Raw genomic sequence first — 57,671 nt, 5'->3', positions numbered from 1 at the left:
CATTGCGGCGCAGGCGTAGTAACCCGCCGAGTGGAAGAAACCGCGCATCAGGCGGGCTTGGTGTTCGCCGTTGATCCGACTTCTGCCGACGCGTCATGCGTGGGCGGTAATGTGGCGATGAACGCGGGCGGCAAAAAAGCCGTGCTGTGGGGTACTGCCTTGGACAACCTCGCCTACTGGCAGATGGTCAACCCGCAGGGCGAATGGCTGCGCATCGAACGCGTGCGCCACAATTTCGGCAAAATCCACGATGAAGAAACCGCCGTGTTCGACGTTCACACGCTGGATTCAGACGGCATCAATATCGTTAAAACCGAACGTTTGGAAATCCCCGGTCACAAATTCCGCAAAGTTGGTTTGGGCAAAGACGTTACCGACAAATTCTTGAGCGGACTGCCCGGCGTGCAGAAAGAAGGTACAGACGGCATCATCACCAGCGTCGCCTTCGTGTTGCACAAAATGCCGAAATATACGCGCACCGTGTGTATGGAGTTTTTCGGTACGGTCGCCACCGCCACGCCTTCTATCGTCGAAATTCGCGATTTCCTACTTGCCCACGACAGCGTTCGACTGGCGGGTTTGGAGCATCTGGACTGGCGTTATGTCCGCGCCGTCGGCTACGCCACCAAAGCGGCGGGCAAGGGACGACCGAAAATGGTCTTGCTGGCAGACGTGGTTTCCGACGACGAAGCCGCCGTAGAGGCCGCCGCCGAACACATCTGCGAACTTGCCCGTGCCCGCGACGGTGAAGGCTTTATTGCCGTATCGCCCGAAGCGCGCAAAACCTTCTGGCTCGACCGCAGCCGCACCGCCGCCATTGCCAAACATACCAACGCCTTTAAAATTAATGAAGACGTAGTAATCCCACTCGAAAGGCTCGGCGAGTATTCAGACGGCATCGAACGCATCAACATTGAGCTTTCCATCCAAAACAAACTCAAACTCTGTGCCGCTTTGGAACAATATCTGTCCGGCAAACTCCCCATCGACAAAATGGGAACAGACCTGCCAACCGCCGAACTGTTGGGCGAACGCGGCAAACACGCCCTTGCCCATGTTTCCGCTGTCAAAGCGCGTTGGGAATGGCTGCTTGCTAACTTAGACGCGCCGCTTGCCGACTACAAAGCCCGCTACGGCGCAGCCGTCCACGCCGCTCCCGAAGCCAAAAACAATGAAAGTTGCTTTATTGCCTTCCGCGATTTCCGCCTGCGCGTGTCTGTCAAAGCAGACGTAATGAAGCCGCTTTCTGAAATCTTCAGCGGCAAAACCGATACCAAAATTATCCAAGGCTTGGGCAAAATCCACGCCAAAACCGTACGCAGCCGCGTCTTCGTCGCCCTGCATATGCACGCCGGCGACGGTAACGTTCATACCAATATTCCGGTTAACTCAGACGATGCCGAAATGCTTCAGACGGCCTATCGTTCGGTCGAACGCATTATGAAAATCGCCCGTTCGCTCGGTGGTGTGATTTCCGGCGAACACGGCATAGGCATTACCAAGCTCGAATTTTTGACCGATGAAGATTTGCAACCGTTTTGGAACTACAAAAACCAAGTCGATCCCAAACACACCTTCAACCGTCACAAACTGATGAAAGGCTCGGACTTACGCAACGCCTACACACCATCCTTCGAGCTTTTGGGCGCGGAATCGCTGATTATGGAAAAATCAGACCTCGGCACCATCGCCGATTCCGTCAAAGACTGCCTGCGCTGCGGCAAATGCAAGCCCGTTTGCTCTACTCACGTTCCGCGCGCCAATCTGCTGTACAGCCCGCGCAACAAAATCCTCGGCGTGGGGCTGTTGACCGAAGCCTTCTTATACGAAGAACAAACCCGCCGCGGCGTTTCCATCAAACACTTTGAAGAACTCATGGACATCGGCGACCACTGCACCGTGTGCCACCGCTGCGTCAAACCCTGCCCCGTCAACATCGACTTCGGCGACGTTACCGTAGCCGTCCGCAACTACCTTGCCGATTCCGGTCATAAACGCTTTGCGCCTGCGGCTTCAATGGGCATGGCATTTCTGAACGCCACCGGCCCAAAAACCATCAAAGCCCTTCGCGCCGCCATGATACAAACCGGCTTCCCTGCGCAGAACTTTGCCTACAAAATCGGTAAGCTTCTTCCGATCGGCACGAAAAAGCAAAAAGCCGAACCGAAAGCCACCGTCGGTACCGCTCCGGTCAAAGAACAAATCATCCACTTCATCAACCGTCCTTTGCCCAAAAGCGTGCCCGCCAAAACACCGCGCTCCATGCTCGGCATCGAAGACGACAAAAGCATCCCTATCATCCGCAATCCGGCTACGCCGGAAGATACCGAAGCCGTGTTCTACTTCCCCGGCTGCGGTTCTGAACGCCTGTTCAGCCAAATCGGACTTGCCGTTCAAGCCATGCTTTGGCATGTCGGCGTACAAACCGTCCTGCCGCCCGGCTATATGTGCTGCGGCTATCCGCAGGACGCGGGCGGCAACAAAGCAAAAGCCGAACAAATGAGCACCAACAATCGCGTCGCCTTCCACCGCATGGCGAACACCCTCAACTACCTCGACATCAAAACCGTCGTCGTCAGTTGCGGCACTTGTTACGACCAGCTCGAAAAATACCGCTTCGAGGAAATCTTCCCCGGCTGCCGCATCATCGACATCCACGAATACCTGCTCGAAAAAGGCGTGAAACTGAACGGCGTGAAAGGTCAGCAATACCTCTACCACGACCCTTGCCATACCCCGATCAAAACCATGAATGCCACCCAAATGGCCAGCAGCCTCATGGGACAGAAAGTCGTCTTAAGCGACCGCTGTTGCGGCGAGTCCGGTATGTTTGCCGTTAAACGGCCAGACATTGCCACTCAGGTCAAGTTCCGCAAACAAGAGGAAATTGAGAAAAACCTCAAAGAGCTGCCACAGGGCGAACCCGTCAAAATGCTCACCTCCTGCCCTGCCTGCCTGCAAGGTCTGAGCCGATACGCCGACGACAACAATATGCCTGCCGACTATATCGTCATCGAAATGGCGAAACATATTCTCGGCGAAAACTGGCTGGACGATTTTGTAAGAAAAGCCAACAACGGCGGCGTAGAGAAAGTGTTGCTGTAACAACGGATATGGAAATGCCGTCTGAACGCCGAAAGCCTTCAGACGGCATTGTTTAAACCAAATACCTACCCAAATCATGATTGACGGACAAACAACCGAACCCAAACAAAAAACCCGAATCATCCTAGCCCCCATGCAAGGTCTGATAGACGATGTGATGCGCGACCTGCTGACGCGTATCGGCGGCTACGACGAATGCGTCAGCGAATTTGTACGCATTACCCATACCATGCATTCCCGCGCCACATGGTTAAAATATATCCCCGAAATCACCAACGGAAACAAAACGTTTTCTGGCACGCCCTGCACCGTCCAGCTTTTGGGCAGCGATGCAGACAATATGGCGGCAAACGCATTGGAAGCCGTCCGCTTCGGCGCGGACAAAATCGATTTGAACTTCGGCTGCCCCGCTCCCACCGTCAACAAACACAAAGGCGGCGCAATCCTTTTAAAAGAGCCGCAACTGATATTCCATATCGTCAAAACGATGCGCGAACGTTTGCCCGCACATATTCCGCTGACGGGGAAAATGCGGCTCGGCTATGAAGACAAAAGCCCTGCTTTGGAATGCGCCTGTGCGATTGCCGAAGGGGGCGCGTGCGGACTGACCGTACACGCGCGTACCAAAGCCGAGGGTTACGAACCGCCGGCGCATTGGGAATGGATAAGGAAAATCCGAGACAGCGTCGATATTCCCGTTACCGCCAACGGCGACGTTTTCAGCCTGCAGGACTATATCAGCATCAAAACAATCAGCGGCTGCAACAGCGTCATGCTGGGGCGAGGTGCGGTCATCCGCCCCGATTTGGCGCGTCAAATCAAGCAATATGAAAGCGGCCTGCCCGTTACGGATACCGATTTTGCCGAAATTTCCAAATGGATACGGCTCTTTTTCGATTTATGCCTGGCAAAAGAGGCAAACAATAAATACCCGATCGCCCGTCTTAAGCAATGGCTGGGCATGATGAAAAAAACGTTCGACCCGGCGCAAACGCTGTTTGACCGCGTCCGAACGGTTAAGGATGCGGATGAAGTACGCCGAATCCTGAGCGCATTCGAGTATGAGATGAATGTTTGATGTCTCCCATGCTTCAAAGCAAATGCCGTCTGAAAATCTTTCAGACGGCATTTCATATCTTTATTGCTGCTTTTCTTCCGTATCCGGTGTATTTTTGTTTTTCAGCTTCGCACCCAAGCCCAAACGTCTTTCATAATCCGATTGGGGGGTATCGTCTTCCTGCATGCCGAATGCGCTGGCATTGACCCACAGCGACAGCAGCGAAACGATAAAGGCGAAAAAGCCGACTACATACCAAAACATTGCCCCTCCCGATTTGTTAAAATCATATCAAATACGGTACCGAATCTACCACAAGCCCATGGTCAAATAAATCTTCTACCCGCATTATTTCATTCATTTACTTTGGAAATAAAAAAGGACACCTGAAAATTTTGCAAAACTTTTCAGATGCCCCGATTTGACAAATTCGAATCAACCGCCGCACGCACCGCAGCAGCCGCCCTCGCTGTGTCCGCCTTTTTTGTCGTTATCGACAACGGGCAGTTCGACTTCTTCGTTTGGTTTTTCTGCATTTTCGGGCAGGTCGTTGACTTTGATTTTAGCAGTTTCGCTCATTTCCTTACCTCATTTGGAAAACGGTTTGAAAGATTCAGGAATATAGCATATTTAATTCGGACCTGAAAAGGGAAGCCGTATGCGAAATGCCGTCTGAAGCCCGAACGTGGCTTTCAGACGGCATTTTACCGCCGAATCAAATATACCGGACTTCGATAATGTCGTATTCGCGTACGCCGCCCGGAGCCTGAACTTCCGCCGTATCTCCTTCTTCCTTGCCGATTAGGGCGCGTGCAATCGGAGAGCCGACATAGATTTTGCCCTGTTTGATATCCGCTTCGTCTTCGCCGACAATTTGATAGGTAACGTGTTCTTCCGTTTCCAAATCTTCCAACGTAACCGTCGTACCGAACACGATTTTTCCTTCGGCATGGATTTCAGTCGGATTAATAATATGGGCAACGGAAAGTTTGTGTTCCAACTCGGAAATGCGGCCCTCGATAAAACCTTGGCGTTCTTTGGCTGCTTCGTATTCGGCGTTTTCGGACAAATCGCCGTGCGATCTGGCTTCGGCAATCGCTTCGATCACTTCGGGGCGCGCCACGCTTTTAAGCTGCTGCAATTCCTGTTTCAGCAATTCCGCACCGCGTACGGTCAGGGGGATTTTTTGCATAAGATCGTATTCTCCATATTCCGGCACACCGGTTTGCGGCAGCAAGCATACCGCGTACCGTCTTGCTTTGTGCGTCCGGATATTAAAATAAAAATACAAGCCGCCCGGAAAATCGGCGGCTTGTCTGTCGTTGAACAGCGGCTATTCTACCAAATTCTATGAAATTGGCAATCGTGCCGTACCGTCCGCAAACACCATTTGTCCGCAACAAAAGCCGAAAATATGCCGGCAAAAAAATTTTAGAAACAAAAAATTTAAAAATAATCAATTTTCGGCACAAAAAACCACATTTACGGACTTTAAAACCGAAAATGCCAAACCTGAGATTTTTCAGACGGCATTTGCACCAGTATAATGCAGTCTGTCTTTATCCCTATATTTACGTTTTGCCATGACCGAATCCCTCCGCCTCCCTGCCGCCTCGCTCAAACCATCTACCGTCGCCCTTCCCGGCTCCAAAAGCATCAGCAACCGCATCCTGCTGCTCGCCGCCTTGTCCGACAATACTTGTGAAATCCATTCCCTGCTCAAATCCGACGACACCGACCGTATGTTGGAAGCACTCGATAAACTCGGCGTTGAAATCGAATATCTTGCCGAAGGCCGTCTGAAAGTGCACGGCACAGGCGGGCGTTTCCCCAATCGGACTGCCGATTTGTTTTTAGGCAACGCGGGCACGGCGTTCCGTCCGCTGACTGCCGCTCTGGCCGTTTTGGGCGGCGATTATCATCTGCACGGCGTGCCTCGTATGCACGAACGCCCCATCGGCGATTTGGTCGATGCGTTGCGGATTGCCGGCGCCGATGTCGAATATCTCGGCAACGGACACTATCCGCCGCTTCATATTGGCAAACGTCAAGACCGCAGCGAGCGCGTGATTCCGATTAAAGGCAATGTGTCCAGCCAGTTTCTGACCGCCCTTTTAATGGCGTTGCCGCTGACCGGACAGGCATTTGAAATCCGTATGGTCGGCGAGTTGATTTCCAAGCCCTATATCGACATTACCTTGAAACTGATGGCGCAATTCGGCGTACAGGTTATCAATGAAGGCTACCGCGTTTTCAAAATCCCCGCCGATGCGCACTACCACGCGCCCGAACACCTGCACGTCGAAGGCGATGCCTCCAGCGCGTCCTACTTCCTCGCAGCCGGTTTGATTGCCGCCACGCCCATCCGCGTTATCGGTATCGGCGCAAACAGCATACAGGGCGATGTCGCCTTTGCCCGTGAGCTGGAAAAAATCGGGGCGGACGTGGTTTGGGGCGAAAACTTCGTCGAAGTCTCGCGCCCGAAAGAACGTGCCGTCCAAGCCTTTGATTTGGATGCAAACCATATCCCCGATGCCGCCATGACCCTCGCCATCGTCGCACTTGCCACAGGGCAAACCTGCACGCTTCGCAACATCGGTTCGTGGCGCGTCAAAGAAACCGACCGCATCGCCGCGATGGCAAACGAGTTGCGCAAACTCGGGGCAAAAGTCGTCGAAGAAGCCGAAGCAATTCACATCACCCCGCCCGAAACGCTGACACCCGACGCCGTCATCGACACTTACGACGACCACCGCATGGCAATGTGTTTCTCGCTGGTTTCCCTGTTGGGCGTACCCGTCGTCATCAACGACCCGAAATGCACCCATAAAACCTTCCCGACTTATTTTAAAGTGTTCTCATCGCTGACCGAAACAGCGGAATAAGATGGAAAAATGCCGTCTGAAACCCGAAACAGGGCTTCAGACGGCATTTGTGTATTCGCGGACGGCGGGTTTTAAATCTGTTCCAATTCCATATTCAAAACAACCTGTTCCTGTTTGGCTCGGAAGTCTGCCAGTTTTTGCGCCAGTTCGGGATTTTCATTGGCCAGCATGGAGATGGCGAACAATGCGGCATTGGCCGCGCCTGCCTCGCCGATGGCGAATGTGGCGACGGGTACGCCTTTGGGCATTTGTACAATCGATAAAAGCGAATCTTCGCCACGCAGGTATTTGCTGGGGACGGGTACGCCCAAAACGGGGACGGTGGTCTTGGCGGCAACCATGCCGGGTAAATGCGCCGCGCCGCCCGCACCCGCGATGATGGCTTTGATGCCGCGCGCCCGTGCGGTTTCGGCGTATTCAAACATCAAATCCGGAGTGCGGTGTGCGGAAACGACGCGCGCCTCATATTCTACGCCGAACTCTTCAAGAAACTGCGCTGCCTGCTGCATAACGGGCCAATCGCTGTTGCTGCCCATGATGATGCCGATTTGTATCATAAATCCTCCTTGGTGCGGATGGGGTAAAAAGCGGAAAAGACGCGCTGCGTCAGGAATCCCTCCCCATCAAAGTGGTAAGTCCATTCCTTATCCTCCTTGCGTCGTCCGCCACGCTCATAAGTGGCTTCCTTACCGAAGCGGTCAGGATAGATATTGCCTATTCGATCTGGGAGCTTATAGAGTATATCTACTTCATCATAACGAGCGGCGGCCAAAGTACCCACGACATCATAGTCAAACTCTGCCGTATATGTCCCTGCCGTGAGTCTTTGGTTTGCACTCAAAGTCGTGTGGCAGCACAATAGATCGAGTAAGAATGCCCCAAAAACTAAAGACAAGAGCCTCTTCCTGCAAAAGCTATAATTGGAACGATGTGCGAACAATACTATAGTAAAACTCAGCATGCTTTGCAGGACACCTCCTGTATACTTTCTCATTGAGAAATGCTTTGAGTGTATTATTTCAGCCCTTTAAGTCGTTGATTCTAGGTTGATATGATCTCAATATACTCTTTGTATTCTAAGGGGATAGGTAGATTAAACACCAAATCCTTTAGAGGGTCTACATTTCTCCCCATTTTGTAACACAAATATAGCCGTTCATTAAGCTCAGCATAGATTCGTACATTCCTCAATTCATAGCTATTAATCGTTTCTAAATCGTCTCTATTTATTGACGCAATGATATCTCGTTCATTGTATTTCCCCGAGGAAGTATCTACTTCAAAGAGTCTGCCCCCACCATCTCCTATGATAAGAATTTTCTTTTCGTTTGGTGTTCCTTCCCAGAGCGTAATCCATCTACTTCCCATACCTAAGGGGTCTATCTTACGCTTTGGAGAGATATAGTTCTCAATCCCCTTAATATTCTGCCTGAAGATATTGCTGCTTTTAATGAATTGACGAGCAACAGTGGCGCAGAAAAGAATAGGAACTTGGGTTAAGTCTACATCATCCCAATTGTTATCAGTGTTAAATAGATTGAAAAACAGGAGTTCAGCCTTCCCTATCATCTGAGCGAGCACATACACCCTAGTTTCTCTTGATTCATCCTTTCGTTTAGTCTCAATGCTGATAACTTGATTATTCCTCCACCTTATTTCTGTCATATTTCTCATCTTAGTGAATTCCTTTGGTTTTCAGATGTTCATCAGCTGCAGCATGGAAAAACTATCGTTTGCGTACGGCTGCGGCGGCGCGTTTTGCCGCCGGGCTGCCCGGGTAAGCCTGTATCAGTCCGCGCCAGGTCGCCCTTGCAATGTCTTTTTGCTGAAGCCTGTATTGGCATTCGCCGATTTTGAACATGGCTTCGGGCGCGGTTGGGCTGTCTTTGAAACGGTTGGCGTAACGCCCTCCGATTTCGATGACGGATTCGCAGTTCCCCATACGCGCCCTGCTTTGCAGCAACAGGTACATACTGCGTTGCGCGATGCTGCCGCCGTCGCCTCCGTCCGCGCCTTTCAACAGGGCGGCTGCGGCAGAAAACCTGCCGTTTTGATAGTGTTTGAGTGCCTGATTGTAGAGGTTTTGTGCGGTTTCGACGGTATGTGCGGATGCGCTGCCGCCTTCGGTATTGAGGTAATGCTCTTTCAACTTGCGGTCGTCGAGTTTTTGGACGTATGCCCTGCCGGAAGGGTGTGTTTTCGCATGCTCCAGTGCTTTGACTTTGCCGTTTAAGGTTTCCACTTCGTTCGACAGGCGGATAATCCTGTTTTCCAAATCGTCCAAACGGTCTTGCAAGGTCGGAACGGGATAGGGAATGCCGTCTGAAGCATTTTCCCGTGTCGGCATTTCGGTTCGGCTGCCTGCCGGAACGGGTGAAACGGAAGCACAGGCGGCAGACACAGACAGCCAAATGATAAAAAGCGGTAATCGGGTCTTCATTATTTTTTCAGAAGCAGGGTCAAACCGTCGCCGACGGGCAGGGTGATGGGGACGATGCGCGGGTCGTTCGGCAGGTTTTGATTGAAATCTTTGAGAATTTTGATGCTGGGCGGCGCATCGGAAGCCTCCTCGCGCATCACCCTTCCGTTCAGCAAAATATTGTCGATGGCGATGATGCCGCCTTGCCGGACAAGCTTGAGGCAACGCTCGAAATATTGCGGCGTGGGCGGTTTGTCTGCGTCTATCAGTGCCAAATCGTAGCTTCCGGCTTCGCCTTGTGCAATCAAATCATCCAATGTCAGTAATGCGGGTTGCAGGTGCAGGCTGATTTTATGTGCCACACCGGCCTCGTTCCAAACCTGACGCGCCGTATCGGTAAAGGTTACATTGATGTCGCAGGCGGTAATCCGCCCGTGTTCGGGCAGAGCCAATGCAAGCGCGGTGCTGCTGTATCCGGTAAACACGCCGACTTCCAGATATTTTTCCGCACGGATCAGCTTTGCCAGCCAAACCAAAACCGCCGCCTGTTCGCGCGCAATCGCCATTTTACCCATACGGTGATGCCCGGTCTTCTCACGCAGCCGCGTCAAAACGGGATGTTCGGGTTCGCCGATGGCGTTCAAATAGTTTTGCAGGTCCGGTGCGACATTGGACAGATTGGTCGTCATTTCGGCGGGTTCAGTCTTGGTAATAGGTATAAGGTTTTTTCGCTACTTTTGCCGCCTCGAAGTTTTCCTGTTCTTCGGGATTGAGTTCGACATCCCACAAAAGCCCCCTGTTTTCCAAACGCTGCTGTTCCAACTCAGGTTTTTCTTCAATCAGGCGGTTGAGGAATTGTGTGGCATCGGATTGGTAGTGATACATCTTTGTGCTCCAATTTTACGGGATACGGCGTGATTATACTGGTATTTTCCAAACGGGATAAACGGCTTTTATCAAGAATACAGGCAGAAAGGTAAGGGGTTTTATTATAGAATGAAGCGTTTTTTGAAACGGAAGCCCATGCCATGTCCCGAATTGCCGCCCTGCCCGACCACCTTGTCAACCAAATTGCCGCCGGCGAAGTAGTCGAACGCCCTGCCAACGCCTTAAAAGAAATCGTTGAAAACAGTATCGATGCAGGCGCGACGGCGATCGATGTCGAGCTGGCGGGCGGCGGCATCCGCCTGATTCGCGTTAGCGACAATGGCGGCGGCATCCACCCCGACGACATCGAACTCGCGCTCCACCGCCATGCCACCAGCAAAATCAAAACCTTAAACGATTTGGAACACGTCGCCAGCATGGGCTTTCGCGGCGAAGGTTTGGCAAGCATCGCCTCCGTCAGCCGCCTGACCCTGACCAGCCGTCAAGAAGACAGTTCGCACGCAACCCAAGTCAAAGCCGAAGACGGCAAACTCAGCCGCCCCACCGCCGCCGCCCACCCCGTCGGCACCACCATCGAAGCCGCCGAACTCTTCTTCAACACTCCCGCGCGGCGCAAGTTCCTCAAATCCGAAAATACCGAATACGCCCACTGCGCCACCATGCTCGAACGCCTTGCGCTGGCGCATCCGCACATCGCCTTCTCGCTCAAGCGCGACGGCAAACAAGTGTTCAAACTCCCTGCACAAAACCTGCACGAACGTATTGCCGCCATTGTCGGCGATGATTTTCAGACGGCCTCATTGGAAATCGACAGCAGCAGCGGCGCATTGCGGCTCTATGGCGCGATTGCCAAGCCGACTTTCGCCAAAGGCAAAACCGACAAACAATACTGCTTCGTCAACCATCGTTTTGTCCGCGACAAAGTCATGCTCCATGCCGTCAAGCAGGCATACCGCGACGTATTGCACAACGCCCTTACCCCCGCCTTCGTCCTCTTCCTCGACCTGCCGCCCGAAGCCGTGGATGTCAACGTCCACCCGACCAAAACAGAAATCCGCTTCCGCGACAGCCAGCAGGTACACCAACTCGTGTTCCACACGCTCAACAAAGCCCTTGCCGACACACGCGCCGACTTGACCGAAAGCGTCAGCAACGCAGGCGAAGTGTTGCATGAGATTACCGGCGTTACGCCTGCCCCAATGCCGTCTGAAAACGACAGCGAAAATCTGTTTGATAGCGCATCCAACTACCCGACAGGCAACAAACCCGATATACGTAATGCCTTCGGTTCGTCAGGCAAAACCGCGCCTATGCCTTACCAAGCCGCGCGTGCGCCGCAACAACACAGCCTGTCCCTGCGCGAAAGCCGCACGGCAATGAATACTTATGCCGAACTCTACAAAAAAACCGACGACATCGACCTTGAGTTGAACCGATTAGAGCAGGCACGTTTCGGCAATATGCCGTCTGAAATGCCTATCCCAAAAACAGATGCGCCGCTTTCAGACGGCATCCCGTCCCAATCCGAACTGCCGCCGCTCGGCTTCGCCATCGCCCAATTATTGGGCATCTACATCCTTGCCCAAGCCGAAGACAGCCTGCTGCTCATCGACATGCACGCTGCCGCCGAACGCGTCAACTACGAGAAAATGAAACGCCAGCGTCAGGAAAACGGCAGGCTGCAAAACCAACGCCTGCTTATTCCCGTAACCTTTGCCGCGTCCCACGAAGAATGCGCCGCCCTTGCCGACCACGCCGAAACGCTGGCAGGCTTCGGCTTGGAACTGTCCGACATGGGCGGCAACACCCTTGCCGTCCGCGCCGTTCCCGCCATGCTCGGCAAAGCCGATGTCGTCTCACTCGCCAAAGATGTTTTGGGCGAACTCGCCCAAGTCGGCAGCAGCCAAACCATCGAAGAACACGAAAACCACATCCTCGCCACCATGTCCTGCCACGGCTCAGTCCGCGCCGGCCGCCGGCTTACCCTGCCCGAAATGAACGCGCTCCTGCGCGATATGGAAAACACGCCGCGCAGCAACCAGTGCAACCACGGCAGGCCGACTTGGGTCAAACTGACTTTGAAAGAATTGGACGCACTGTTCTTGCGCGGACAATAAACCGAAAGTGCTAGAATACGCCGCCCGAGACCGCCGTTCAGACGGCATTCCGAAGCACCGACAGAAACATCACGACCGAAACCAAGAGAAAAATATGGCCTATCAAGTTCTCGCCCGAAAATGGCGGCCCAAAACCTTTTCCGACTTAGTCGGTCAGGAACACGTCGTCAAAGCCTTGCAAAACGCCTTGGACGAAGGCAGGCTGCACCACGCCTACCTGCTGACCGGTACGCGCGGCGTAGGCAAAACCACCATCGCCCGCATCCTTGCCAAAAGCCTCAACTGCGAAAACGCGCAACACGGCGAACCTTGCGGCGTGTGCCAAAGCTGTACGCAGATCGATGCCGGACGCTACGTCGACCTGCTGGAAATCGACGCCGCCTCCAACACAGGCATCGACAACATCCGCGAAGTATTGGAAAACGCCCAATACGCGCCGACCGCCGGCAAATACAAAGTCTATATCATCGACGAAGTGCATATGCTCTCCAAAAGCGCGTTCAACGCTATGCTCAAAACGCTGGAAGAGCCGCCCGAACACGTCAAATTCATCCTTGCCACGACCGATCCGCACAAAGTTCCCGTTACCGTCTTGAGCCGCTGCCTGCAATTCGTCTTGCGCAATATGACTTCGCAGCAGGTTGCCGACCACCTCGCCCACGTCCTCGACAGCGAAAAAATCGCCTACGAACCCGCCGCCCTGCAACTTTTGGGACGTGCCGCCGCCGGATCGATGCGCGATGCCTTGAGCCTGCTCGACCAAGCCATCGCCCTAGGTTCGGGCAAAGTTGCCGAAAACGATGTCCGCCAAATGATCGGCGCGGTTGACAAACAATACCTTTACGAACTGCTGACAGGCATCATCAACCAAGACGGCGCAGCCCTGACCGCCAAAGCACAGGAAATGGCGGCGTGTGCCGTCGGCTTTGACAACGCCTTGGGCGAACTTGCCATACTGCTGCAACACCTCGCCCTGATACAGGCAGTGCCGAATGCCTTGGCGCACGACGACCCCGATTCCGATATTTTGCACCGCCTCGCCCAAACCATAAGCGGCGAACAAATCCAGCTTTACTACCAAATCGCCGTCCACGGCAAACGCGACCTGAGCCTCGCCCCCGACGAATACGCCGGCTTTATGATGACCCTGCTGCGTATGCTGGCGTTTGCGCCCTTGGCGGCAGCTTCGTGTGATGCAAACGCCGTGATTGAAAATACCGAACTTCAATCCCCATCGGCACAAACCGCCGAAAAGGAAACCGCCGCAAAAAAGCCCCAACCGCACCCTGAAGCAGAAACCGCCCAAACACCCGTTCAGACGGCATCCGCAGCGGCAATGCCGTCTGAAGGCAAAACTGCCGGACCCGTTTCCAATCAAGAAAACAACGATGTTCCGCCTTGGGAAGACGCGCCGAACGAAGCCCAAACCGCAGCCTGCACGGCGCAGGCATCGGCAAAAAGCATTCAGACGGCATCCGAAGCCGGAACGCCGCCCGAAAACCAAGTTTCCAAGAACAAGGCAGCCGACAACGAAACCAATGCCCCCTTGTCCGAAGTGCCGTCTGAAAACCCCATTCAGACAACACCGAATAATGAAGCCGTTGAAACGGAAGCATTTGCACACGAAGCCCCTGCAGAACCTTTCTACGGTTACGGCTTTCCGGATAATGACTGCCCCCCGGAAGACGGCGCAGAAATCCCGCCGCCGGATTGGGAACACGCCGCCCCTGCCGATACCGCAGGCGGAGGCGCGGACGAAGAAGCAGAAGCGGGCGGCATCGGCGGAAACAACACACCGTCCGCCCCGCCGCCCGAATTTTCCACCGAAAACTGGGCAGCCATCGTCCGGCATTTCGCCCGCAAACTCGGCGCGGCGCAAATGCCGGCACAACACTCCGCGTGGACGGAATACCATCCCGACACCGGCCTGATGGTTTTGGCGATGACCGCCGAAGCGCGCGCCACCGCCGACAAAAAACGCCTCGACAAAATCCGCGACACCCTTGCCCAAGCCTACGGGCTGCAACTCACCCTGCAAACCCAAGACTGGCAGGACGAAGCCGGCAGAGAAACCCCCGCGATGCAGGACAAGCGCGTCCAAGCCGAAGACAGGCAAAAAGCACAAGCATTGCTCGAAGCCGACCCCGCCGCACAAAAAATCCTCCAAGCATTCGGCGCGCAATGGCAGCCCGAATCACTGGAATTAGCGGCAAACCGCCCATAAACAGATATAATGCCGCCCGAACCCTTCGGACGGCATTGCCGTTTCCCTTATTCAATCAAAACAGACAGGAGTTTTACCTATGTTCGGAAAAGCCGGATTAGGCGGCCTGATGAAACAGGCGCAGCAAATGCAGGAAAATATGAAAAAAGCGCAAGCCAAACTTGCCGAAACCGAAATCGAAGGCGAAGCAGGCAACGGCCTGGTCAAAATCACAATGACCTGCGCGCACGAAGTACGCAAAATCGACATCAGCCCCGATTTGATTCAAGAAGCCGCCGACGACAAAGAAATGCTCGAAGACCTCATCCTCGCCGCCCTCAAATCCGCCCGAGGCAAAGCCGAAGAAACCGCAAACAAAACAATGGGCGCATTCACGCAAGGTCTACCCCCCGGAGTGGGCGACTTCTTCCGCTGACCCCGACCGTCATTCCCACGCAGGCAGGAATGACGGAGGGCAATGCCGTCTGAAACTTCGTCATTCCCGTGAAAACGGGAATCCGGTAGGCTGGGCTGTAGGGTGGGCTTCAGCCCACCAAATCCGCCAACAACCACACAAACCCCCGACCGTCATTCCCGCGAACGCGGGAATCCAGACCAGTCGGCACAGAAACTTACCGGAAAAAACAGTTTCCTTAGATTCCACGTCCTAGATTCCCGCCTGTGCGGGAATGACGAGATTTTAGATTATGGGAATTTATCAGGAATGATTGAATCCATAGAAAAACCACAGGAATCCATCGGAAAAAACAGAAATCCCACCGAACCGTCATTCCCGCGAACGCGGGAATCCAGACCCGTCGGCACGGAAACTTACCGGATAAAACAGTTTCCTTAGATTCCACGTCCTAGATTCCCGCCTGCGCGGGAATGACGAGATTTTAGATTATGGGAATTTATCAGGAATGATTGAATCCATAGAAAAACCACAGGAATTTATCGGAAAAAACACAAACCCCCACCGACCGTCATTCCCGCGCAGGCGGGAATCCAGCAACACAACGCAACAGGAATTTATCGGAAAAACCCCAACCCGAACGGACTAGATTCCCGCGCAGGCGGGAATGACGGGATTTTAAGTTGGGGGAATTTATCAGAAACCCCCAACCCCCAAAAAACACCGGGCGGATGCCGCACCATCCGCCCCCAAACCCCTTTTTAACCATTCAAACACACAGAAAGAGAAAACAAAATGAACAAAATATACCGCATCATTTGGAATTCGGCCCTCAATGCCTGGGTAGTCGTATCCGAACTCACCCGCAACCACACCAAACGCGCCTCCGCGACGGCGGCGGTTGCCGTATTGGCGACCCTCTTGTCCGCAACGGCACAGGCGAGCACCAACGGTTCGGGGGGGGGTAACGTACCGGATACCGAATTTGACCCTAATAACCCGACTTTTACAGATAAGTATGAAACAGAGGATGAAAATCAGAACCCTAATTACAAGTTTGGCTTGCTTGTCGTTGATAAAGACGGAAAGCTAAAAGATAAGGAGTTTGCAAATGCTAATGATGACGAACAAGGAAAGCGTGCTATTTCAGTAGAAGCTGCTGAGTCTTCAGAAGCTCGCCCCAAGCTGAAAAGCAGCTACCTCTACCTCCGTGAAAACGGCGGGATTGAAATCAACCAAGAGGGACGTTCCGCCAAGTTCAAAGTAAAAGCAGGCGACGGCTTGAAGATTGACACTCAAACCGACAAACTCGTTGCCGATACCGTTGACCTTACCGTTACCAACGGCAAAGTAACCGCCCCTAGCACCGGCAACAATAAAAAACTCGTCAACGCAGGCAATTTGGCAACCGAGTTAAACAAATTAGGCTGGCAGCTTAAAACCACCAACGGTACTGCCGCAGCCGGCAACGGCACGTCCTCGACCGTCAAAAGCGGCGACGAAGTAGAATTTAAAGGCGAAGACGGCGTTACCGTAACTTCAACAACTGATACATCTACCGGCAAACACACCGTTACCATCAGAGCCGCCCAAACCCAAGGCGCAAACACAGGCGGCTCTTGGAAAATCATCGCCGATAAAGAAGGCACGGGCGAAACCGATCCGGCAAACAACACGACCGAAGAGACTGTAAACACAAACGAAAAAGTAACCCTCAAAGCAGGCGACAACCTGAAAATCAAACAAAGCGGCAAAGACTTCACCTACTCCCTGAAAAAAGAGCTGAAAGACCTGACCAGCGTAGAGTTTAAAGACGCAAACGGCGGAACAGGCAGCGCAAGCACCAAAATTGACAAAGACGGCTTAACCATCACGCCGGCAAATGGTGCTGCGGCAGGCACAGGTACGTCTAACGCAGACACAATCAGCGTAACCACATCAGGTATTAGTGCAGGTAACAAAGAAATTACCAATGTTAAGAGTGGTTTGACTAAATACAATGGCAATAATAATGACGCTAAGAAAGACTTGGTTGATTTAAGCAGCCTGACAAACACCGCAACCGTCGGTACAACAAATAATGGTTTAGCCAACAAAGCCGCAACCGTAGGCGATTTAGCGGGCTTGGGCTGGGTGCTTTCATCTGATAAAACCACAGATGATAATGCTAACAAACAATTCCACGCTGCCGTTAAAAACGCAACGGAAGTTGAGTTTGTCGGCAAAAACGGCGCAACCGTGTCCGCAAAAACTGGTACTGACGGTAAACACACCGTAACCGTTGATGTGGCGACAGTAGAAGCCGGCAACGGTCTTGAGAAAGATACTACTACTACCAGTAACACGATTAAGCTCAAAGTCAAATCCAAAGCGGGAGAAGAAAACTTATTAACCGTAGGTACTGACGGCGTGTCCGTTACCAAAGGCGGGTTTAATACAGTAGATACAACAACACCTGCTGGTCAAGGTGCAAGTGCCGATAATCGCGGTAAAGTTACGGTTAAGGCTTCAAACGGCACGGCGACAGCGGACGACAAGAAAAAAGTGGCGACTGTCGGCGACGTTGCGGACGCTATCAACAGTGCGGCAACCTTTGTGAAAGTGGAAAGCACTACTGATGATATTGAAAATGATGCTGCAAACGGAAACACCACTGAAGACCAAGCCCTCAAAGCAGGCGACACTTTGACCTTTAAGGCAGGCAAAAACTTAAAAGCCAAACTTGACGGTAAAAATGTAACCTTTGCTTTGGCGAAAAGCATTGAGACAGACAGCGCGGCTTTGAGTGAGAAGCTGTCTATCGGTAAAGGTACGAATAAAGTTGATATTACCGGCGATGCAGATGGCTTGAAATTGGCTAAAGCAGGTAACGGAAATGTTCATTTGAACGGTTTGGATTCAACCTTGCCTGATGTAACTACAAATACAGGTTCATCAACTTCAGTAACCTTCTCGCCTAGTGAGATTGAAAAAACGAGAGCGGCTACCTTGAAAGATGTTTTAAATGCAGGCTGGAACATTAAAGGGGCTAAAGTTGCAGGCGGTAATACCGAGAATGTTGATTTAGTGGCGGGTTACGACAATGTTGAATTTATTACAGGCGATAAAAATACGCTTGATGTCGTATTGACGGCTAAAGATAACGGTAAAACAACCGAAGTGAAATTCACACCGAAAACCTCTGTTATCAAAGCGAAAGACGGTAAGTTGGTTACAGGTCAAGATGGTAAAGATAATGCCAAACCTGATGCAACTAACGACAAGGACACCGGCACCGGCTTGGTTACTGCAAAAGCCGTAATTGATGCCGTGAACAAAAGCGGCTGGAGGGTAACCGGCGAGGGGACGACTGCCGAAAACGGTGCAACCGCCGTGAATGCGGGCAACGCCGAAACCGTTACATCCGGCACGAGCGTGAACTTCAAAAATGGCAATGCGACCACAGCGACCGTAAGCAAAGATAATGCAGGCAACATCAACGTCAAATACGATGTAAACACTGGTAATGGCTTGAAGGTAGATGATAAAAAAATCACCGTAAACACCGGCGGCGGTTTGAAAATTGAAGGCGGAAAAGTTGTTGCAAGTGTTGGCGGCGGTTTGAAACTGGATAACCAAAAAATCGTTGCAGACACGACCACGCTTACCGTAACAGGCGGTAAAGTTACTGCCCCTGACGCAACCAATGGAAATGGGAAAAAACTGGTTAATGCAGGCGATTTAGTTGATGCGTTAAACAAATTAAGCTGGAAAGCAAAAGCTGACAAGGATACCGATGGCGAAGCAGAGGGTGGGACTGACCAAGAAGTCAAAGCAGGCGAAACCGTAACTTTCAAAGCAGGCAAGAACTTGAAAGTGAAACAGTCTGGAAAAGACTTTACTTATTCGCTGAAAGACGAACTTGCAGGCTTGACCAGCATTACTTTGGGTACGGCTGGAAACGGCAAAACCACGACCAAAATTACTGAAAATGGTTTAACTGTTTCTACCACCCCGACAAATGGCGGCACGGCTACCGAAGTCAAAATCGATTCAGACGGCATTAGTGCGGGTAATAAAGCCATTACCAACGTTGCAAGCGGTTTGAAAACCTACGGGGACAATCAAAACGGCGGGCAAACTCAACCTACAGAAGGAAGTGTTGAAGCCGCCAAGAAAGACTTGGTTGATTTAACTAAACCTGCAACAGGCACAGCAGGTATGACCAATGGTGCGGATGCAAAAGCTGCCGACACCACAGCCGCAACCGTAGGCGATTTGCGTAAACTCGGCTGGGTGCTTTCGGCTGATAAAACCACGAATGGCACAGGCACCGATACGGCATTCCACGCCGCCGTTAAAAACGCCGAAGAAGTCGAGTTCAAAGGCACAGGCAAAGCCACCGTGTCCGCAAAAACTGATACTTCGACAGGCAAACATACCGTAACGATTGATGTTGCAGAAACCAAAATCGAGGCTTCAGACGGCATCGAGAAGACCAATGACGACAAACTCAAACTGAAAGTAAAAACAGGCGATGATAATTTGTTGACTGTCGGTACTGAGGGTGCATCTGTTGCCAAAGGCAAGCTTGAAGTTGTAAGCACCACAGCCAATGGCGACAAGAAAGGTCAGGTAAAAGCGAAAAGTGCAAATGGAACTGATGCTACCGATAAGGACGTGGCAACAGTGAAGGATGTTGCCGACGCTATTAACAAAGCAGAAACTTTCGTAAAAGTAGAAAATTCTACTGAAGATATTGAAGATGCAGCAGCCAATGGGGCAGATAATACCGGAGAAGCCCTTAAAGCAGGCGATACCTTGACCTTTAAAGCAGGTAAAAACCTGAAAGTTAAACGTAGTGGAAAAGAAATTACTTTTGACTTGGCGAAAAACCTTGATGTGAAAACCGCGACCGTGAGCGATAAGTTGTCGATTGGTAAAGATACGAACAAAGTTAATGTAACCAGTACGGCTGACGGTTTGACCTTTGCAAAAGAAAATGGAACACCTGTAGCAGGAAGTGGTGCGCCTGATACGAGAATTTATTTAAATGGTATTGCGACGACTTTAACTGAGCCAAGTGCAGGAGCGAAGTCTTCGCACGTTGATTTGAGTCTTGATGATACGAAAAAATCTCACGCAGCAAGTATTGAAGATGTGTTGCGTGCAGGTTGGAATATTCAAGGCAATGGCAATAATGTTGATTATGTGGCGACGTATGACACAGTAAACTTTACTGATGATGGTCAAGGAACAACGACAGTAACTGTAACACAGAAGGATGAGGGCAAAGGTGCCGACGTTAAAATCGGTGCGAAAACTTCCGTTATCAAAGAGCATAACGGCAAACTGTTTACAGGCAAAGACCTGAAAGATGCTAACCATAATGGTGTAACTGTTACTGAAGCTGACGGTAAAGACGAAGGCAAAGGCTTAGTTACTGCAAAAGCTGTGATTAATGCAGTAAACAAGGCTGGTTGGAGAATTAAAACAACCGCTGCCAATGGTCAAGCTGGTCAAGCCGGAGATAATTTTGAAACCGTTACATCAGGCACAAATGTAACCTTTGCTGATGGTAATGGTACAACTGCGACTGTAACTAAAAATGGTACTGATGGCATTACTGTTAAGTACGAAGCGAAAGTTGGCGACGGTTTGAAGATTGGCGATGGCGATAAAATCGTTGCAGACACGACCACGCTTACTGTGAATGGAGCGGCTGCAAATGGTGCTGTTGATAACACAACTCCGAAAGGTAAAGTCAAAGAGATTACTTCTGAAGACGACAAGAAAAAACTGGTTAAAGCAGGCGATTTGGTAACTGCCTTAAACAGCTTAAGCTGGACGGCGACTGCTGGTGCAGAAGACGGTGGTGAAAAAGAGGGTAATGCAACCGAACAAGAAGTCAAAGCAGGCGACAAAGTAACCTTTAAAGCGGGCGACAACCTGAAAATCAAACAAAGCGGCAAAGACTTCACCTACTCGCTGAAAAAAGAGCTGAAAGACCTGACCAGCATTGAGCTTAAAGGTGCAGCGAATAGCAGTAAAAACGGTGCAAGCACCAAGATTGACCAAAACGGCTTAACCATCACTCCGGCAGCTAATGGTGCGGGCGGCACAAGTGCGCCTAACGCAAACACCATCAGCGTAACCAAAGATGGCATTAGCGTCGGCGGTAAAACCGTTAAGAATGTTACAAGCGGTTTGAATGCTTATGGCGATACGAATAATCCAAATTTCAATACTACCGCTAATTCTGCAACCGATTTGGAGAGACAGCTTGATGCTACTGGTGCTTATACCGGTTTATTGAATCTAAATGAAAAAGGTGCGAATAAACAGCCGTTGGTGGCTGACAGCACCGCCGCAACCGTAGGCGATTTGCGTAAATTGGGCTGGGTATTGTCTAGCAAAAACGGCACAACAGACGAGAAAAGCCAACAAGTCAAACAGGCGGATGAAGTGTTGTTTGAAGGCAAAGGCGGGGCGAAGGTTACTTCTACTTCTGCAAACGGCAAACACACCATTACCATTGATGTGGCAGAAACCAAAGTTGGCGATGGTCTTGAGAAAGATACCGACGGCAAGATTAAAGTGAAAGCTAAAGATGGTGCTGACAACTTATTGACTGTAGATGCTAATGGTGCGTCTGTTGCCAAAGGTAGCTTTGAAACTGTTAAAACTGATGCGCCTAACGCTGGTACAACTGCTGACACAAATCGCGGTAAAGTAGTTGTTAAGGCTTCAAACGGCACGGTGTCCGAAGACGACAAGAAAAAAGTCGCAACCGTCGGCGACGTTGCGGAGGCTATCAACAGTGCGGCAACCTTTGTGAAAGTGGAAAGCACAGAAGATGAAATTGAGGACAATCAACAAGCTGATAATGCAGACCAAGCCCTTAAAGCAGGCGACACTTTAACCTTAAAAGCGGGTAAAAACTTAAAGGTTAAACGTGATGGTAAAGATGTAACCTTCGCTTTGGCAAAAGACCTTGATGTGAAAACCGCGAAAGTGAGTGATACTTTAACGATTGGCGGTAATACACCTACTACAGGTGGCACTGCAACACCAAAAGTAAGTATTACTAGTACAGCTGATGGCTTGAACTTTGCGAATGTGACAGCTGATGCTTCAGGTTCTAAAAATGTTTATTTGAAAGGTATTGCGACGACTTTAACTGAGCCAAGTGCAGGAGCGAAGTCTTCACACGTTGATTTAAATGTGGATGCAGCGAAAAAATCCAATGCAGCAAGTATCAAAGATGTGTTGCGTGCAGGTTGGAATATTAAAGGTGCTAAGACTGTAGGTGGTGCTGTTGAGAATGTTGATTTTGTTTCAACTTACGACACTGTTGAATTTGCCAGCGGCGCAAACGCAAATGTGAGCGTTACGACTGATGATCACAAAAAGACAACCGTCCGTGTGGATGTAACGGGCTTGCCGGTCCAATATGTTACGGAAGACGACAAAACCGTTGTGAAAGTGGGCAACGAGTATTACGAAGCCAATCAAGACGGTTCGGCGGATATGAATAAACAAGTCGAAAATGGCAAGCTGGCGAAAACCAAAGTGAAATTGGTATCGGCAAGCGGTGCAGATCCGGTGAAAATCAGCAATGTTGCGGAAGGTACGGATGACAACGATGCGGTCAGCTTTAAGCAGTTGAAAGCCTTGCAAGACCAAAAGGTTACTTTAACTGCGAGCAATGCTTATGCCAATGGCGGTGCAGATACCGACGACGGCAAAGCAACTCAAACTTTAAGCAATGGTTTGAATTTTAAATTTAAATCCGCAGACCGCGAGTTGTTGAAAATTAGCGCGGCCGACGACACGGTTACCTTTACGCCAAAAGAGGGTTCTGTTCAGGTTGGCGACGACGGTAAGGCTACTATCCAAGATGGTATGAAAACGACCACAGGTTTGGTTGAGGCCTCTAAATTGGTTGAGAGCCTGAACAAACTGGGTTGGAAAGTGGGCGTTGATAAAGACGGCACGGGAGCAACTGAAGGCACATCCAACGAGACTTTAGTGAAGTCGGGCGATAAAGTAACTTTGAAAGCCGGCGATAATCTGAAAATCAAACAAGAGGGCACAAACTTCACTTACGCGCTCAAAGATGAATTGACGGGCGTGAAGAGCGTGGAGTTTAAAGACGCAAACGGCGGTACGAACAGTGCAAGCACGAAGATTACCAAAGACGGCTTGACTATTACGCCGGCAAACGGTGCGAATGGTGCGGCGGCGACTGATGCCGACAAGATTAAAGTGGCTTCAGACGGCATCAGCGCGGGTAATAAAGCGGTTAAAAACGTTGTGAGCGGACTGAAGAAATTTAATCCTGCGAATCCGATTGTCGGTAAAGATTTAGATAACATCACTAAAAATGCCGACGATGCCTATAAAGGCTTGACCAATTTGGATGAAAAAGACGCGAATAATAATCCGACCGTTGCCGACAATACCGCCGCAACCGTGGGCGATTTGCGCGGCTTGGGCTGGGTCATTTCTGCGGACAAAACCACAGGCGACTCAAAGGAATATCACGATCAAGTTCGGAATGCGAACGAAGTGAAATTCAAGAGCGGCAACGGTATCAGTGTATCCGGTAAAACATTGGATAACGGTACACGCGAAATTACCTTTGAATTGGCTAAAGGCGAAGTGGTTAAATCGAATGAATTTACCGTCAAAGAAACCAATGGCAAGGAAACGAGCCTGGTTAAAGTTGATGATAAGTATTACAGCAAAGAGGATATTGACCCGACAACCGGTAAACCGATGACAGGTAAAACTGAAAAATATAAGGTTGAAAACGGCAAAGTCGTTTCTGCTGACGGAAACAAAACCGAAGTTACCCTAACCAACAAAGGTTCCGGTTATGTTACAGGTAACCAAGTGGCTGATGCGATTGCGAAATCAGGCTTTGAGCTTGGTTTGGCTGACGCGGCAGAAGCTGAAAAAGCCTTTGCGGAAGACAAGCAATTATCTAAAGATAAGGCGGAAACCGTAAATGCCAACGATAAAGTCCGTTTTGCCGACGGTAAAAATACCAAAGTGAGCGCGGCAACGGTGGAAAGCATCGATGCAAACGGCGAAAAAGTAACCACAACCTTTGTGAAAACCGATGTGGAATTGCCTTTAACGCAAATCTACAACACCGATGCAAACGGTAAGAAAATCACTAAAGTTGTCGCAAATGGTCAAACTAAATGGTATGAACTGAAAGATAACGGTTCGACTGATATGGACAAAGAAGTTACCCTCGGTAACGTGGATTCAGACGGCAAGAAAGTTGTGAAAGACAACGATAAATGGTATCACGCCAAAGCCGACGGTACTGCGGATACATCAACACAAGCGGTTGATAATTCAAAAGTTTCCACCGATGAAAAACACGTTGTCAGCCTTGATCCGAACAATCAATCGAACGGTAAGGGCGTGGTCATTGACAATGTGGCTAATGGCGATATTTCGCCAAATAGCAAACAGGCGGTAAACGGCAGCCAAATTTTCGCATTGACCGGCAACAAAACACCGAATATCACGAGTATCACGGTAGATAAGGATGGTAAAACGGTAAACGTCGGCACAGCCGGAAACGCGAACGATACCAACAAAACGTATCACAACGTCGTGGTGGGCGAAGACGGTAAAACCCCGTTATTGACCACTTATAATGTGGAAGGCAGAAAAGAAGTTATCACCAATTCGGTGGTTGAAGCCATCTACAATATGAATGAGCAAGGGATTAAGTTCTTCCACTCCAACGACGGCAAAGCGACTAGCAGAATCGAACGAAGCAATGAAATCGATTCCAGCGCAAGCGGCAAATTTGCAACGGCAATCGGCGCGAAAGCCGATGCGGCAGGCGAAAATGCCATTGCCTTCGGCTACGGCTCAAAAGCCTTGCGCGATAACACTGTGGCGATTGGTACGGGCAACGTTGTGAATGCGGAAAAATCCGGCGCATTCGGCGATCCGAACTACATCGAAGATGGTGCAAACGGCAGCTACGCTTTCGGTAACGATAACCGTATTACTTCTAAAAACACTTTTGTGTTGGGTAATAGTGTTAATGCGAAACGTGGTGCAGATGGCAATGTGCTGACTGAAGAAAAAGAAATTATTGGAAAGGACGGCAATAAGACAACGGAAAAAGTACCGCAAGCCTTAGGTAAAACCGTAGAAAATTCCGTTTATCTCGGTAATACTTCGACCGCGACAGAAAATCCGGGCAGCAACCTGAAATCCGACGGTACGGCGGGTAATACCACAACCGCCGGCGCGACGGGTACGGTAAACGGCTTTGCCGGCGCGACGGCGCACGGTGCGGTTTCTGTCGGCGCGAGCGGCGAAGAAAGACGTATCCAAAACGTTGCGGCAGGCGAAATTTCCGCCACTTCCACCGATGCGATTAACGGCAGCCAGCTGTATGCGGCAACCAAAGGTATCGCCGATCAGGCCGTCGGTATGGTCAGGGCGTTGAAACGCGAATTGGAAGGCGTTGCCGCCGGTGCTAATGCCGCAGCCGCCTTGCCGCAATCGTACCTGCCCGGAAAATCGATGATTTCCGCCGCGACGGGCGCATACGGTTCGACAGGCGCACTCGCCGTCGGCTACTCCAGCATCAGCGACAACGGCAAATGGGTGGTCAAAGGCCAGCTCAACGTCAATACCCGAAGCAAAGCCGGCGGCGGTGTCGGCGTGGGCTATATCTGGTAACAACCCCGAAGCGTTGAAAAATGCCGTCTGAAAGGCTTCAGACGGCATTTTTATTGCCCGGTCCGATGGTTCGCAACGGGAAAACCGTATCGCATAACGGGCGGATGTGTATTTCAGAGGGCGCGGGACAAGTGTGTAGGGTAAGGCGTAGCAACTGTATTTTTCACCCCATTGGGCAAAAATACCAAAACTCAAATCAAGCCGTTCGGAGGCGGCTCAAAAAAAAACGGTACTTCGCAGCAAAAGTACCGTTTATCGGGATTTCAGGTTTTATTCTTCGGGGCGTTCGCCGTCGGTTTCGTCCTGCGTCCCTTCGGTGATGTGCATTTCTACGCCGTTGAGGGCGCGGATTTTTGCATCGATTTCGTCGGCAATTTCGGGGTTTTCTTTCAGCCAGACGCGGACGTTGTCTTTGCCCTGACCGATTTTCGCGCCGTTGTAGCTGTACCACGCGCCGGATTTGTTGATGATGTCGTTTTTCACGCCGATGTCGATCAATTCGCCTTCCCAACTGATGCCTTCTCCGTAGAGGATGTCAAACTCTGCCTGACGGAACGGGGGGGCGACTTTGTTTTTGATGACTTTGACGCGGGTTTCGTTGCCCAATACTTCTTCGCCTTTTTTGATGGATCCGGTGCGGCGGATGTCGAGGCGGACGGAGGAGTAGAATTTGAGGGCGTTGCCGCCAGTGGTGGTTTCGGGGCTGCCGAACATTACGCCGATCTTCATCCGGATTTGGTTGATGAATACAACCAGCGTATTGGTTTTTTTGATGTGTCCGGTCAGTTTGCGCAAAGCCTGGCTCATCAGGCGCGCCTGCAGTCCGACGTGGCTGTCCCCCATATCGCCTTCGATTTCGGCTTTGGGGACGAGTGCGGCTACGGAATCGACGACTACCATATCTATGCCGCCCGAACGGACGAGTGTGTCGCAGATTTCCAATGCCTGTTCGCCGGTATCGGGTTGGGACAGGTAAAGCTCTTCGACTTTTACGCCGAGTTTGCGGGCGTAAACGGGATCGAAGGCATGTTCGGCATCGACAAAGGCGCACACGCCGCCGTTTTTCTGGCATTGGGCGACGGCTTCGAGGCAGAGTGTGGTTTTGCCGGAGGATTCGGGGCCGAAGATTTCGACGATGCGCCCGCGCGGCAGGCCGCCGACTCCGAGGGCGAGGTCTAATCCGAGCGATCCTGTGGAAATGACTTCGAGGTTTTCTTCCTGCTGGCTGCCGTCCATTTTCATGATGGCGCCTTTGCCGAAACTTTTTTCGATTTGCGCCAAGGCGGCGGCAAGGGCTTTGCTTTTGTCGTCTGACATTGGGGTTACTCCGGAACAAATGCGGTATGTAGGATGCGGCGCAACACGGGCTGCGGCGCGGGATGTGATGGGCGGCTATTATCGCATGTTTCCCTTTTGGGGACTACCGTCCGCTTCGGCACAAATGCCGTCTGAAACGGTTCAAACGGCATTCGGGAAGCGTGCGTCAGGCGATTTCGAGCCACATGACCTGATAGGGCTGAAGCGTCAAATCCTGATTCAAGCTGACAGTTTTGCCGCCGATGAGGTCGTGCGCCTTGAAAGGCATGGCTTGCAGGGTATGCGCGGTAACGGTTTGCGGATATTCGCTGAAGTTGCCGAATGCCAAAAGCGCGTTGTTGCGGATGTAGCCGATGATGTGTTTGTTGTTGGTGTTGAAAGTAACCAGCCTGCCGCCGTCGAAGCGCGGATTGCTTTGGCGAACGGCAATCATATGGCGCAAGCCCTGATAGATTTGCCCGGCTGCGGTCGACGGATCGTTGCGTTGCGCGTACAGGGCTTCGTTATAACGCGGACGGTGCGCCCAACGGCTGTCGTCGCTTTTGTTGCCGTCTTGCGCCCAGCCGTCGTCGTTGGGCGTGCCCACTTCGTCGCCGAGGTAAATCAGGGGCAGCCCGCCGGTACTCAATGCGATGCTGTACAGAAGTTTGATGCGGCTGACGGCGTGGGGGTCATTTTGAGCCAAGCCTGCCAATGCGGCGGACGTACCGCTGACGCGGCAGTCGCCCGTGTTGGGGTTGTATTGGAAGGGTACGCCACGCGCGAAGCTGCCGTCGAAACGGTTGACGAAGAAGCGGTTGAGGAACTGGCGGTGATCGTAGCCGCTTATGCCCAGATATGCCGCATCTTCATCGGCAAACGTCCAGCCGATGTCGTCGTGGCTGCGGACGTAGTTGACCCAGGCGGTATGCTCGGGCAGGTTGTGGCGGTAGGTCAGCGCCTGATGGAGCAGGTTGACTTCGCGCGTGGCAAGGGTGTTCCACAACAATGCCATTTGCAGGGGGTTGTAACCGATTTGGCATTCGTCCTGCCCGATGTATTGGACGACTTGGTCAGGGTGGACGATGGCTTCGGATTTGAAGAACACGGCGGGCGCGGCAATACGCATAACGGCATTGAACGCGCGGATGAGGGCGTGCGCCTGCGGCAGGTTTTCGCAGCTTGTACCCATTTGTTTCCAAATAAAGGCAACCGCATCCATACGCAAGATGTCAACGCCCAAGTTGGCAAGGAACAGCATTTCGCCCGCCATTGCGCGGAATACCCACGGGTTGCTGTAATTCAAGTCCCATTGGAAGGAATTGAACGTCGTCCACACCCAGCGTCCGTCTTCCAGTTGCGAGAAGCCGCCCGGGTGCTGGTCGGGGAAGATTTCGCGCAGGGTGCGGTCGTATTGGTCGGGCATCCGGCGGTCGGGGAAAATATAGTAGAAATTGTCGAAAAGCGGGTCGCCGGCGGCGCAGCGTTGCGCCCATTCGTGTTCGTTGGAGGTGTGGTTGAAGATAAAATCGACGACGGCGGAAATGCCGGCTTCGTGCAGCGCGGCAATGACTTCGCGCAAGTCGCCTATTGTGCCCAGTGCCGGATTGACATCGCGGTAGCTGCTGACCGCATAGCCGCCGTCGCTTTTGCCTTCGGGACATTTGAACAACGGCATCAGGTGCAGGTAGGTCAGACCAAGCTCTTGAAAATAAGGGATTTTGGCTTTCAGACCCTTCAAATCGCCGGCGAACAAATCAACGTAGCACACGCCGCCGACCTGTTTGTTGGACAAAATCCAATCGGGGTTGTTTTCGCGTTCGATGTCAATGTTTTTCAGGGACGCGCTGCGTTGGGAATAGCTCTGCCATGCCTGCGCCAGCAGCATTTCCAGCATAGGCAGCAGGGCTTCGTTGTTGCCGTACACGCTGTCGAGTTCGTTCATCAATTTGTGGAAATGCGTATCCATGCGGCGCGAAAACTGCTGCCAGTCTTCTGATTTTTCGATGCCGGCGCGCTGTTCGGGTGTGTAGATGTCCAAGATGCGCGTTTTGAGGTGCTGTAAAATCAAACCGACTTGCTGCGTGGGGGTCAACATGATGCCTGCTCCGATTCTGAAGTTTCCGACCGGCGGTCTGCCGCCGTATCCTGCAAATGCCGTGTAGGGCGTGTCGTGCAATCATACTGCAAGAACTGCGGACTGACTAGAAAAGACAGGGCTTGTGCCAAGTCTGCATTCCGATATGCGGATGCTGCTTGATTCATATCAAGCCGGCCGCACAGAAATGCCGTCTGAAACATTGCCTGCGCCTTTGCTATAATTGCGTCTTTACCGTTCCCTTCAGTCGCAACAACCGCCATGCACACCAGCCTGACCGTCAAAAATACCGTTATCGGAAGCGGGCGCACCAAAATCGCCGTGCCGCTTGTCGCCCGCGATGCCGCCGAACTTTCCGCCGTACTTGACCAAATCAAAAACCTGCCCTTCGACATCGCCGAGTTCCGCGCCGACTTTTTAGAATGCGCGGGCAGCATCGGCGAAGTATTGCGCCACACGCAGACCGTCCGCGACGCGCTGCCCGGCAAACCGCTGCTGTTTACGTTCAGACGGCATGGCGAAGGCGGCTCGTTCCCGTGTTCGGACGGTTATTATTTCGAACTGCTCGACGCGCTGATTGAAAGCCGCCTGCCCGACATCATCGATATCGAGCTGTTTTCCGGCGAAACCGCCGTCCGGCGCGCCGTGGCAAATGCTCAGAAAAACGGCATCGCCGCCCTGCTCTGCAATCATGAGTTCCACCGCACGCCGCCGCAAGAAGAAATCGTATGCCGTCTGAAACAGATGGAGGACTGCGGCGCGGACATCTGCAAAATCGCGGTGATGCCGCAAAGCGCGGAAGATGTGCTAACTTTGCTTTCTGCCACGCTCGAAGCGAAACAGCTTGTCGCCAAACCGGTTGTTACGATGTCGATGGGGCAGACGGGTGCGGTCAGCCGGCTTGCCGGACAGGTGTTCGGCTCAAGCATCACGTTCGGTTCGGGAACGCAAAACTCCGCGCCCGGGCAAATCGGCGTATCCGCCCTTCGTGCGGCACTCGACTGCCTCGAAGGCGGCGCAGACTGATTTCAGACGGCATCAAAACATGATGAAACTTAATCCCCAACAGCTCGAAGCCGTCCGTTACCTCGGCGGCCCCCTGCTCGTCCTTGCCGGCGCAGGCAGCGGCAAAACCGGTGTGATTACGCAAAAAATCAAGCATTTGATTGTCAATGTCGGCTATCTACCGCATACCGTCGCCGCAATTACCTTTACCAACAAAGCCGCTGCGGAAATGCAGGAGCGCGTCGCCAAAATGCTGCCCAAGTCGCAAACGCGCGGGCTGACGATTTGCACGTTCCACTCTTTGGGCATGAAGATTCTGCGCGAAGAGGCGAACCATATCGGTTACAAAAAAAACTTCTCCATCCTCGATTCCACCGACAGCGCCAAAATCATCGGCGAACTCTTAGGCGGCACGGGAAAAGAAGCCATATCCAAAGCGCAGCACCAGATTTCCCTGTGGAAAAACGATCTGAAAACGCCTGAAGATGTCGTTCAGACGGCCTCTAATGCGTGGGAACAACAAACCGCGCGCGCGTATGCAAGTTATCAGGAAACCCTGCAAAGCTATCAGGCAGTGGACTTCGACGACTTAATCCGCCTGCCTGCCGTGCTGTTGCAGCAAAACAGCGAAGTGCGCAACAAATGGCAACGGCGGCTGCGTTATCTGCTGGTTGACGAATGCCAAGATACGAATACCTGCCAATTTACCCTGATGAAGCTGCTGACCGGCGCGGAAGGGATGTTTACCGCCGTCGGCGACGACGACCAGTCCATCTACGCATGGCGCGGCGCAAACATGGAAAACCTACGCAAAATGCAGGAAAACTATCCGCAGATGAAGGTCATCAAACTGGAACAAAACTACCGCTCCACCGCGCGGATTCTCAAAATCGCCAACAAAGTCATCGAAAACAACCCCAAGCTGTTTACCAAAAAACTTTGGTCGCAATTGGGCGAAGGCGAGCCGGTTAAAGTCGTTGCCTGCCAAAACGAGCAGCACGAAGCCGACTGGGTCGTCAGCCAAATCGTCAAACAAAAACTCATCGGCGGCGACAAAACCCAATATGCCGATTTCGCCGTGTTATACCGCGGAAAACATCAGGCACGGATTTTCGAGGAAGCATTACGCGGCGCGCGTATCCCCTACCGGCTCTCCGGCGGACAAAGCTTTTTCGACAAAGCCGAAATCAAAGACGTGTTGTCTTATGTGCGGCTGCTTGCCAACCCCAATGACGATCCCGCCTTCCTGCGCGCCGTTACCACGCCCAAACGCGGCATCGGCGATGTAACGCTGGGCAAGCTCAACACTTACGCGCACGAACACGAATGCAGCCTGTATGAAGCCGCACAAAACGAAGAAGCCCTTGCCACGCTGAACAATACCAACCGCCAACACCTGCAAGCCTTTATGGATATGTTCGGCAGTTACCGTGCCAAAGCCGAAACCGGCGAAGCGGGCGAGGTCATCAACAGCCTGCTCGAAGAAATCGACTATGAAAACCATTTGATGCAAAACGAAGAAGGCAAAGCCGGTGAAATCAAATGGCGCAACGTCGGCGAGTTGGTATCATGGTTTGCGCGAAAAGGCGGAGAAGACGGCAAAAACGTCATCGAACTCGCCCAAACCGTCGCCTTGATGACGCTTTTGGAAGGAAAAAACGAAGAAGAAACCGATGCCGTCTCGCTATCCACGCTACACGCCGCTAAAGGTTTGGAGTATCCGTATGTTTTCCTTGTCGGTTGCGAAGAAGGTGTTTTGCCGCACAACGACAGCATCGAAGAAGGCAACGTCGAAGAAGAACGCCGCCTGATGTACGTCGGCATCACCCGCGCCAAACGCCAACTCACGCTGACCCACTGCGTCAAACGCAAAAAACAAGGCACATGGCAGTTCCCCGAACCCAGCCGCTTCATAGACGAAATGCCGCAGGAAGATATCAAAATCCTAGGCCGCAAAGGCGGCGAGCCGATTGTCAGCAAGGAAGAAGGCAGACGCAACCTTGCCGATATAATCGGAAGGCTCGACAGCATGAAAAAAGGCAATCCGTCGGATTAAACCAAGATAGGGAAACGAAGCCGGAGACAATTTGCAGCTCGAGATATGGAGGGGTCTTCTTTGTATCACAATCAACTGAATAAGAGTCAGATGAATAAGAGAAGAAATGATGGTGGCTTCTATCATTCATATGACCCCAACAATGTCAAAGATGGAAGAACTTTTATATCTAAAGATGACATTGAGTTAAAAATGAGTCAGGGAAAAACAGCAGAAGTTGATTCTAAAGGACATATGATAAATAATACTCATATGATAAATAATACTCACTAGAAATATGAACAGCAAAACTAAACTTCGAGTTAATAAAATAATCGAACTGAAGCATCATATTGAGAATTGGGAAACTCAAACAAGCGAAGAGATCGAAAAGCTTCTTGTTGATTTTGAGAAACAGCCTAGGCAAGAAATGTCTTCTTATTATACGGAGCTTTTTAGAGATGTTCAATTTGCAGGTGTTTTGGTGCAAATAGCAAATAAGTATGCGGAAAACAGTAAAATCAATCGCTGTATAGTATCTGCTCTTGGCATGATGATGTGGAGGTATAAGCTTCCTGAGAATGAGGAAATATATCGCCTTATGTTAGCGAATATTCAAAGAAAGGGAGTAGCTCTTTTTGTAGCATTTCATCTCCCTAAGATGAAAATGTTTGAGGAATTCCCGAATAAATGGGCCTATTTTATGAGTATACCTAAACTCTCTCCTAAAAAGACTTCTGCGGAATACTTTACTAACTTGGTCGAAGAATACATTTACTTTGTACCTATGATGTATAAGTCAGAATTGATTCAATACTTCAGTTTGAAATATAGTGAAACAAAAAGTGAATATCTAAAAGATAGATATAAAAAAATACTAAGTATAGTGGATTAACAAAAACCAGTACGGCGTTGCCTCGCCTTAGCTCAAAGAGAACGATTCTCTAAGGTGCTGAAGCACCAAGTGAATCGGTTCCGTACTATTTGTACTGTCTGCGGCTTCGTCGCCTTGTCCTGATTTTTGTTAATCCACTATAAAGCAGCCATGCCGTCTGAAAACCGTTCAGACGGCATATTTTTTGAACGGCGCGCGGCAAGCGGTTTACGCCCACAAATCCTGCTGCTGATTTTTCGGCACAAGGCGGCCGACACCGATACCGATGAGGCGGAACGCGTCTTCCGTCTGCGGCGGGACGCGCGCCATCAACATTTGCGCAGCCTGCAGCAGAGCTGCGCAGTCGGGCAATACGGAGGAATAAGTCAGCGTGCGCGTGATGATGCGGAAATCGTAGGTCTTCAGCTTGAGCGTTACGCTTTGGGCTTCGACGTTTTTGCGCGTGATTTGCCGCCACAGGTCTTCGGCAAGATGGGGCAGGTGTCCGGCAGCCTGCTCGAGCGGCAGGTCTTCGGGCAGGGTGATTTCTGTGGAGATTTGGAGGCGTTCGCGTTCGGCTTTGACGGGGCGTTCGTCCGTACCGCGCGCCAAATCATAGAGGCGGTAGCCGTAGCGTCCGAAATGGTTTAAGAGCTCGCCGCGCTCGAAACGGCGCAAGTCGCCCGCCGTCTGCATACCCAGCGACTGCATTTTTTTCAGCGTTACCTTGCCCACTCCGGGGATTTTGCCCAAAGGCAGGATTTCCAAAAATGCCATGACTTTGTGCGGCGGCAACACAAACTGCCCGTTCGGCTTGCGCCAGTCCGACGCGATTTTCGCCAGAAATTTGTTCGGCGCGATGCCTGCGGATGCGGTCAAACCCGTTTCCGCAAAAATGGCGGCACGGATTTCTTTGGCAACTTCGCTGGCGTAAGGGATGTTTTTGAAATTACGGGTAACGTCAAGATAGGCTTCGTCCAGCGACAGGGGTTCGATTAAATCGGTATAACGCCTGAATACGGCATGAATCTGCGCGGAAACCTGACGGTACAAGTCGAAATGCGGCGGCACATACACCGCTTGCGGACACAGCCTTTTCGCCGTTGCCACCGACATCGCGGAATGCAGCCCGAACTGCCGTGCCTCATACGATGCGGCGCAAATCACCGAACGCGCGCCCTCCCACGCGACGACCACCGGCCGCCCTTTCAAATGCGGCTGTTCGCGCAGTTCTACCGATGCGTAGAACGCGTCCATGTCGATGTGGATGATTTTGCGTGAAGACATCGGCTCTGCTGAGGATAAAAGGGATATTCTACTGCCGGCATCGGGCAAATTCCAAATATAGTGGATTAAATTTAAACCAGTACGGCGTTGCCTCGCCTTAGCTCAAAGAGAACGATTCTCTAAGGTGCTCAAGCACCAAGTGAATCGGTTCCGTACTATTTGTACTGTCTGCGGCTTCGTCGCCTTGTCCTGATTTTTGTTAATCCACTATATACGTCCCGATAGGCCTGCCTCCATAAAAATGCCGTCTGAAACATACCCTGTTTCAGACGGCATCCGCAAAACTACGGTTTTCAATTAAAACTGCCAATCCAGTTTCATGCTGACAGTGCGCGGCTCTCCATAGAAGTTGTTTGCGCCGCGCGTACGGTTGTAGTTGTTCTCAAAATAAGTGCGTCCGTTTAAGTTCGTACCGATGAGGCTCAATTTGGCGTGTTTGCCCAATTCGTAACGGACGAAACCGTCTATCAGCCCGTAGCCGCCCTGCCTGATGTTGTACAGGCTGCTTGTGCCGCTTTGTGCGGACACGCCGCCGCCGACGGTCAGCCCCGTATTCGGTATATGGAAGCTCGTTCCAAAACGGAATATGTGCACGGGTGTGAAATTGCTGAAGTTGTACGGGTCTGCGCCTGTGTTTTTGGCGAGGCGTTCGGCGTTGACTTCGGCGGCGTTTTTGTAGCGGCTCTTGTTGTAGGTGTAACCCGCAAAGACTTTCCAATCTTCGTTCAACTCACCCGACAACTCGAATTCCGCACCCCTGCTGACCACTTTGCCTATCGGTTTAGCAACGGTTTGGAACGACCCCTGCTTGCCGCCTGCTCCGGGAACATAGCCAAAATCGACGACCGTGCGGTTTTTCTGTTCGAGGTAAAACAATGCGAACGAAGCATTCAGCCGTCCTTGCAAGAACGCGCCTTTCCAGCCTACCTCATAGTTTGTGCCGACCAAAGGCGGCAAAACGGTTTTGGCACTGACATCGACATTATCCTGCTGTTTGAAGATTTTGGTATAACTTCCGTAAATACTCTGTTGCGGTGTCAAGTCATAGGTGATGCCTGCATAGGGCGTCAATTTATGACCTTGCATCTTGGCCGTGTAATGGTCCTGATCCGCCTTAATGCTCGATGCCGTCTGAAAATCGCTTGCCGGCTGCCCATAGCGGACAGGCATATCTTTGGTTTGCGAGGTTTCATAGCGCGTGTAGTGCAGCCCGCCCAAAAGGTGTAGTCGACTGGTTACGTTGAAACGCGTGCTGGCAGTCAGCGAATGGGTTTTGTTGGTGTTGAGGTATTTGGCGTAGTTATACAGCGCAGGAACATGGTCGTCGGCCACTTTGACGGTTTTCCAAACCGGCACCGTACCGGAAAAACCGCTAAAGGCAGGCGTGCCGTCGGGATTGGTCTCCTGAATCTTATTGCCTTTTTCGTCCAGTTCATATACATCGACATATACCGGCGTCCGGCTGCCGCTGTATTCGTCATAGTAATATACCTGTTTGCCTTCGGCATCGAGCTTGGGCTCGGTTTTTATTTTCTTGGCATTCCTGCATTCTTCGGCATAAACGGTACGGTTGCCTTTTTCATCGTACGCCTTCCAATCGGGTTCTTTATGCCCCCTGACCAAAGGAGACGACAAATCGCCGTCCGGCTCCTCCTGACAACTTCCCGCATACACGCCGTGCGTCGCCCCCGTATTCGGACGTACTCTGTGGCGGCGTTCGTAGATTTCCAGATATTCGGAACGTATCTTTTCATCGCCGTAGGCATAGCCGACAAAGAAATCGTGTTCCCGCCCGAACAGCCCATATGTGCCGGTCAGGTCAAGTTTGATTCCCCATTGGCGGTCGTCTTTGGTATGCCGCAACGGCATATAACTGTATCGTCGGTTGGCGGTAGCCTTCCGATTAAAGGAAGAGTCATACAGACTGTTTGGAAAACGTTGTGCCGCATTATTAAAGATGCCCTCCTTCGCAAGGGCTTTATCGACAAATTCCGCCTTGTCGGCATCAACGCCCGGATCACCCCAAGAACCTTGACAGATAAAGTCCAGCGCGTCAGGGTCACTCATACACTTGTCAAAACCGGCTTTGCGTTCTGCGACACGGCGGTTGCGGTACTGTTCGAAAGCAGTATTATCGAAACGGTTTTTAACAAAATCGTCTTTGCGCTCACGGTATTCCTTGGCGGTTTCGTCACGATATGCTTTCAGTTTCTCCAATGCCTTATCTTTCGGCTCGAACGGGATGACTTCGTTTTTTTCGGTCAAAAAGCCTACCGCATCCTCACCCGACAAACCCGCCGCATGTTCGTTTTTCAGAAAAAACTGCCCCACCTACGCATCGGATTCATTCTTGGTATAAGACACTTCGGCATTGAGCTGCCAACCGTTGTCAAACACATGTTTGAAACCTGAGAAAAGGTTGTATTTGTCGGCACGCAACCGCGACCAATCCTCCCCCAAATAAGTGTTGCGCGGCAGTTGCAAAGGCCGGTTGCAGGCAGGCGTTGAACTGAACGGGGCAGTTTTCTGATTCTCACAGGGCAAAATAATGCCTGAAAAATCAGGGACCTCCCTACTCTTCTGATACATGCCGCCCAAAGTAAACACACTGCTGTCGCCCGCATCGGCTTCGGCAATGCCGTAAACCATATGTTTCCTGCCCCAAACGCGGTCTTTAAACGATTTTTTATACTCTTCCGCACCCACCAGCCTTCCGCGTAAGGTATTCGCCTTATTCAGGCTGCCTGAAACATCCAACACTGCACGCCGGCTGCCGCGATGGTCGGCGGTCAGCTCCCCGGTATGTTTAAAAGAAGCGGTAGGTCGCTTACGGATCAAATTGACGGTTCCACCCGGCTCTGAATTGGATTGGGTCAACCCCGTTGCACCCCGTACAACTTCAATATGGTCATAAACCGCCAAATCGGTACTCGGAGACACGTCGATTTTCGCCGTATATCCCGAACGGCCTGCAACATTGACGGTCATACCGTCTTCACCAATCTGATCAATATAGAAACCGCGTGACAAAAACCGCGTCTGCAAGCCTGAATCGCGCACAACGTTGACACCCGTCGTGTTTTTCATTGCCTCTTCAAGCGTATGCACCGCCTTATCGTCAAGGCGGCTGCGCGTGATGACGCTGACCGACTGCGGCGTATCCTTGCCCGCAATCCTCATACCTGTGGCGGTAGACATCCGATCTATCGTATAAGAACGGGTCTTTTCGGTCTTGCCCGACAAAGCATGAGAGCCGCGTACATTGACCGTATCCAGACTGACGGTATTGCCGTCTGAAACAGGCACAACACCGTCTGCAAAAGAACCACCGTAAGCCGATAACAGCATAACGGTCAGAATTTTAAGTGAAAAATGATTTTGATTCATAGAGACCTCTGTAATATGCAAGTGTGCAAATCGTCCAAAGGCCCTCACAACTGTTTTGATTTTTTATATTAATTGAAAAAAAGTAATTCTCAATTAAATTTATAGATAGGATTGTATTCCCATTTTGACAAAAAACAAACTGCTCCTTACCGTTTATTTCAAAAAACGATAACATTGTATTGAAAAATATCCGAATTTAAATACAGACCGTCAATGCGGAAAAAAACACCCAAATTGGCTATAATCCCGACAAACACACTCAAGGACAACAACATGGCAGCCTCGCCCGAAGCAAAATTCACTGAAGAAAAGATTTTGTGGGTCAAACACCACACTCCGAAACTCATCACTTTCGCCATCAGCCGTCCCGAATCCTACCGTTTTAAAGCGGGACAGTTCTCCCGACTCGGTTTCTACGAAGGGGAAGGCTTTATTTGGCGTGCCTACTCCATCGTTTCCGCAGAATATGCCGACACGCTCGAATATTTTGCCGTACTCATCCAAGACGGCCCTATGTCGGCCCGTTTCGCCAAAATGCAACAGGGCGACACCATCCTGCTCGATAAAAATGCCACCGGCTTCCTCCTGCCCGAACGCTTCCCCGACGGCAAGGATTTGGTGATGCTCTGCACCGGCTCCGGCATCGCCCCCTTCCTTTCCATTCTCGAACAACCCGAAATCCGGCAGCGTTTCGATACCGTCAACCTGATACATTCCGTATCTTTTCCCGAAGAATTGATTTTCAACGACCGGCTCGCCGCTTTGGCGAACCATCCTTTAGTCGGCGAATACCAACACACATTCCATTTTGTTCCTGTTGTTACCCGCCTTGCCTACCCCGATGGCTTAAGCGGAAAACGCATTCCGGAACTCTTAAAAAACAACAGCATCGAACAGGCGCTGCATACCAAGTTCACCCCCGAATCCACACGGTTTATGATTTGCGGCAACCCGGAAATGGTCAAAGACACTTTCCAAACGCTGCTCGGTATGGGTTACGCCATGCACCGTAACCGCATTCCCGGTCAAATTATGATGGAAAACGGCTTCTAAAAACCACCCTACTTGTCCGATGCCTTCGGATGGAAGGGCAAACCGACACGGCACGAAAACCGCGTCGGCAAAAATGCCGTCTGAAAAAGTTCAGACGGCATCTTCGGACACATTGCCTGCAAACGGCAACACATTCCAACCCAAACCGATTAGGCAATCAATACGAACGGCTGTTTACATACTTACCGGCTTTCACCAAGCAATATCGATTTAACCGATTTCCTTAATATTTTTCCTGTCCGTTTTAAACTTCGCCTTAAACACATCCGGTAAATCTTTATCGAAATACCAAAGCCCGTCATCCATTTCCAATGCACCGCCCATTCCGTGCAGAACGACTGTTTTCCCCGTCAGCGGATCGGTTTCGGTAATTTCCACTTCGTGCATTTTTCCCCAATCCAAAACAGGCAACTTGTGTGCAAACGCCAAAACCTGTTCGTCAGAACGGCCGCACGCCTTATCGCATCGGTCTGAAACATATACGGGGCAAGGCTCATCCTCCGCATAACCGTCCGGCAGGATACCGGCTGCGGCAGGACACAATCCGTATGTTTCCGCCCACGACAACAAAGCCCGTCTCGCCGCCTTTTTATTGGCAAATAATCCGGTAGGCGGATTATCCGCCACACCGTTTTTCAAAGCCGCTGTTTTCGCATTCAACATGCCGTCTGAACCTTTTTCAAACCTGACGGTCGTAAATGTTTTAAGCAGATTTTTGGCAGATACATAACAACCCGAATGATAACGCCCGACCAATTCCGCTTTAATCTTATATGCATGCAGGCTGCCCAATGCAGGAAAAAAACGGACTTCCTCCGTATTGCACCAATCAAACGGGGCTTTTCCGGAATCCAATAAAGCCGAAACCTCGCTATATACCCGTTCAAACGTACCGATGTAATTTACTTTCCCTCCGCCGTCGAAACAAGCCAGCACCCCCATACCGTCAGGCAAACCGTACAACTGCTCCCTCAACCGTTCAGGCAGCGCGGCAGGCAGCGGTTTCGGATTCATCAAACGGAAACACTGCCTGATCCATGCCTCAACCCCATGTTCCGACAGGCTGTATTCCAAATAATCACACAATGCCGATACATCCGCCATCGCACGATGCCTGTCTTCCACAACAATCCCCAACCTTTCGATGATACTGTCCAGGCTGTGCTTGTAAAATTGCGGATACAGACACCGGGACAGCTGCACACTGCACAAAGCAGGCGATGAAAATCCGATGCCCGCACGATGAAACTCATGCTTTAGAAACGTATAGTCGAAACGGCTGTTATGCGCAACCAGCACACAACCCTTCAATACCGAAAACAACTCGCCGGCAATCTCTGCAAAAACAGGCGCGTCGGCAACCATGCCGTCTGAAATCCCCGTCAGCTCCGCCACAAATTTCGGAATAGGTTTTTGAGGATTAACCAGCCACTCATGCCTCACCACCCTTCCCTGCTCAAACTTGACCAAAGCCACTTCGGTTACCCTGTCTTCATACAGATTGCCGCCCGTCGATTCCAAATCAACCACGGCAACCGGCATTCCAAACCGTAAAAATGCCTTTTCCAGCAAGGGCCAGCGAGAAGCAACAATCATTTTATTCTCTTTAAATTCAAACAACAAACCGATATTTTACACTTTTAGGGCATTTCATCCAACAAAACAATTGACAGAATCCGACGATTACCCTAAAATTCAAATCTTTCTTGCAGCGCACCCGTAGCTCAGTTGGATAGAGTATCTGGCTACGAACCAGAGGGTCGGGCGTTCGAATCGCTCCGGGTGCGCCAGTAAGAAAATACAATATGCGCCCATCGTCTAGCGGTTAGGACATCGCCCTTTCACGGCGGTAACCGGGGTTCGATTCCCCGTGGGCGTGCCAAATTCCAAATCCCCGAGATTATCCCTCGGGGATTTTTTATTGCCTCGGCAACTCGTTACCATAATTAAAATTTAACAAGCACTATTTTCACTTTTTATCCTTTCCTACAACTTCGAATTTACGTATCCACATAAATTTATATTTTCTACAATTTCAATACTATCCAATTATTGCTTATTCATTTTTCTTATAGTAACTGGGATATAGAGGGTGTTCAAATAAACCATCATCAATCATTTTCTCAATCTTCGCCGGCAAATCAACTTTATATACTTTGTTATAAATAGCTGTGCTTAAACATTCAAATCCGCCTCCCGAAGAAGCATCACCTAAAAAATTTTGAATTGCTTCTATATCGGGATAATGATCAGGATTATGTAGATAACGCATATATTCCTCTAAAACTCGTCTAATGTATAGAAAGTCTTTCAGGTTCATTGTTATTTTTTCCTTATCAGAAATAGCATCTAATCCATATTCAACGATATCTTTTATACTTGTATATTTTATCATCATCTTTACCTACCCCCTTCATCAGAATCTCAGACGTAATCGAATCATATTCAAACCTTTGCCGTGCAAACCGATATCCCATAACCGGATGCGGTGTCTGTCCAACATTTTACCCGATTGAAACGCCTGATATATTGCACCCCATCAACGTGGCATTACTTTTCTTAACAATCCCCTTTGACAGCAACTGACTAGGGCTTTTTTATGCCATCATCAAATTTAATATTTTCTCTCCCGATTGAAACAGGCGTAATAGAATATGCCCGAAGCTCCTTCTGCTTTTCTGTTTACCACTGCAATATTTAGAGTATAATACCAAATTTGAGCAATGGTTCTAAAACAATTAGAACCATTTTTCATGAGCCTGACTGATTCGTATACTCGGAGAAACTGATGCAGAATATTTTTGACCCTTTGATTATTCGTGGAAAATCCCTTATCCCTATCGTGCAAGGCGGCATGGGGGTCGGTGTTTCCGCATCAGGTTTATCTAGCGCGGTGGCACGTGAAAACGGTATCGGAACGATTGCCAGTGTGGATTTACGCCACCTTCACGAAGACCTGCTCGCCGAATCCCAAATCAATCCGAGTGAAGAGAAATATACGTCTTTGAACTGTACCGCATTGGACAGGGAAATCCAAAAAGCCAAGAGTGCTTCAGAGGGGAAAGGGCTGATTGCGGTCAACGTGATGAAGGCGGTCAAAGACCACGCCGCGTATGTCCGCCAGGCTTGCGAATCAGGGGCGGATGCGGTCGTGATGGGCGCAGGCCTGCCTTTAGACCTGCCGGAAATGACCGAGGGCTATCATAAAGATGTTGCCCTGCTGCCGATTCTGTCCGAATCGCGCGGTATTAATATCGTCTTGAAACGTTGGATGAAAAAAGGCATATTGCCCGATGCGATTGTAGTCGAACATCCCGCCCACGCGGCCGGACATTTGGGTGCATCAACCGTCGAAGGCGTAAACGATGCCAAATTTGATTTCAAACGCGTCATCGAAGAAACGTTTGAAGTGTTTAAAAATTTAGGACTGGAAAGCGAAAAAATCCCGCTTATTTTGGCAGGCGGTATGGCAAACTTTGAAAAAGTCAAAACCGCCCTAAAGAACTGGGGGGCCTCCGCCGTTCAAATCGGTACGGCTTTTGCCGTTACCGAAGAAGGGGACGCGCACCTTAACTTCAAAAAAACGCTCGCCGGTGCGGAAACTGAAAAAGTAGTCGAATTTATGTCTGTTGCCGGTTTGCCGGCGCGCGGTGTCCGCACCAAATTTCTCGACAGCTACATCAAGCGTGAAAGCAAACTTCAGGCAAACGCCAAAGCCGACCCGCGCCGCTGCACCCAAGGTTTAAACTGCCTGACCAGCTGCGGCCTACGCGACGGGCTTTCCAAAGCTGGGCAATTCTGTATTGATATCCAGCTTGCCGCCGCATTCCGTGGAGAAGTGGATAAAGGCCTGTTTTTCAGGGGAAAAGACCCGCTGCCCTTCGGCAATGCCATCCGCACCGTCCGTGAGACGATACAATATCTGCTGACGGGGAGCGAACCTGTTACAACAGTAGGAGGCTGATGTCAAAACAGCCGATACCGTAGAAAAATGCCGTCTGAAAATTTTCAGACGGCATCTCTTTATTTGCTTTCAGTATTATTGAAGAGTTTGTCCATCGGGGTCAGATCGACCGCATTGCCTTGGCTGGTAATCCATTTGTTCTCGACGCGCCACACGCCTGCCGCATCTTCAACGCGCACATACCAGTGGTTGGTCGGAGGAAGGGTCTTGAACACCGCCTCATATTCCGCCCTGCCGTTCTGCGCGCTGCCGACGGGCTTGAGGCTTACGGTTTGATCGTCCGCCTTGCGGGTCGGGTGCATCAGCAGCAGGTTCAAAGGCTGTTTGCCGTCAAATTCGCCGCTGACGAATACCTTTGCCGCATTCATATCGGGGGAAATGAGGACCTGTACCCCGATATGCCGTCTGACGGCTTCTTCATCCCGATGAAGCTGGATGTCGATATGCTTGCCGTCCTTATAATAATCGTCCGTAACCAAATCTGTCGCGTGCTGCTGTGCGACAAAAAACATGGCGACGCTGGCGATGACGACAAAAATCGGACCCGCCATCAAGACCCACGGCCAGACGTGTTTGTACCAAGGCTTGATTGGATTGTTTTGAGACACGGTTATTCTCCGATAAAGGTTGCGTCTTCTTCCAAAACAACCGGCTTGCCGTCTGATGCACCGCTTTCCCGGTATTGGAAGATAAACTCGATAGGATGACTGCCTTTGTCCGCGTATTCCGGAATGGTGGATACTTGGACGGGAAGGGTTACCGTTTCGCGCGGGGCAACCTTGATACCGCCTTCGGGCAGCCCGGTCAGAGCGATTTCGTCAAAGCCTTTGACACTTGCGCTAACCAACTGTTCTTTTTCGCTGTTGTTGATGATACGCAGGCTGTATGCGTTTTCCAGCCAGCCTTTGGCGTTTTCGCGCACCATTACGCCACGGTCTTTCAAAATATCGACTTCGACCATTTTGCGCGTGGACAAACCGACCAAAAAGGCGGCGATAACCACTGCCAACACCGCGCCGTAACCTGCCACGCGCGGTCTGAGCAGCCGTTTTTTAATGTCTTTTTCGGAATATTCGTGTTCCAGCGCGCTTTCGGTCGTATAGCGTATCAAACCGCGCGGATAACCCATTTTGTCCATAATTTCATCGCACGCGTCGATACAGGCAGCGCAGCCGATACATTGGTATTGCAGACCGTTACGGATGTCGATGCCGACGGGGCAGACTTGGACGCACATCGCACAGTTGATGCAGTCGCCCAAACCCGCCTCTTCCTTGTTGACCGTTTTCTTGCGGGCTCCGCGCGGTTCGCCGCGTTCCGCGTCATAAGAAACAATCAGCGTGTCCTTGTCGAACATCGCGCTTTGGAAACGTGCATACGGACACATATGCAGGCATACTTTTTCGCGCATAATATGGGCGAAGAAGAAGGTCATAAAGCCGTAAAACGCTGCGGCAAACATCGCGCCGCCACCTGCTGCTCCGGTAAATAAATCGGGAACGAACTGGCGGATGGGGACAAACCAGCCTGCAAACGTGATGCCCGTCCACGCGCAGACAAGGAAAATCAGCAGGTATTTGGTGGCTTTGATGCGGATTTTGGTGAAATTCCACGGCGATTTTTCCAGTTTCAGCCGTTTGTTTCTATCGCCTTCGACCAGGTTGTCAATCCACAGCATAATTTCGGTATAAACCGTTTGCGGGCAGGAATAGCCGCACCACAGTCGCCCTGCAATCGTCGTCCACCAAAACAGTCCGAAAGCGCAAATCATCAGCAGCAGGGCAAGGTAAATCAAGTCGCCCATCCCCAACGACAGCCCGAAAATAAAGAAATGCCGTTCGGGGATATTGAAAACGACGGCCTGCCTGCCGCTCCAGTTGAACCACGGAATCACATAAAACACAAACTGCGTCGCCAATACGGCGGCGATACGCAATTTGGCAAACCGCCCTTCCGCTTTTTTCGGATGGATGCGTTCGCCTTCGGGATGGATTTGAATCACGCTTGCTCGCGGATCGAACGTTTTTTTTGCTTTCGGCGCGGCTTTTGTTTGTTCGGACGTGCCGATTCCGGATTCCGGATTGCCGGCTTGGTTTTCCGTGGTCATTCTGCATTCCTTAGATTTTTGATTGATGGTTTGCCCGTTACCGCCGCCGTTTGCTTTTCAGACGGCATTTTTCTTGTTTTTTAAGGCGTTGTGTTTCAAGTTTTGAGAAAATCCGTTTTTCCCAAAATATATTTCCGCTATTGTACAACTTTATGCGCCGTCCGGATGTATTGGGCGAATACATTTCCCATCCGCATCAAAACGCCCGGATTTTGCCGTACCGCCCGAAAAAAATCCGAATACGGTTAAAAAACAAAGACTAAAAAAACCGACACCCCCATATCGGCAGAACCGCCGGCGCAAGCTCATAAACAAACGCTATCAGCAATCCGGCACACAATCTATAACATTTTATTTCAAAAGGAATAATGGCAGGCTTCGCCCGCAAATCGAAAATCCTTCCCCACCGGTCCCCTGCCGCCGCCTTCCCCTGCGTCCGCCCTTTTCTTGAAAGCATAAGCGAATCGGGCGATAATCAACGCCTTCCGATTATCCACTTATCCAAAACACCAGCAAGGAAAATACAAAATGTCTCAACTGGCAAACGCAATCCGCTTCCTCTCGGCCGATGCCGTTCAAAAAGCCAATTCCGGCCACCCCGGCGCGCCTATGGGTATGGCGGAAATGGCGGAAACATTGTGGACGAAATTCCTCAATCACAACCCCGCCAACCCCAAATTCTACAACCGCGACCGCTTCGTCCTCTCCAACGGCCACGCGTCTATGCTGTTATACAGCCTGCTGCACCTGACCGGCTACAACCTGAGCATTGAAGACCTGAAAAACTTCCGCCAACTGCACAGCAAAACCCCCGGCCATCCCGAATACGGCTACACCGACGGCGTGGAAACCACGACCGGCCCGTTGGGACAAGGTATTGCCAACGCAGTGGGCATGGCATTGGCAGAAAAAATCCTTGCCACCGAGTTCAATAAAGACGGTTTGAACATTGTCGATCATTACACCTACGTCTTCATGGGCGACGGCTGCCTGATGGAAGGCGTATCGCACGAAGCCTGTTCGCTCGCCGGCACTTTGGGCTTGGGAAAACTGATTGTTTTATATGATGACAACAATATTTCCATTGATGGTAAAGTGGACGGCTGGTTTACCGAAAACATCCCGCAACGCTTTGAAAGCTACGGCTGGCACGTCGTTCCCAACGTAAACGGTCATGACACCGCCGCCATTCAAGCCGCTATCGAAGCCGCACGTGCCGAAACCGGCAAACCGTCCATCATCTGCTGCAAAACCTTAATCGGCAAAGGCAGTGCCAACAAAGAAGGCAGCCACAAAACCCACGGCGCACCTTTAGGCGCGGACGAAATCGAAGCCACGCGCAAACATCTGGGCTGGACTTGCCCCGCCTTTGAAATCCCGCAAGAAATTTACGATGCGTGGAATGCCAAAGAACAAGGTGCGAAACTGGAAGCCGACTGGAACGAACTGTTCGCGCAATACCAAGCCAAATATCCTGCCGAAGCCGCAGAATTCGTGCGCCGCATGGATAAAAAACTGCCGGACAATTTCGATGAATACGTTCAAGCCGCATTGAAAGAAGTGTGCGCCAAAGCCGAAACCGTCGCTACCCGCAAAGCCAGCCAAAACAGCATCGAAATCTTGGCAAAAGAGCTACCCGAACTGGTAGGCGGTTCTGCCGACCTGACCCCGTCCAACCTGACCGACTGGTCAAACAGCGTCTCCGTTACCCGCGACAAAGGCGGCAACTACATCCACTACGGCGTGCGCGAGTTCGGTATGGGCGCGATTATGAACGGTTTGATATTGCACGGCGGCGTGAAACCCTTCGGCGCGACTTTCCTGATGTTCAGCGAATACGAACGCAACGCCCTGCGTATGGCTGCGTTGATGAAAATCAACCCCGTCTTCGTGTTCACCCACGATTCCATCGGTTTGGGCGAAGACGGCCCGACCCACCAGCCCGTCGAGCAAACCGCCACCCTGCGCCTGATTCCGAATATGGACGTATGGCGGCCGTGCGACACCGCCGAATCCTTGGTGGCTTGGGCAGAAGCCGTCAAAGCCGCCGATCATCCGTCCTGCCTGATTTTCAGCCGTCAAAACCTGAAATTCCAAGCGCGCAACGAGCAACAACTGAACGACATCAAACGCGGCGGCTACGTCATCAGCGAAGCCCAAGACAACGCCCAAGCCGTCATCATTGCCACCGGTTCCGAAGTCGAACTGGCTTTGGAAGCGCAAAAAGCCCTCGCCGCACAAAACATCGCCGTGCGCGTCGTTTCTATGCCGTCCACCAACGTATTCGACCGCCAAGACACCGCCTATCAAGCCGCCGTCCTGCCCGAAGGTCTGCCGCGCATCGCCGTAGAAGCCGGACACGCCGACGGCTGGTACAAATATGTCGGACTGAACGGCGCAGTCGTCGGCATCAACCGCTTCGGCGAATCCGCCCCTGCCGACTTACTCTTCAAAGAATTCGGCTTTACCGTGGACAATGTGGTCGATACTGTGAAATCAGTGCTGTAACCCCACACCTAAACAAATGCCGTCTGAAACCAATTAAGGCTTCAGACGGCATTTGTTTGCCCTCCGCCTTGATGCTTCCTCATTCCGCCAATCTCCATTATAATATTTGCGAATCACTCTTATTCACATTTCAAAAGGAGAAACGTATGAACACCCGCACCGAACACGACACCATGGGCAATGTCGAAGTCCCGTCCGAAGCCTATTGGGGCGCGCAGACCCAGCGCAGCCGCAACAATTTCAAAATCGGCGGCGAAACCCTGCCGCAGCCGTTGATTTATGCTTTGGCGCTGGTGAAAAAAGCCGCAGCCGCCACCAATGTTTCCCTCGGCAGGATTAAGCCCGAACAGGCGGATTTGATTACGCAGGCGGCAGATGATGTGTTGAATGGCAAGCTCGACGGGCAGTTTCCTTTAGTGGTTTGGCAGACCGGCTCCGGCACGCAGTCCAATATGAACATGAACGAAGTGCTGGCAAACCGCGCCAACGAAATCGCCGGTACGGGTTTGGCGGCGTATCAGCCCGTCCATCCCAACGATCATGTGAATCACGCGCAATCGACCAACGACACGTTCCCGACCGCCATCCACGTCGCCGCCGCGATTGAAATCAACCGCCACCTTATTCCGGCGGTAAAAGCCTTGCGCGACACGTTGGACAAAAAAGCCCAAGCTTTCGCCCCCATCGTCAAAATCGGCCGCACCCACTTGCAGGACGCAACGCCGCTGACTTTAGGACAAGAATTTTCCGGCTACGTTTCCCAGCTCGACCACGGCTTAGGCCGTCTGAACGATGCGCTCAAAGGTTTGTACGAACTCGCCTTGGGCGGCACGGCAGTCGGCACGGGCTTGAACAGCCATCCCGAATACGCCGAAAAAGCCGCCGCCAAACTCGCCGAACTGTCCGGCCTGCCGTTTGTCAGCGCGCCGAACAAATTTGAAGCCTTGGGCGGACGCGATGCCGCGGTTGCCGCTTCGGGCGCATTGAAAACGCTGGCGGCAAGCCTGAACAAAATCGCCAACGACATCCGCTGGCTGGCAAGCGGCCCGCGTTGCGGTTTGGGAGAAATCAAAATTCCCGAAAACGAGCCGGGTTCGTCCATCATGCCGGGCAAAGTCAACCCGACCCAATGCGAAGCAATGACCATGGTGTGCTGCCAAGTGTTCGGCAACGACGTTACCATCGGCATGGCGGGCGCGTCGGGCAATTTCGAGCTGAACGTCTATATGCCCGTTATCGCCTACAACCTCTTGCAATCCATCCGTCTGTTGGGCGATGCGTGCAACAGCTTCAACGAAAACTGCGCCGTCGGCATCGAACCCGTACCGGAAAAAATCGACTATTTCCTGCACCATTCCCTGATGCTCGTTACCGCGTTAAACCGTAAAATCGGCTACGAAAACGCCGCCAAAGTCGCCAAAACCGCCTACAAAAACGACAAATCGCTGCGCGAAACTGCCGTTGAGTTGGGCTTGCTGACGGGCGAAGAGTTTGATGAATTGGTCGTTCCTGCCGATATGGTTCATCCGCGCTAATCCTTCCCTCAAATAAAATGCCGTCTGAAACCTCGTTCAGACGGCATTTTCCGTTGCCTGCGAACTAGCGGCGTTTGAACAGCCTGTCCCCCACCGCCGCCGTAACCGCTCCCCCGACCACGACCAGTGCACCTGCATAACCCAAACCGTTCATATCTGGCGCGGCAAAAGTATCAGGCATCACATAATGCCCGAGCAAAGAAAATATTACGGTAAACACAGGGAGCAAGGTTGTTACCACACTGACTTTGGAAGCCTCCCAATGTTTCAACGCCTCGCCGAACGAGCCGTAACCGATTAAAGTATTCAAGCAGCAATACACAAAACAAACCCACGCCAACGTACCGTCCAAACTTCCGATGTGTGCCGGTTCGGCAAACGGCAGGAACACGGCGGCACTTGCCGCATAAATCAACAGCAGAATCTGTTGCGGGCCGAATTGCGCCGACAGCAGCTTTTGCGCCACGGCATAACACACCCAGGCCATACTGCCTGCCGCACACAGCAACACGCCCCGCGCATACGCGCCCAAACCCGACAACTCGCCGAATTTATCGTTAAAAAACATAAGCAAACCGGCAAGCAGCAAAACCAAGCCGATTTTCTGAGCGGCAGTCATCCGGTCTTTAAACACCAACACGCCGACAACAATCATCGTAAACGGCGAAATCTGCCACAAAACCTGCGTCGTGGTCGGCGAAATATAATGCAGCCCTTGGGCAATCAGCACAAAGTTTGCCGAAATGCCCGCCACACCGAGCAACAGCAGCCTGAATGAATGCCAAGAAAAATCCCTCCACTTCGGCAGCCGCCCGCCCAATGCCAGCAAAACAAACAATACCGCCGCCGCCACGGTAAAACGCACCCACACCAGCGTCGGCGCATCGACAAACTTCAATACCTGCCGCACGGCAATCGGCAGCGTCCCCCACGTCATCGCCGCCAAAAGTGCCAACGCGAAGCCTAAGAGCGGCCTTTGGTTTTCCATCCTGCTTTCCCTATTTTTAAACAACCGTATTGCCGGACGATGCCGGTTTGCCGCATCGGGCAATAATGGTTCAAGCGTTTGGCGTTTGATTCCAACCATTTTATTTCAAACAAACCGGCTGAAGCCCAGCTATTGCTTCACGCTATTTGGAAACACCGCCTGAATTTTAAAATATAGTGGATTAACAAAAACCAGTACAGCGTTGCCTCGCCTTAGCTCAAAGAGAACGATTCTCTAAGGTGCTGAAGCACCAAGTGAATTGGTTCCGTACTGTTTGTACTGTCTGCGGCTTCGTCGCCTTGTCCTGATTTTTGTTAATCCACTATACCGTCTGAAAACAGCGGGGACGTGCGGCAGGCATCACTGCCTCAAAACGCCCGAACGGCGCAATCGCAACGTTCTGCCCAACGCAAAGGGCGGCAACAAGCCGGCCAAAATGCAAAAAAGAGAAACCCTGCCTCGTAAGGTTTAAGGTTTCTCCGTCCTTTATGATTTCCCTCCGCGAGGATGTCCGGCCGTAAAATTCAGAACGGGATATCGTCGTCAATGTCCTCGACCGGGGCGGAGGCAGGCACGGGTTGGCGGCGCGGCGCGGCTGGTGCTTCTTGGGGATGGGACGGCGCGTCGGAGGCGGGCTGCCGGCTTTGCTGCGCGGGGCGTTGGTAAGCCTCCTGACTCTGACCATAACCTTCCTCGTAAGGCGCGCCGCCGCTGTTTTCATTGCGCCCGCCCAACATTTTCATTTCGTTGGCGACAATATCGTAAGCGGTACGTTCGATGCCGTCTTTGCCTTGGTATTTGCGGCTTTGGATTCTGCCTTCCAAATAAACCAGCCCGCCTTTTTTGAGGTATTGCCCGGCAATTTCCGCCAGTTTGCGGTACATGGTAATGTTGTGCCACTCAGTACGCTCTACACGTTGGCCGTTGCGGTCGTTCCATGTTTCGCTGGTAGCGACTGAAAAATTGCAGACGGCTTCGCCGTTGGGCATATAGCGCACTTCGGGATCGCGTCCGAGGCGGCCGATGAGGATGACTTTGTTCAATGACATTTTTTAAACTCCTGTGATGATTTTTTCAGCGGCAGCCTGATCGAAACCCTTCTGCAACACTTTGAGATAGACGGTCTGCCTGTCGAAACTGAAACCGATGTCTTCCACGCCTTCCAACTGCAACAGGGCGCATTGCAAGCCGTCCTGATTGCCCTGCCACACGCCGCCGACAGGGTAACTGAGGTTTTTGACGGGCTTGGGCGCAGGCGATAAAACGGCAATTACCAGCCACAGCAGCATCAATATGCTGCAAAAGGCAAACACGCCGGCAAAGCCGTATTTTTGAAACAGCAAGCCGCCTGCCGCGCCGCCGGCAAACAGTCCGAGCGACTGCATCGTGTTGTACACGCCCATCGCCGTACCCTTCAGGTCGGACGGCGCGATTTTGGAAACCATAGACGGCAAACTGGCCTCCAACACATTGAAACCAATGAAGTAAACAACCAAATAAGCGGTAATCAGACCCACCGAGCGCATACCGGACAGCAAACCGAGCTGCGCCACCGCGATGCAGACGATGCCCAAAACAAAAACCTGTTTGAGCTTGTTGCGCGTCTCGCCGACGATAATCAGCGGAACCATTACCACCAAACCGGCAACGGTAGAAGGAAGATATACTTTCCAATGCTGTATTTTTTCCAAGCCAAGCTGCGTCATGGCGAAAGGCAGCGCGGTAAACAATGCCATTTGTGCGGCGTGCAGGGCGAAAATGCCGAAATCGAGCGTCAGCAGCCGGCGGTTTTTCAAAACTTCGCCTATGCGCGAAGGCTGCGCCTGCGTGTCCTCATGCAGCTTGGAAACTTCGGGATCGGGAGTCATAAACGCCACCACGCCGATGCTGATGACGGTCAGAATGCCGGTCAGCATAAACAGTCCGCGAACGCCCACCGCGTCGGCAATCACAGGGGCAATGACCAGGCTGACCGAAAACGTCAGACCGATACTCAAACCGATCATCGCCATCGCGCGGGTACGCACGCCGTCGCGCGTCAAATCCGCCAGCAGCGCGGTAACTGCCGCACTGACCGCTCCCGCACCCTGTATGGCGCGTGCGGCGACCAGCATGGGCAGCGTATCGGCGGCAGCGGCAAGAAAGCTGCCCGCTGCAAACACAATCAGCCCCACATAAATGGTTTTCTTGCGTCCGAACTTGTCGGAAGCGATGCCCAAAGGCAGTTGCAGCAGAGCCTGCGTCAGCCCGTAAATGCCCATTGCCAGCCCGACCAGCGTTTTGTTGCCTTCTGCGCCGGGCAGCGAGGCGGCATACACCGCCAATACGGGCAGCACGAGGAACATACCTAGCATACGCAACGCGTACACGCCGGAAAGCGTCGTACTGGCGCGCCATTCGTGCGGAAACATTTGGATGCGGTTATCTCTTGCCATCATATTTTTTCAGACGGCATCAACAGTTACAATGCCGTCTGAACTTCCAGTGAACAGATTTTCGGATTATACAGGATTCGCCGTATTTCGGTTGCGGCACAATGCGCCTACCACTGCCAGCGGTTGCGCCACGCGCCCAAAACGGCGTTCGGATATTTATTGCTGCCCAAGCTGCCGTTGAAGCGGGCAAGCGCGCGGACGATGTCGCCCTTTTCAAGATTCCGGTAATGGCGCAGGATGGTGCAGCCGTAACGCAGGTTGGTGCGGATGTCGAACAGGTTGTGCGCCGGTTTGCCGATGTAGTTTTTCCAAAACGGCATAACCTGCATCAAACCGCGCGCGCCGACTCCGCTGATTGCATACTGGCGGAACGCGCTTTCCACCTCAATCAGCCCCAACACAATCTGCGTATCCAAACCGGCCCGGCTGCTTTCATACTGGATATTGACCAGCAGCCTGCGCCGCTCCTCCTCGTCGGGGACAAACCTTGCCAAACGTGCCGACATGGCGGACAACCAACGTTCGCCCTCTTTCGGATCGTCAAACACCAGCCTCGGCGGATTTATACTGCCGACAGAGCTCCTCATCACGGAAGCCACATCGTCGGCAAGCGTTTCTTCACGTTGCGCGCCGGCTTGTGCCAGCGGGCTGAGCAACAGCGCGCCGGTGGCACACAACAGGCGGCGGCGTTGCAGATTGACGGGTAGAGTATCGGTCGGTTTTTTCATAGGGAACGGGGCGCGTCCGGATGTTTCAGACGGCATTAAATATTCAAACAGACATAATTGCTTTCAACGCGAAAAACCGCGCACAAAATCCAAGCACGGCATATCGCCCTGCCCTTTTCAGGCAAATCTCGATTTTACCGCTCTCAAGAACGCTTGTCCAAACAGGCACAGACAACACCGCCCGGGCATTTCCCATTTTCACCGGCTATCTGTCGTCCGGATGGTGCAGCAGCACCATCAGCGCATCACGCTTTTCGGGCGGCAACAGGCGGAAATATTTCAACAACAGGGCTTCTTGCGGCGAAGCCGCACCTTCCGTGCCGGAGAGCCTGCCGTGGCGCAGCCATTCCGCGCTGGTATCCAGCCATTTTGCCAGCGTCTCGATTTTATCCGGAGTCGGAATCGACCTGCCGACCAGCCAATGGTGAAACGCCTGCGTACTGACAGGCTGATTGGGATGGCGCAGGTTGAAGCGGTTGGCGAGACTGGCATTGGACAGCTCGTCCAAACCCGCGAGGCGTATTGCTGTTTTCAAACGTTCGCTGAAATCGGTTTTATCTTGTTCGGTATGCATAATGGCGGATTATGAATAGCCGACTGTTGCCTTCTTTAAACAGAATAATTGATAGCATTAACAATTTGGTTGTCAGTAAAAGTAAATATGGGTATGATGGGAAGCGGTTTACACAACCATAAATTTATTTACTTTAATTTCTGAAATTTTGGAGATTATGATGACTTTGAACAAAGTTTTCGCATTGAGCATAATTACCTTGGGTTTGGCGGCTTGTAAAACCACTAGAACTTACCACAATTATTACTACAACGACGCAAGCACCCAGGCGGCAGCAGGCGGCAACTCTGCAACGCAACCATCCGGCAACAGCAGCAACACAGCGACACAGCCGTCCAACAACGGCGGCAACTCTGCAACGCAACCGTCCGGCAACAGCAGCAACACAGCGACACAGCCGTCCAACAACGGCGGCAACTCTGCAACGCAACCGTCCGCTGCCAACGACAATCCTCCTCCGTTTACACTGACAAACGACACACCTAATTTTTCAGTCAGCGTCAGTGGATTGAGAAATGAGGCTGAAGCAGATGTACATAAGTTGGCTAGAGAGTACGGTGTGGATGATGTAACTGTTTCGACTTACCAAGTCAGCGCTTTGGGTCAAAATGCCAATGGCGGCTCTCTTGATTTATCTAAAGTACCTTTGAAACAGCTGACCCGCGCTGCACATACAGAATCTGCACAGGTACGTGCAAAGGTAGATGGAGTGTATAAAACTTATACACTGACCCGCAGCGGCGAGTCCCATATCTACCGTCAGAATTATTCTCTGATTGCCGGCATTAAACCGACTTCCTACTCGATTCAAGGAGATGGAGTGAATAAGCGTGAGCCTATCAATGATGAAAATTATCTGACCATCAAAGGTACGCCGACTAAAATCTTGCCCACAGCCGGTAAAGCGACTTATTCCGGTGCTGCATTTGATGGAAGAAATCAAGGCGTATTGAGCTACTCCGTCAATTTCAACGAAAGAACGGGTGAAGGCAACATTACCGGATTGGGTGAAAAAGTCGTCTTGAACAAGGGCAACATAACCAATATCAATCATAATAACAAAATTGATGGAAGCCACCTTCAAGGCTACGGTATTCAAGGCTCTTCTAATAAAGGTAATTACGAACTCGGCTTCTTCGGTGCCAATGCCGAAGAAATCGTCGGTACGGTTAATGACGGCGAAATCGGCTTTGCCGGTTCCCGTTAATCCTGCCTGATACAAATGCCGTCTGAAACCGGAAACGGTCTTTCAGACGGCATTTCAACCATTTGACTGCGCGGTTTGCCCGTCCGGTCCCTTGCCCTGAAACTGTTTGACTTATGAAAAAATTTGCTTTGCTTCTCTTGTCCATGCCGACGGCGGCCGTTGCTGAAACGCCCGTTTTGCCCATACCCGTGTCGAAACAGGTGTTCGTGGACGGCAAGTTCGACGATAGGATAGTGCCTGCCGAAAGGCTTGAAAGGGCTGACGAAACGGAAATTCCGGTTCTGCCGCTTGCTTCCTATGCCCCATCTTTTGACGAACAGATCGACAATGCCTTCCGCCTGTTGCAGCGTGCCGCGCCGAAGCGGGCTGCCGCGCCTGTTGTTGCGTCTGTCGGCAAGGCAGAAGAGACCGAAATCAAGCCTGTGGCGACGCATAAGAAGTTTTCCAACGAGGCGGCTTTCGGTACGGGTGCGTCCATGCCGTCTGAAACCCTTGCAGCCGGAGAAGCCGCCGAAGCCGTTTCAGACGGCAATGCCTCTCTTGCAGGTTTGGAAGAGCAGATCAACCGCGCCGTCGTCGCCCGCGATTGGGACACGCTGCAAACGCTGCTGGAAAGCTATCGCGCCCTGCCGGATTTCAATCCGGTTCTGCACGATTACGCGCTGGGCGGTTTGCGCCGCAGCCAGTTGCGCCATAACGAGGCGGTGGCTTTGTATCGCGGCATTTTGGCGCAACAGCCCGATTTGGCGTATCCGCGTTTCGATTTGGGCGTGATGCTGTTTGAAAACAAACAGTACCGCGAGGCGAAGGCGGAATTGGAGCGTGCGAAACCTGATTTGCAGCCGCCGATGCAGCAGCTTGCCGACCGCTATCTTGCCGCCATAGACAAGGCTCAAGGCTGGAAGCCCGATGTGTCGCTGCAATACGAGCAAACGGACAATGTAAACAACGCTTCGTCCGAAAAAACGATTGAATTTGCAGGAAAAAGCTGGACAAAAACCGTCGACAGCCTGCCGCAAAAGGCACACGGTTTGCGCTACGGCTTGGGCGTGTCGCGCGAAATCAATGCGGGCGGGCATCATTTCCTCTACGGCGACATCAGCGGCGGCGGCGTGCACTATTGGGATAACAAAGATTTCAGCGAACAGAGCCTGCGCCTGTCGTTCGGCTATAAAAACCGTTCAGTAACGCGTTCGTTCGGCATCGTGCCGTTTGTCGAGCAAAACCTCTTAGGCGGCAGCCGATACAATTTCGTCGGCGGCTTCAATGCCGATTTCTCCCGACGCTTGAGCGAACGCTGGCGGCTGACGCTGAACGCGGGCAATATGTGGAAGCGTTATCAGGAAGACCGCACCGCCGCCCGATACGACAGCCATATGCCGCTGGCTGGCGCGACGCTGATGTATTCCGCGCCGAAAGACTGGCTGCTTTACGGCGGTGCGGACTGGTCGCACGACATAACGAAGGAGGCGGAACAGGCTTCCGTCCGCAAGGGTTTGCGTATCGGCGCAGTCAAAACGTTCGATGGCGGCTTGGGTCTGCGGGCAAACCTGCGCTATACCCGCAGGACTTTTGATGCGCCCGGGACCATTGTGTACCGCTTCCCGCGCAAAGACCACGAATATCAGGCAAACCTGTCGTTGTGGCACGACAAAATCTCTTGGAAGGGATTTACGCCGCAACTCAATTTCCGCTATCTGAAAATCGACAGCAATATGAAAAGTTTTTACACACGCAAAAACATGCAGATTTTCATGAGCGTGGAAAAGGATTTCAAATAAGCGCAAAAAATGCCGTCTGAACGTTTTTCAGACGGCATTTTTTGCTGTCGGAAACATACCGTCGGCAACATCTGTGAGCAGAATCAAAAACAGCCGCATCATTTATTGTCAACGCCTGCGCCGTCAGAGTAACATTGCGTTTTTCCCCCACCGGTATCCGCCATGACCACCAATCCCGCAAACGTCCTTGCCTCCGTCGATTTGGGTTCCAACAGTTTCCGCCTCCAGGTTTGCGAAAACAACAACGGACAATTAAAAGTCATCGATTCCTTCAAACAGATGGTGCGCTTCGCCGCTGGACTGGACGAACAGAAAAACCTGAGTGCCGCCTCCCAAGAACAGGCTTTAGACTGTCTGGCAAAATTCGGCGAACGCCTGCGTGGCTTCCGCCCCGAGCAGGTGCGCGCCGTGGCAACCAATACATTCCGCGTCGCCAAAAACATCGCAGATTTCCTTCCCAAGGCCGAAGCGGCACTGGGTTTCCCCATCGAAATCATCGCCGGGCGCGAAGAGGCGCGGCTGATTTATACCGGCGTGATCCACACCCTCCCCCCCGGCGGCGGCAAAATGCTGGTTATCGACATCGGCGGCGGTTCGACAGAATTTGTCATCGGTTCGACGCTGAATCCCGACATTACCGAAAGCCTGCCCTTGGGCTGCGTAACCTACAGCCTGCGCTTCTTCCAAAACAAAATTACCGCCAAAGACTTCCAAGCCGCCATTTCCGCCGCCCGCAACGAAATCCAGCGCATCAGCAAAAATATGAGGCGCGAAGGCTGGGATTTCGCCGTCGGCACATCGGGTTCGGCAAAATCCATCCGCGACGTGCTTGCCGCCGAAATGCCTCAAGAGGCGGACATTACCTACAAAGGTATGCGCGCCCTCGCCGAACGCATCATCGAAGCCGGTTCGGTCAAAAAAGCCAAATTTGAAAACCTGAAACCGGAACGCATCGAAGTTTTTGCCGGCGGACTTGCCGTGATGATGGCGGCGTTTGAGGAAATGAAACTCGACAG

39 protein-coding genes, 2 tRNA genes, 1 pseudogene and 1 other annotated feature (2 of these 43 running past the window's edge) are annotated in these 57,671 nt (G+C 51.8%); of the genes and pseudogenes, 20 read left to right on the top strand and 22 right to left on the bottom strand.

Going from position 1 to position 57,671, the window contains the following annotated elements; genetic code table 11:
- Both Q9I99_RS02890 and Q9I99_RS02885 read left to right on the top strand, forming a co-directional pair.
- A protein-coding gene (locus tag Q9I99_RS02890; protein ID WP_301668198.1) for a DUF3683 domain-containing protein crosses the window boundary here: on the top strand, positions 1–3,105 show its 3' portion. Its footprint begins 729 nt before the window's first position; the window shows 3,105 of its 3,834 coding nt (coding positions 730–3,834); the start codon falls outside the window, past its left edge; its stop codon occupies positions 3,103–3,105.
- Between the two features lie 76 nt (positions 3,106–3,181).
- A complete protein-coding gene (locus Q9I99_RS02885) occupies positions 3,182–4,183 on the top strand; it encodes a tRNA dihydrouridine synthase (protein WP_301668197.1) in 1,002 nt (333 codons plus the stop codon).
- Positions 4,184–4,243: 60 nt separating this feature from the next.
- On the opposite strand, the gene Q9I99_RS02880 is transcribed toward Q9I99_RS02885, so the two are convergent.
- The 3 genes from Q9I99_RS02880 to greA all read right to left on the bottom strand — a co-directional run bounded on the left by Q9I99_RS02880 (position 4,244) and on the right by greA (position 5,354).
- Positions 4,244–4,426, bottom strand: a complete 183-nt coding sequence (locus Q9I99_RS02880) for a hypothetical protein (RefSeq protein WP_003674521.1) — start codon at positions 4,424–4,426, stop codon at positions 4,244–4,246.
- A gap of 171 nt (positions 4,427–4,597) precedes the next feature.
- A complete protein-coding gene (locus Q9I99_RS02875; protein WP_301668196.1) occupies positions 4,598–4,741 on the bottom strand; it encodes a hypothetical protein in 144 nt (47 codons plus the stop codon).
- Positions 4,742–4,877: 136 nt separating this feature from the next.
- Positions 4,878–5,354, bottom strand: a complete 477-nt coding sequence (gene greA / locus Q9I99_RS02870; RefSeq protein ID WP_002216944.1) for a transcription elongation factor GreA — start codon at positions 5,352–5,354, stop codon at positions 4,878–4,880.
- Between the two features lie 391 nt (positions 5,355–5,745).
- Here greA and aroA point away from each other — a divergent pair, with 391 nt between their 5' ends.
- Positions 5,746–7,047, top strand: coding sequence for a 3-phosphoshikimate 1-carboxyvinyltransferase (gene aroA / locus Q9I99_RS02865; protein ID WP_301668195.1), 1,302 nt, complete (start codon positions 5,746–5,748; stop codon positions 7,045–7,047).
- A gap of 71 nt (positions 7,048–7,118) precedes the next feature.
- Here aroA and purE read toward each other — a convergent pair whose 3' ends face one another.
- The 6 genes from purE to Q9I99_RS02835 all read right to left on the bottom strand — a co-directional run bounded on the left by purE (position 7,119) and on the right by Q9I99_RS02835 (position 10,351).
- A complete protein-coding gene (gene purE, locus Q9I99_RS02860) occupies positions 7,119–7,604 on the bottom strand; it encodes a 5-(carboxyamino)imidazole ribonucleotide mutase (RefSeq protein ID WP_301668194.1) in 486 nt (161 codons plus the stop codon).
- Entirely contained in the window at positions 7,601–7,942 is a 342-nt protein-coding gene (locus tag Q9I99_RS02855) for a hypothetical protein (RefSeq protein ID WP_127206988.1), read from the bottom strand. The genes purE and Q9I99_RS02855 overlap by 4 nt, the downstream gene beginning before the upstream one ends.
- A gap of 146 nt (positions 7,943–8,088) precedes the next feature.
- Positions 8,089–8,721, bottom strand: coding sequence for a DUF8309 domain-containing protein (locus Q9I99_RS02850; protein ID WP_170314440.1), 633 nt, complete (start codon positions 8,719–8,721; stop codon positions 8,089–8,091).
- Positions 8,722–8,773: 52 nt separating this feature from the next.
- A complete protein-coding gene (locus Q9I99_RS02845) occupies positions 8,774–9,487 on the bottom strand; it encodes a tetratricopeptide repeat protein (RefSeq protein WP_301668193.1) in 714 nt (237 codons plus the stop codon).
- The gene (locus Q9I99_RS02840; RefSeq protein WP_301668192.1) at positions 9,487–10,155 is read right to left on the bottom strand and encodes a class I SAM-dependent methyltransferase; all 669 of its coding nucleotides are present in this window, start codon (positions 10,153–10,155) and stop codon (positions 9,487–9,489) included. The genes Q9I99_RS02845 and Q9I99_RS02840 overlap by 1 nt, the downstream gene beginning before the upstream one ends.
- 10 nt (positions 10,156–10,165) lie before the next feature.
- Positions 10,166–10,351, bottom strand: a complete 186-nt coding sequence (locus Q9I99_RS02835) for a DUF3460 family protein (protein WP_002213027.1) — start codon at positions 10,349–10,351, stop codon at positions 10,166–10,168.
- Between the two features lie 143 nt (positions 10,352–10,494).
- Here Q9I99_RS02835 and mutL point away from each other — a divergent pair, with 143 nt between their 5' ends.
- From mutL to Q9I99_RS02815, 4 genes are all read left to right on the top strand, one after another.
- Complete coding sequence (gene mutL, locus Q9I99_RS02830; protein WP_301668191.1) at positions 10,495–12,471, top strand: DNA mismatch repair endonuclease MutL; 1,977 nt, start codon at positions 10,495–10,497, stop codon at positions 12,469–12,471.
- Positions 12,472–12,565: 94 nt separating this feature from the next.
- A complete protein-coding gene (gene dnaX / locus Q9I99_RS02825) occupies positions 12,566–14,695 on the top strand; it encodes a DNA polymerase III subunit gamma/tau (protein WP_301668190.1) in 2,130 nt (709 codons plus the stop codon).
- Positions 13,755–13,794: a sequence feature (This ribosomal frameshift element is known only in the genus Neisseria.), on the top strand. (Overlaps the previous gene by 40 nt.)
- A gap of 79 nt (positions 14,696–14,774) precedes the next feature.
- On the top strand, positions 14,775–15,110 hold the full coding sequence (locus Q9I99_RS02820) for a YbaB/EbfC family nucleoid-associated protein (protein WP_002219073.1): 336 nt from the start codon (positions 14,775–14,777) through the stop codon (positions 15,108–15,110).
- Positions 15,111–15,884: 774 nt separating this feature from the next.
- Complete coding sequence (locus Q9I99_RS02815; RefSeq protein ID WP_301668189.1) at positions 15,885–25,793, top strand: Hia/Hsf adhesin N-terminal domain-containing protein; 9,909 nt, start codon at positions 15,885–15,887, stop codon at positions 25,791–25,793.
- 270 nt (positions 25,794–26,063) lie between these two features.
- On the opposite strand, the gene recA is transcribed toward Q9I99_RS02815, so the two are convergent.
- Positions 26,064–27,110, bottom strand: coding sequence for a recombinase RecA (gene recA, locus Q9I99_RS02810; RefSeq protein WP_002223618.1), 1,047 nt, complete (start codon positions 27,108–27,110; stop codon positions 26,064–26,066).
- Between the two features lie 166 nt (positions 27,111–27,276).
- A complete protein-coding gene (locus Q9I99_RS02805; RefSeq protein WP_301668188.1) occupies positions 27,277–29,187 on the bottom strand; it encodes an alpha-amylase family protein in 1,911 nt (636 codons plus the stop codon).
- 261 nt (positions 29,188–29,448) lie between these two features.
- On the opposite strand from Q9I99_RS02805, the gene aroD reads away from it, so the two are divergent.
- The 4 genes from aroD to Q9I99_RS02785 all read left to right on the top strand — a co-directional run bounded on the left by aroD (position 29,449) and on the right by Q9I99_RS02785 (position 33,122).
- On the top strand, positions 29,449–30,213 hold the full coding sequence (gene aroD / locus Q9I99_RS02800) for a type I 3-dehydroquinate dehydratase (RefSeq protein ID WP_301668187.1): 765 nt from the start codon (positions 29,449–29,451) through the stop codon (positions 30,211–30,213).
- A 19-nt stretch (positions 30,214–30,232) separates the two neighbouring features.
- Entirely contained in the window at positions 30,233–32,248 is a 2,016-nt protein-coding gene (gene rep / locus Q9I99_RS02795; protein WP_301668186.1) for a DNA helicase Rep, read from the top strand.
- Positions 32,249–32,338: 90 nt separating this feature from the next.
- Entirely contained in the window at positions 32,339–32,521 is a 183-nt protein-coding gene (locus Q9I99_RS02790) for a hypothetical protein (RefSeq protein WP_301668185.1), read from the top strand.
- 4 nt (positions 32,522–32,525) lie between these two features.
- Complete coding sequence (locus Q9I99_RS02785; RefSeq protein WP_301668184.1) at positions 32,526–33,122, top strand: hypothetical protein; 597 nt, start codon at positions 32,526–32,528, stop codon at positions 33,120–33,122.
- A gap of 207 nt (positions 33,123–33,329) precedes the next feature.
- On the opposite strand, the gene dinB is transcribed toward Q9I99_RS02785, so the two are convergent.
- The gene (gene dinB / locus Q9I99_RS02780) at positions 33,330–34,388 is read right to left on the bottom strand and encodes a DNA polymerase IV (protein ID WP_301668183.1); all 1,059 of its coding nucleotides are present in this window, start codon (positions 34,386–34,388) and stop codon (positions 33,330–33,332) included.
- Positions 34,389–34,685: 297 nt separating this feature from the next.
- Positions 34,686–37,775, bottom strand: a pseudogene (locus tag Q9I99_RS02775) (TonB-dependent siderophore receptor).
- Between the two features lie 273 nt (positions 37,776–38,048).
- Between Q9I99_RS02775 and Q9I99_RS02765 the strand changes: the two are divergent.
- On the top strand, positions 38,049–38,828 hold the full coding sequence (locus Q9I99_RS02765) for a ferredoxin--NADP reductase (RefSeq protein WP_301668180.1): 780 nt from the start codon (positions 38,049–38,051) through the stop codon (positions 38,826–38,828).
- Positions 38,829–39,038: 210 nt separating this feature from the next.
- On the opposite strand, the gene Q9I99_RS02760 is transcribed toward Q9I99_RS02765, so the two are convergent.
- Positions 39,039–40,424, bottom strand: a complete 1,386-nt coding sequence (locus tag Q9I99_RS02760; protein ID WP_301668179.1) for a 3'-5' exonuclease — start codon at positions 40,422–40,424, stop codon at positions 39,039–39,041.
- A gap of 117 nt (positions 40,425–40,541) precedes the next feature.
- Between Q9I99_RS02760 and Q9I99_RS02755 the strand changes: the two genes are divergently transcribed.
- Together Q9I99_RS02755 and Q9I99_RS02750 are read left to right on the top strand one after the other, a co-directional pair.
- Positions 40,542–40,618: transfer RNA gene (locus Q9I99_RS02755), tRNA-Arg, on the top strand.
- Between the two features lie 17 nt (positions 40,619–40,635).
- A tRNA-Glu gene (locus Q9I99_RS02750) sits at positions 40,636–40,710 on the top strand.
- Between the two features lie 174 nt (positions 40,711–40,884).
- Here the strand turns inward: Q9I99_RS02750 and Q9I99_RS02745 are convergent.
- On the bottom strand, positions 40,885–41,226 hold the full coding sequence (locus tag Q9I99_RS02745) for a hypothetical protein (protein WP_025456992.1): 342 nt from the start codon (positions 41,224–41,226) through the stop codon (positions 40,885–40,887).
- A gap of 390 nt (positions 41,227–41,616) precedes the next feature.
- Between Q9I99_RS02745 and Q9I99_RS02740 the strand changes: the two genes are divergently transcribed.
- Entirely contained in the window at positions 41,617–42,792 is a 1,176-nt protein-coding gene (locus Q9I99_RS02740) for an NAD(P)H-dependent flavin oxidoreductase (protein WP_301668178.1), read from the top strand.
- A gap of 59 nt (positions 42,793–42,851) precedes the next feature.
- Here Q9I99_RS02740 and Q9I99_RS02735 read toward each other — a convergent pair whose 3' ends face one another.
- Positions 42,852–43,400 carry a FixH family protein gene (locus Q9I99_RS02735; protein ID WP_301668177.1) on the bottom strand — a complete coding sequence of 183 codons (549 nt, stop codon included), beginning with the start codon at positions 43,398–43,400 and terminating at the stop codon, positions 42,852–42,854.
- A gap of 2 nt (positions 43,401–43,402) precedes the next feature.
- Entirely contained in the window at positions 43,403–44,899 is a 1,497-nt protein-coding gene (gene ccoG, locus Q9I99_RS02730) for a cytochrome c oxidase accessory protein CcoG (RefSeq protein ID WP_301668176.1), read from the bottom strand.
- 528 nt (positions 44,900–45,427) lie between these two features.
- Between ccoG and tkt the strand changes: the two genes are divergently transcribed.
- Together tkt and fumC are read left to right on the top strand one after the other, a co-directional pair.
- Complete coding sequence (gene tkt / locus Q9I99_RS02725) at positions 45,428–47,407, top strand: transketolase (RefSeq protein ID WP_301668175.1); 1,980 nt, start codon at positions 45,428–45,430, stop codon at positions 47,405–47,407.
- Between the two features lie 146 nt (positions 47,408–47,553).
- Entirely contained in the window at positions 47,554–48,942 is a 1,389-nt protein-coding gene (fumC, locus tag Q9I99_RS02720; protein ID WP_301668174.1) for a class II fumarate hydratase, read from the top strand.
- 64 nt (positions 48,943–49,006) lie between these two features.
- Here the strand turns inward: fumC and Q9I99_RS02715 are convergent, their stop codons facing one another.
- The 5 genes from Q9I99_RS02715 to Q9I99_RS02695 form a co-directional block, all read right to left on the bottom strand.
- Positions 49,007–49,930 (bottom strand): DMT family transporter, encoded by a 924-nt coding sequence (locus tag Q9I99_RS02715; protein WP_301668173.1) that lies wholly within the window; start codon positions 49,928–49,930, stop codon positions 49,007–49,009.
- Positions 49,931–50,454: 524 nt separating this feature from the next.
- Positions 50,455–50,979: a single-stranded DNA-binding protein gene (locus Q9I99_RS02710; RefSeq protein ID WP_025456999.1), complete on the bottom strand. Its 525-nt coding sequence runs from the start codon at positions 50,977–50,979 to the stop codon at positions 50,455–50,457.
- A 3-nt stretch (positions 50,980–50,982) separates the two neighbouring features.
- Positions 50,983–52,365 (bottom strand): MFS transporter, encoded by a 1,383-nt coding sequence (locus Q9I99_RS02705; protein WP_301668210.1) that lies wholly within the window; start codon positions 52,363–52,365, stop codon positions 50,983–50,985.
- Between the two features lie 107 nt (positions 52,366–52,472).
- Entirely contained in the window at positions 52,473–53,093 is a 621-nt protein-coding gene (locus Q9I99_RS02700) for a lytic transglycosylase domain-containing protein (protein ID WP_301668209.1), read from the bottom strand.
- Positions 53,094–53,298: 205 nt separating this feature from the next.
- A complete protein-coding gene (locus Q9I99_RS02695) occupies positions 53,299–53,667 on the bottom strand; it encodes a transcriptional regulator (protein WP_301668172.1) in 369 nt (122 codons plus the stop codon).
- Between the two features lie 157 nt (positions 53,668–53,824).
- On the opposite strand from Q9I99_RS02695, the gene Q9I99_RS02690 reads away from it, so the two are divergent.
- The 3 genes from Q9I99_RS02690 to ppx form a co-directional block, all read left to right on the top strand.
- On the top strand, positions 53,825–54,874 hold the full coding sequence (locus tag Q9I99_RS02690; RefSeq protein WP_301668171.1) for a factor H binding protein domain-containing protein: 1,050 nt from the start codon (positions 53,825–53,827) through the stop codon (positions 54,872–54,874).
- Positions 54,875–54,987: 113 nt separating this feature from the next.
- Complete coding sequence (locus Q9I99_RS02685; RefSeq protein WP_301668170.1) at positions 54,988–56,655, top strand: surface lipoprotein assembly modifier; 1,668 nt, start codon at positions 54,988–54,990, stop codon at positions 56,653–56,655.
- Positions 56,656–56,817: 162 nt separating this feature from the next.
- On the top strand, positions 56,818–57,671 hold the 5' portion of the coding sequence (gene ppx / locus Q9I99_RS02680; protein ID WP_301668169.1) for an exopolyphosphatase. Its footprint extends 655 nt past the window's final position; only the first 854 of its 1,509 coding nucleotides appear in the window; the start codon lies at positions 56,818–56,820; the stop codon falls past the right edge of the window.

The sequence above is a fragment of the Neisseria basseii genome (assembly GCF_962707005.1).
Classification (GTDB): domain Bacteria; phylum Pseudomonadota; class Gammaproteobacteria; order Burkholderiales; family Neisseriaceae; genus Neisseria; species Neisseria bergeri.
The sequence above is the reverse complement of the archived record's forward strand: the minus strand, read 5'-3'. Positions and strand labels throughout refer to the sequence as shown.

Excerpts from the sequence above, each read along its gene's own strand:
- Q9I99_RS02885 (WP_301668197.1), top strand. The coding sequence starts at position 3,182 with ATGATTGACGGACAAACAACCGAACCCAAACAAAAAACCCGAATCATC.
- Q9I99_RS02880 (WP_003674521.1), bottom strand. The coding sequence starts at position 4,426 with ATGTTTTGGTATGTAGTCGGCTTTTTCGCCTTTATCGTTTCGCTGCTG.
- Q9I99_RS02875 (WP_301668196.1), bottom strand. The coding sequence starts at position 4,741 with ATGAGCGAAACTGCTAAAATCAAAGTCAACGACCTGCCCGAAAATGCA.
- greA (WP_002216944.1), bottom strand. The coding sequence starts at position 5,354 with ATGCAAAAAATCCCCCTGACCGTACGCGGTGCGGAATTGCTGAAACAG.
- aroA (WP_301668195.1), top strand. The coding sequence starts at position 5,746 with ATGACCGAATCCCTCCGCCTCCCTGCCGCCTCGCTCAAACCATCTACC.
- purE (WP_301668194.1), bottom strand. The coding sequence starts at position 7,604 with ATGATACAAATCGGCATCATCATGGGCAGCAACAGCGATTGGCCCGTT.
- Q9I99_RS02850 (WP_170314440.1), bottom strand. The coding sequence starts at position 8,721 with ATGAGAAATATGACAGAAATAAGGTGGAGGAATAATCAAGTTATCAGC.
- Q9I99_RS02845 (WP_301668193.1), bottom strand. The coding sequence starts at position 9,487 with ATGAAGACCCGATTACCGCTTTTTATCATTTGGCTGTCTGTGTCTGCC.
- Q9I99_RS02840 (WP_301668192.1), bottom strand. The coding sequence starts at position 10,155 with ATGACGACCAATCTGTCCAATGTCGCACCGGACCTGCAAAACTATTTG.
- Q9I99_RS02835 (WP_002213027.1), bottom strand. The coding sequence starts at position 10,351 with ATGTATCACTACCAATCCGATGCCACACAATTCCTCAACCGCCTGATT.
- mutL (WP_301668191.1), top strand. The coding sequence starts at position 10,495 with ATGTCCCGAATTGCCGCCCTGCCCGACCACCTTGTCAACCAAATTGCC.
- dnaX (WP_301668190.1), top strand. The coding sequence starts at position 12,566 with ATGGCCTATCAAGTTCTCGCCCGAAAATGGCGGCCCAAAACCTTTTCC.
- Q9I99_RS02820 (WP_002219073.1), top strand. The coding sequence starts at position 14,775 with ATGTTCGGAAAAGCCGGATTAGGCGGCCTGATGAAACAGGCGCAGCAA.
- Q9I99_RS02815 (WP_301668189.1), top strand. The coding sequence starts at position 15,885 with ATGAACAAAATATACCGCATCATTTGGAATTCGGCCCTCAATGCCTGG.
- recA (WP_002223618.1), bottom strand. The coding sequence starts at position 27,110 with ATGTCAGACGACAAAAGCAAAGCCCTTGCCGCCGCCTTGGCGCAAATC.
- Q9I99_RS02805 (WP_301668188.1), bottom strand. The coding sequence starts at position 29,187 with ATGTTGACCCCCACGCAGCAAGTCGGTTTGATTTTACAGCACCTCAAA.
- aroD (WP_301668187.1), top strand. The coding sequence starts at position 29,449 with ATGCACACCAGCCTGACCGTCAAAAATACCGTTATCGGAAGCGGGCGC.
- rep (WP_301668186.1), top strand. The coding sequence starts at position 30,233 with ATGATGAAACTTAATCCCCAACAGCTCGAAGCCGTCCGTTACCTCGGC.
- Q9I99_RS02790 (WP_301668185.1), top strand. The coding sequence starts at position 32,339 with ATGAATAAGAGAAGAAATGATGGTGGCTTCTATCATTCATATGACCCC.
- Q9I99_RS02785 (WP_301668184.1), top strand. The coding sequence starts at position 32,526 with ATGAACAGCAAAACTAAACTTCGAGTTAATAAAATAATCGAACTGAAG.
- dinB (WP_301668183.1), bottom strand. The coding sequence starts at position 34,388 with ATGTCTTCACGCAAAATCATCCACATCGACATGGACGCGTTCTACGCA.
- Q9I99_RS02765 (WP_301668180.1), top strand. The coding sequence starts at position 38,049 with ATGGCAGCCTCGCCCGAAGCAAAATTCACTGAAGAAAAGATTTTGTGG.
- Q9I99_RS02760 (WP_301668179.1), bottom strand. The coding sequence starts at position 40,424 with ATGATTGTTGCTTCTCGCTGGCCCTTGCTGGAAAAGGCATTTTTACGG.
- Q9I99_RS02745 (WP_025456992.1), bottom strand. The coding sequence starts at position 41,226 with ATGATGATAAAATATACAAGTATAAAAGATATCGTTGAATATGGATTA.
- Q9I99_RS02740 (WP_301668178.1), top strand. The coding sequence starts at position 41,617 with ATGCAGAATATTTTTGACCCTTTGATTATTCGTGGAAAATCCCTTATC.
- ccoG (WP_301668176.1), bottom strand. The coding sequence starts at position 44,899 with ATGACCACGGAAAACCAAGCCGGCAATCCGGAATCCGGAATCGGCACG.
- tkt (WP_301668175.1), top strand. The coding sequence starts at position 45,428 with ATGTCTCAACTGGCAAACGCAATCCGCTTCCTCTCGGCCGATGCCGTT.
- fumC (WP_301668174.1), top strand. The coding sequence starts at position 47,554 with ATGAACACCCGCACCGAACACGACACCATGGGCAATGTCGAAGTCCCG.
- Q9I99_RS02715 (WP_301668173.1), bottom strand. The coding sequence starts at position 49,930 with ATGGAAAACCAAAGGCCGCTCTTAGGCTTCGCGTTGGCACTTTTGGCG.
- Q9I99_RS02710 (WP_025456999.1), bottom strand. The coding sequence starts at position 50,979 with ATGTCATTGAACAAAGTCATCCTCATCGGCCGCCTCGGACGCGATCCC.
- Q9I99_RS02705 (WP_301668210.1), bottom strand. The coding sequence starts at position 52,365 with ATGGCAAGAGATAACCGCATCCAAATGTTTCCGCACGAATGGCGCGCC.
- Q9I99_RS02700 (WP_301668209.1), bottom strand. The coding sequence starts at position 53,093 with ATGAAAAAACCGACCGATACTCTACCCGTCAATCTGCAACGCCGCCGC.
- Q9I99_RS02695 (WP_301668172.1), bottom strand. The coding sequence starts at position 53,667 with ATGCATACCGAACAAGATAAAACCGATTTCAGCGAACGTTTGAAAACA.
- Q9I99_RS02690 (WP_301668171.1), top strand. The coding sequence starts at position 53,825 with ATGATGACTTTGAACAAAGTTTTCGCATTGAGCATAATTACCTTGGGT.
- Q9I99_RS02685 (WP_301668170.1), top strand. The coding sequence starts at position 54,988 with ATGAAAAAATTTGCTTTGCTTCTCTTGTCCATGCCGACGGCGGCCGTT.